The sequence below is a fragment of the Vreelandella zhaodongensis genome, assembly GCF_013415115.1.
GTDB lineage: Bacteria > Pseudomonadota > Gammaproteobacteria > Pseudomonadales > Halomonadaceae > Vreelandella > Vreelandella zhaodongensis.
In genome coordinates, this window is the sequence record NZ_JACCDD010000001.1 from 461,372 (window position 1) to 519,042 (window position 57,671).

General features: G+C 51.1%; 53 protein-coding genes, 2 tRNA genes and 1 other RNA gene (2 of these 56 running past the window's edge). 26 read left to right on the forward strand and 30 right to left on the reverse strand.

What is annotated here, in order from left to right:
- The 3 genes from HZS79_RS02005 to glpK form a co-directional block, all read left to right on the forward strand.
- On the forward strand, positions 1-389 hold the 3' end of the coding sequence (locus HZS79_RS02005) for an SLC13 family permease (protein WP_179926930.1). It extends 1,462 nt beyond the left edge of the window; 389 of the gene's 1,851 nt are visible here — the last part of the coding sequence; its start codon lies off the left edge, out of view; it ends in the stop codon at positions 387-389.
- A gap of 127 nt (positions 390-516) precedes the next feature.
- Positions 517-1,275, forward strand: coding sequence for a DeoR/GlpR family transcriptional regulator (locus HZS79_RS02010; protein ID WP_162218479.1), 759 nt, complete (start codon positions 517-519; stop codon positions 1,273-1,275).
- Between the two features lie 175 nt (positions 1,276-1,450).
- Positions 1,451-2,935 (forward strand): glycerol kinase GlpK, encoded by a 1,485-nt coding sequence (gene glpK / locus HZS79_RS02015; RefSeq protein WP_179926931.1) that lies wholly within the window; start codon positions 1,451-1,453, stop codon positions 2,933-2,935.
- Positions 2,936-3,118: 183 nt separating this feature from the next.
- Here the strand turns inward: glpK and HZS79_RS02020 are convergent, their stop codons facing one another.
- The 11 genes from HZS79_RS02020 to betI form a co-directional block, all read right to left on the reverse strand.
- A complete protein-coding gene (locus HZS79_RS02020; RefSeq protein ID WP_162218477.1) occupies positions 3,119-4,765 on the reverse strand; it encodes a glycerol-3-phosphate dehydrogenase/oxidase in 1,647 nt (548 codons plus the stop codon).
- Between the two features lie 170 nt (positions 4,766-4,935).
- A complete protein-coding gene (locus HZS79_RS02025; protein WP_162218476.1) occupies positions 4,936-6,675 on the reverse strand; it encodes an ABC transporter substrate-binding protein in 1,740 nt (579 codons plus the stop codon).
- Between the two features lie 108 nt (positions 6,676-6,783).
- Entirely contained in the window at positions 6,784-7,056 is a 273-nt protein-coding gene (locus HZS79_RS02030; RefSeq protein ID WP_162218475.1) for a DUF2160 domain-containing protein, read from the reverse strand.
- A 12-nt stretch (positions 7,057-7,068) separates the two neighbouring features.
- Entirely contained in the window at positions 7,069-7,962 is an 894-nt protein-coding gene (locus HZS79_RS02035) for a carbohydrate ABC transporter permease (RefSeq protein WP_162218474.1), read from the reverse strand.
- A gap of 1 nt (position 7,963) precedes the next feature.
- A complete protein-coding gene (locus HZS79_RS02040) occupies positions 7,964-8,854 on the reverse strand; it encodes a carbohydrate ABC transporter permease (protein ID WP_162218473.1) in 891 nt (296 codons plus the stop codon).
- Positions 8,847-9,947 carry an ABC transporter ATP-binding protein gene (locus HZS79_RS02045; protein WP_162218472.1) on the reverse strand — a complete coding sequence of 367 codons (1,101 nt, stop codon included), beginning with the start codon at positions 9,945-9,947 and terminating at the stop codon, positions 8,847-8,849. Before HZS79_RS02045 ends, HZS79_RS02040 begins: the two co-directional genes overlap by 8 nt.
- Positions 9,940-11,037 (reverse strand): ABC transporter ATP-binding protein, encoded by a 1,098-nt coding sequence (locus tag HZS79_RS02050; RefSeq protein ID WP_162218471.1) that lies wholly within the window; start codon positions 11,035-11,037, stop codon positions 9,940-9,942. Before HZS79_RS02050 ends, HZS79_RS02045 begins: the two co-directional genes overlap by 8 nt.
- Before the next feature lie 426 nt (positions 11,038-11,463).
- Positions 11,464-13,950 carry an acyl-CoA dehydrogenase gene (locus HZS79_RS02055; protein ID WP_162218470.1) on the reverse strand — a complete coding sequence of 829 codons (2,487 nt, stop codon included), beginning with the start codon at positions 13,948-13,950 and terminating at the stop codon, positions 11,464-11,466.
- A gap of 202 nt (positions 13,951-14,152) precedes the next feature.
- Positions 14,153-15,829 (reverse strand): choline dehydrogenase, encoded by a 1,677-nt coding sequence (betA, locus tag HZS79_RS02060; protein ID WP_179926932.1) that lies wholly within the window; start codon positions 15,827-15,829, stop codon positions 14,153-14,155.
- A 99-nt stretch (positions 15,830-15,928) separates the two neighbouring features.
- Positions 15,929-17,398: a betaine-aldehyde dehydrogenase gene (gene betB / locus HZS79_RS02065; protein WP_179926933.1), complete on the reverse strand. Its 1,470-nt coding sequence runs from the start codon at positions 17,396-17,398 to the stop codon at positions 15,929-15,931.
- A 10-nt stretch (positions 17,399-17,408) separates the two neighbouring features.
- A complete protein-coding gene (betI, locus tag HZS79_RS02070; protein WP_162218501.1) occupies positions 17,409-18,017 on the reverse strand; it encodes a transcriptional regulator BetI in 609 nt (202 codons plus the stop codon).
- Positions 18,018-18,325: 308 nt separating this feature from the next.
- On the opposite strand from betI, the gene HZS79_RS02075 reads away from it, so the two are divergent.
- A tRNA-Met gene (locus HZS79_RS02075) sits at positions 18,326-18,399 on the forward strand.
- Positions 18,400-18,448: 49 nt separating this feature from the next.
- An RNA gene (gene ffs / locus HZS79_RS02080) (signal recognition particle sRNA small type) lies at positions 18,449-18,545 on the forward strand.
- Positions 18,546-18,816: 271 nt separating this feature from the next.
- Here ffs and HZS79_RS02085 read toward each other — a convergent pair.
- From HZS79_RS02085 to HZS79_RS02095, 3 genes are read right to left on the reverse strand one after another with little or no spacing between them, the layout of a single operon-like run.
- A complete protein-coding gene (locus HZS79_RS02085; protein ID WP_238401432.1) occupies positions 18,817-19,881 on the reverse strand; it encodes a TRAP transporter substrate-binding protein in 1,065 nt (354 codons plus the stop codon).
- 32 nt (positions 19,882-19,913) lie between these two features.
- The gene (locus tag HZS79_RS02090) at positions 19,914-21,203 is read right to left on the reverse strand and encodes a TRAP transporter large permease (protein WP_162218466.1); all 1,290 of its coding nucleotides are present in this window, start codon (positions 21,201-21,203) and stop codon (positions 19,914-19,916) included.
- A 3-nt stretch (positions 21,204-21,206) separates the two neighbouring features.
- Positions 21,207-21,758, reverse strand: a complete 552-nt coding sequence (locus HZS79_RS02095) for a TRAP transporter small permease (RefSeq protein WP_162218465.1) — start codon at positions 21,756-21,758, stop codon at positions 21,207-21,209.
- Positions 21,759-22,098: 340 nt separating this feature from the next.
- Between HZS79_RS02095 and araD the strand changes: the two genes are divergently transcribed.
- From araD to HZS79_RS02135, 8 genes are read left to right on the forward strand one after another with little or no spacing between them, the layout of a single operon-like run.
- Positions 22,099-23,829 (forward strand): L-arabinonate dehydratase, encoded by a 1,731-nt coding sequence (gene araD / locus HZS79_RS02100; protein ID WP_179926935.1) that lies wholly within the window; start codon positions 22,099-22,101, stop codon positions 23,827-23,829.
- A gap of 13 nt (positions 23,830-23,842) precedes the next feature.
- Entirely contained in the window at positions 23,843-24,646 is an 804-nt protein-coding gene (locus HZS79_RS02105) for an HpcH/HpaI aldolase family protein (RefSeq protein WP_162218463.1), read from the forward strand.
- 1 nt (position 24,647) lies between these two features.
- Positions 24,648-25,529, forward strand: coding sequence for an aldose 1-epimerase (locus tag HZS79_RS02110; protein ID WP_162218462.1), 882 nt, complete (start codon positions 24,648-24,650; stop codon positions 25,527-25,529).
- Positions 25,522-26,403, forward strand: coding sequence for an SMP-30/gluconolactonase/LRE family protein (locus HZS79_RS02115; protein ID WP_179926936.1), 882 nt, complete (start codon positions 25,522-25,524; stop codon positions 26,401-26,403). The genes HZS79_RS02110 and HZS79_RS02115 overlap by 8 nt, the downstream gene beginning before the upstream one ends.
- A gap of 43 nt (positions 26,404-26,446) precedes the next feature.
- Complete coding sequence (locus HZS79_RS02120; RefSeq protein ID WP_179926937.1) at positions 26,447-27,895, forward strand: NAD-dependent succinate-semialdehyde dehydrogenase; 1,449 nt, start codon at positions 26,447-26,449, stop codon at positions 27,893-27,895.
- A gap of 8 nt (positions 27,896-27,903) precedes the next feature.
- A complete protein-coding gene (locus HZS79_RS02125; protein ID WP_162218459.1) occupies positions 27,904-28,671 on the forward strand; it encodes an SDR family NAD(P)-dependent oxidoreductase in 768 nt (255 codons plus the stop codon).
- Positions 28,672-28,714: 43 nt separating this feature from the next.
- Entirely contained in the window at positions 28,715-30,736 is a 2,022-nt protein-coding gene (locus HZS79_RS02130; protein WP_179926938.1) for an alpha-glucosidase, read from the forward strand.
- Positions 30,737-30,756: 20 nt separating this feature from the next.
- On the forward strand, positions 30,757-31,485 hold the full coding sequence (locus tag HZS79_RS02135) for a sulfite exporter TauE/SafE family protein (RefSeq protein WP_238401431.1): 729 nt from the start codon (positions 30,757-30,759) through the stop codon (positions 31,483-31,485).
- Positions 31,486-31,534: 49 nt separating this feature from the next.
- Here HZS79_RS02135 and HZS79_RS02140 read toward each other — a convergent pair whose 3' ends face one another.
- Both HZS79_RS02140 and HZS79_RS02145 read right to left on the reverse strand, forming a co-directional pair.
- Complete coding sequence (locus HZS79_RS02140) at positions 31,535-32,593, reverse strand: LacI family DNA-binding transcriptional regulator (RefSeq protein ID WP_179926939.1); 1,059 nt, start codon at positions 32,591-32,593, stop codon at positions 31,535-31,537.
- A 211-nt stretch (positions 32,594-32,804) separates the two neighbouring features.
- Positions 32,805-34,271: a carbohydrate porin gene (locus tag HZS79_RS02145; protein WP_179926940.1), complete on the reverse strand. Its 1,467-nt coding sequence runs from the start codon at positions 34,269-34,271 to the stop codon at positions 32,805-32,807.
- A gap of 252 nt (positions 34,272-34,523) precedes the next feature.
- On the opposite strand from HZS79_RS02145, the gene HZS79_RS02150 reads away from it, so the two are divergent.
- The 3 genes from HZS79_RS02150 (at position 34,524) to HZS79_RS02160 (ending at position 36,505) form a co-directional block, all read left to right on the forward strand.
- Complete coding sequence (locus HZS79_RS02150) at positions 34,524-35,288, forward strand: DUF3750 domain-containing protein (RefSeq protein WP_162218454.1); 765 nt, start codon at positions 34,524-34,526, stop codon at positions 35,286-35,288.
- Positions 35,289-35,396: 108 nt separating this feature from the next.
- Complete coding sequence (locus HZS79_RS02155; protein WP_162218453.1) at positions 35,397-35,795, forward strand: antitoxin Xre-like helix-turn-helix domain-containing protein; 399 nt, start codon at positions 35,397-35,399, stop codon at positions 35,793-35,795.
- Positions 35,796-35,800: 5 nt separating this feature from the next.
- Complete coding sequence (locus HZS79_RS02160) at positions 35,801-36,505, forward strand: RES family NAD+ phosphorylase (RefSeq protein WP_340159008.1); 705 nt, start codon at positions 35,801-35,803, stop codon at positions 36,503-36,505.
- Positions 36,506-36,519: 14 nt separating this feature from the next.
- On the opposite strand, the gene mntR is transcribed toward HZS79_RS02160, so the two are convergent.
- Positions 36,520-36,996: a manganese-binding transcriptional regulator MntR gene (gene mntR / locus HZS79_RS02165; protein ID WP_162218451.1), complete on the reverse strand. Its 477-nt coding sequence runs from the start codon at positions 36,994-36,996 to the stop codon at positions 36,520-36,522.
- Positions 36,997-37,224: 228 nt separating this feature from the next.
- Between mntR and HZS79_RS02170 the strand changes: the two genes are divergently transcribed.
- From HZS79_RS02170 to HZS79_RS02180, 3 genes are read left to right on the forward strand one after another with little or no spacing between them, the layout of a single operon-like run.
- Positions 37,225-38,088 (forward strand): metal ABC transporter substrate-binding protein, encoded by an 864-nt coding sequence (locus HZS79_RS02170; RefSeq protein WP_371829560.1) that lies wholly within the window; start codon positions 37,225-37,227, stop codon positions 38,086-38,088.
- 6 nt (positions 38,089-38,094) lie between these two features.
- Positions 38,095-38,919, forward strand: coding sequence for a metal ABC transporter ATP-binding protein (locus HZS79_RS02175; protein ID WP_162218449.1), 825 nt, complete (start codon positions 38,095-38,097; stop codon positions 38,917-38,919).
- Positions 38,920-38,933: 14 nt separating this feature from the next.
- Positions 38,934-39,872: a metal ABC transporter permease gene (locus HZS79_RS02180; RefSeq protein ID WP_238401430.1), complete on the forward strand. Its 939-nt coding sequence runs from the start codon at positions 38,934-38,936 to the stop codon at positions 39,870-39,872.
- Here the strand turns inward: HZS79_RS02180 and HZS79_RS02185 are convergent.
- From HZS79_RS02185 to HZS79_RS02210, 7 genes are all read right to left on the reverse strand, one after another.
- Positions 39,862-40,278 (reverse strand): CBS domain-containing protein, encoded by a 417-nt coding sequence (locus HZS79_RS02185; protein ID WP_162218447.1) that lies wholly within the window; start codon positions 40,276-40,278, stop codon positions 39,862-39,864. The genes HZS79_RS02180 and HZS79_RS02185 overlap by 11 nt on opposite strands.
- Positions 40,279-40,288: 10 nt before the next feature.
- Positions 40,289-40,642 (reverse strand): P-II family nitrogen regulator, encoded by a 354-nt coding sequence (locus HZS79_RS02190; RefSeq protein WP_162218446.1) that lies wholly within the window; start codon positions 40,640-40,642, stop codon positions 40,289-40,291.
- On the reverse strand, positions 40,632-41,447 hold the full coding sequence (gene umpB / locus HZS79_RS02195; protein ID WP_162218445.1) for a Na,Li,K/H(+) antiporter subunit UmpB: 816 nt from the start codon (positions 41,445-41,447) through the stop codon (positions 40,632-40,634). The genes HZS79_RS02190 and umpB overlap by 11 nt, the downstream gene beginning before the upstream one ends.
- Entirely contained in the window at positions 41,447-42,211 is a 765-nt protein-coding gene (locus tag HZS79_RS02200; protein WP_162218444.1) for a DUF1538 domain-containing protein, read from the reverse strand. The genes umpB and HZS79_RS02200 overlap by 1 nt, the downstream gene beginning before the upstream one ends.
- Positions 42,212-42,337: 126 nt before the next feature.
- Positions 42,338-42,469, reverse strand: a complete 132-nt coding sequence (locus tag HZS79_RS16865) for a hypothetical protein (protein WP_281373425.1) — start codon at positions 42,467-42,469, stop codon at positions 42,338-42,340.
- Positions 42,466-43,674, reverse strand: coding sequence for an MFS transporter (locus tag HZS79_RS02205; protein WP_179926942.1), 1,209 nt, complete (start codon positions 43,672-43,674; stop codon positions 42,466-42,468). The genes HZS79_RS16865 and HZS79_RS02205 overlap by 4 nt, the downstream gene beginning before the upstream one ends.
- Before the next feature lie 72 nt (positions 43,675-43,746).
- On the reverse strand, positions 43,747-45,141 hold the full coding sequence (locus HZS79_RS02210) for a GntP family permease (protein ID WP_162218442.1): 1,395 nt from the start codon (positions 45,139-45,141) through the stop codon (positions 43,747-43,749).
- Positions 45,142-45,448: 307 nt separating this feature from the next.
- Here HZS79_RS02210 and fabI point away from each other — a divergent pair, with 307 nt between their 5' ends.
- From fabI to HZS79_RS02230, 4 genes are all read left to right on the forward strand, one after another.
- The gene (gene fabI / locus HZS79_RS02215; RefSeq protein WP_162218441.1) at positions 45,449-46,222 is read left to right on the forward strand and encodes an enoyl-ACP reductase FabI; all 774 of its coding nucleotides are present in this window, start codon (positions 45,449-45,451) and stop codon (positions 46,220-46,222) included.
- A gap of 32 nt (positions 46,223-46,254) precedes the next feature.
- Complete coding sequence (locus tag HZS79_RS02220) at positions 46,255-47,682, forward strand: bifunctional enoyl-CoA hydratase/phosphate acetyltransferase (RefSeq protein ID WP_162218440.1); 1,428 nt, start codon at positions 46,255-46,257, stop codon at positions 47,680-47,682.
- A 2-nt stretch (positions 47,683-47,684) separates the two neighbouring features.
- Positions 47,685-48,914 carry an acetate/propionate family kinase gene (locus HZS79_RS02225; RefSeq protein WP_162218439.1) on the forward strand — a complete coding sequence of 410 codons (1,230 nt, stop codon included), beginning with the start codon at positions 47,685-47,687 and terminating at the stop codon, positions 48,912-48,914.
- A 162-nt stretch (positions 48,915-49,076) separates the two neighbouring features.
- Complete coding sequence (locus HZS79_RS02230; protein WP_162218438.1) at positions 49,077-50,423, forward strand: Na+/H+ antiporter family protein; 1,347 nt, start codon at positions 49,077-49,079, stop codon at positions 50,421-50,423.
- A 109-nt stretch (positions 50,424-50,532) separates the two neighbouring features.
- On the opposite strand, the gene HZS79_RS02235 is transcribed toward HZS79_RS02230, so the two are convergent.
- From HZS79_RS02235 to HZS79_RS02250, 4 genes are all read right to left on the reverse strand, one after another.
- Positions 50,533-51,276: a TrmJ/YjtD family RNA methyltransferase gene (locus HZS79_RS02235; RefSeq protein WP_162218437.1), complete on the reverse strand. Its 744-nt coding sequence runs from the start codon at positions 51,274-51,276 to the stop codon at positions 50,533-50,535.
- A gap of 148 nt (positions 51,277-51,424) precedes the next feature.
- Positions 51,425-53,068 (reverse strand): chaperonin GroEL, encoded by a 1,644-nt coding sequence (gene groL / locus HZS79_RS02240; protein ID WP_083004896.1) that lies wholly within the window; start codon positions 53,066-53,068, stop codon positions 51,425-51,427.
- A 56-nt stretch (positions 53,069-53,124) separates the two neighbouring features.
- Positions 53,125-53,418, reverse strand: coding sequence for a co-chaperone GroES (locus HZS79_RS02245; protein ID WP_162218434.1), 294 nt, complete (start codon positions 53,416-53,418; stop codon positions 53,125-53,127).
- A gap of 229 nt (positions 53,419-53,647) precedes the next feature.
- The gene (locus HZS79_RS02250; protein WP_162218433.1) at positions 53,648-54,115 is read right to left on the reverse strand and encodes an FxsA family protein; all 468 of its coding nucleotides are present in this window, start codon (positions 54,113-54,115) and stop codon (positions 53,648-53,650) included.
- A 214-nt stretch (positions 54,116-54,329) separates the two neighbouring features.
- Here HZS79_RS02250 and HZS79_RS02255 point away from each other — a divergent pair, with 214 nt between their 5' ends.
- Positions 54,330-55,091, forward strand: coding sequence for an SDR family oxidoreductase (locus tag HZS79_RS02255; RefSeq protein WP_162218432.1), 762 nt, complete (start codon positions 54,330-54,332; stop codon positions 55,089-55,091).
- Between the two features lie 77 nt (positions 55,092-55,168).
- On the opposite strand, the gene HZS79_RS02260 is transcribed toward HZS79_RS02255, so the two are convergent.
- Entirely contained in the window at positions 55,169-56,161 is a 993-nt protein-coding gene (locus HZS79_RS02260) for a hypothetical protein (protein ID WP_179926943.1), read from the reverse strand.
- 332 nt (positions 56,162-56,493) lie between these two features.
- Positions 56,494-56,578: transfer RNA gene (locus tag HZS79_RS02265), tRNA-Leu, on the reverse strand.
- Between the two features lie 654 nt (positions 56,579-57,232).
- Here HZS79_RS02265 and HZS79_RS16760 point away from each other — a divergent pair.
- The gene (locus tag HZS79_RS16760) at positions 57,233-57,385 is read left to right on the forward strand and encodes a ComF family protein (protein ID WP_246311383.1); all 153 of its coding nucleotides are present in this window, start codon (positions 57,233-57,235) and stop codon (positions 57,383-57,385) included.
- A 33-nt stretch (positions 57,386-57,418) separates the two neighbouring features.
- Positions 57,419-57,671: the start of a serine/threonine protein kinase gene (locus HZS79_RS02275; RefSeq protein ID WP_162218381.1), read on the forward strand. Its footprint extends 722 nt past the window's final position; 253 of the gene's 975 nt are visible here — the first part of the coding sequence; the start codon lies at positions 57,419-57,421; the stop codon falls past the right edge of the window.

Here is a 57,671-nt window from a genome sequence, read left to right on the forward strand (position 1 = left end):
CGCTTGAAACCAGCGGCGGAGCCGATATTATTGCCGATGCGCTGCTTCGGTTTGGTGTTGAGTGGCCCATTATTGTTTCATTAGTGGGACTGTTTGCGCTTTCCATGCTGCTCTCCAATGTGGTCAATAACGCCGCCGCCGCCCTATTGATGGCCCCTATTGCGGCCAGTCTTGCCAGTGGTTTTGAGGTATCGTTAGACCCCTTTTTGATGGTCGTGGCTGTTAGTGCATCTTGTGCGTTTTTAACGCCGATTGGTCATCAGTCGAACACACTAGTACTTGGCCCTGGGGGCTATCGGTTTGGCGACTATTGGAAGCTTGGCCTTCCGCTTTCATTAGTGGTGATGATCGTGGCTATACCGGCCATCCTATGGGCTTGGCCGTTGTAATCGCGGCCATCAATAATTGGTTTATGGTGAGAGGGCATGACTGCTTTCATGTTCGCATTATTGGAATTCGAAAATTTTGCTACTCTATAGCACTTAGAGATCAATAAATAACGAACAGGCTAGGCTTATGAACCAACAGTTTCGCCAGGATGCCATTGTCGAGCTGGTCCGCCAGCACGGCTATATGAGCATTGAGCAACTGACCGATCACTTTGCGGTAACACCACAAACCATTCGGCGTGATTTAAACACTTTAGCCAATGAGGGACGAGTGCGTCGGGTACACGGTGGTGTTGGCGTAGAGTCGAGCACCGTTAATACTGCTTACAGTACGCGTAAAACACTGCATTTAGACGAAAAAGAGCGTATTGCACGCTGCTTGGCGCAGCATATTCCCCACCACTCATCGTTATTTATTAATATAGGCACTAGCAATGAAATGATCGCCCAGGCGTTACTTGAGCATCAAGGCCTGGAAATTATCACCAACAACCTGAACGTTGCGGCTATTCTTCAACATAAAGAAGATTTCACTGTGATTATTGCTGGTGGGCAGGTGCGCTCGCGTGATGGCGGTATTATCGGTGAAGCGACCATTGATTTTATCAATCAATTTAAAGTGGATTACGGGATCATTGGCATTAGTGGTATTGATGAAGATGGCTCGTTACTCGAATTTGATTACCAAGAAGTACGTGTTGCCCAGGCCATCATTGCTAACTCGCGGCGCATCTACCTAGCAGCCGACTACTCTAAGTTTCACCGCAATCCAGTCGTCCGTCAGGGTAATATCTCGCAGCTCGACGCTCTGTTTACCGATCGCAAGCCGCCTGAGCCTATTCAACAGCTGTTGAATCAGCATGGAGTAGCGCTGCATATTGCCTAACTCACACGCCTCATTTATACCCCTAACAAACGTTGACATGCCGCAGGGAGTGATGCTCGGTAAAGTTAAGTGGTTTCATACTTGAGCATTTAAGAAGGCTGGAGTAGCCTTGGATGATAATAAAGCGAATCAAAACATACAAAATCGAAAGACCCTACAACAAAGTGAACATGATATGTCCTCCTTTATTCTCGCCATCGATCAAGGTACGACCAGCTCACGCGCCATTTTATTTGACCGTCAGGGCCAAATAGCCGCGGTTGCTCAACAGGAATTTCCACAGCATTTTCCTCAAGATGGGTGGATTGAGCATGACCCTGAAGATATTTGGGACTCGGTCATTGCTACCTGTCGCGAGGTGTTGGTAAAAGCCAACATCTCGCCAACACAGATTGATGGTATTGGCATTACTAACCAACGTGAAACCACGGTGGTATGGGATCGAGAAAGCGGCAAGCCGCTTTATAACGCTATCGTTTGGCAAGACCGTCGTACATCAGACCTCTGTGAGACCCTGCGAGACAAAGGCCATACAGACGCCGTGCAGTCCAAAACAGGATTACTCATTGATCCCTATTTTTCTGCCACTAAGCTTGCTTGGATCTTAGATAACGTCGAGGGTGCTCGCGGTCGAGCCCAGCAAGGTGAGTTATTATTTGGCACTATCGATAGCTTCTTGATTTGGCGGCTAACCGGCGGCAAGCAGCATGTTACCGATGCCACCAATGCCTCGCGTACAGCAATTTTTAACATTCATAATCAAACGTGGGACGACGATCTTCTCGCGTTGTTTAATGTTCCCGCCAACATGCTGCCTGAAGTAAAAGATTCCAGTGATGATTTTGGGGTTACCGACGATCATTGGCTAGGTGTGCCGATACCCATTGCTGGTGTAGCGGGGGATCAACAGGCTGCATTGGTAGGGCAGGCTTGCTTCCAGCCAGGTATGGGGAAAAGCACTTACGGCACCGGTTGCTTTATGATTGTGAACACAGGGGATACTGCCTCGGTATCACAGAATCGATTGCTGACGACCATTGGCTACCGAATTAATGGCAAGCCGACCTACGCAATGGAGGGCAGTATTTTCGTGGCAGGCGCCACTGTGCAGTGGCTGCGAGACGGTTTAAATTTATTTGCTGATGCCTCTGAGACAGAAGCATTAGCCAAAGAGACTCGTAGTGGCCACAGCGTCTACTTGGTGCCAGCGTTTACAGGTTTGGGGGCACCGCATTGGGATCCTAAGGCGAGAGGGGCAATCTTTGGCCTAACACGCGACACGGGGATTGCTGAAATTGTGGCGGCGGGACTCCAGGCGGTGTGTTACCAAACCCGCGACCTGCAGCACTGCATGAATGATGACATGGAAGCCTCGCCGGGCAACTTACGGGTAGATGGTGGCATGGTAAAGAACAGCTGGGTAATGCAGTTCTTAGCCGATATGCTTAATGTTCAGGTAGATAGGCCCACGATTCTTGAAACCACTGCTCTGGGCGCTGCGTATTTGGCTGGCCTGCGTTTAGGATGGTATGACACGCTTGAAGAGATTGAGCAGCTATGGCGCTGCGAAAAAAGCTTTACGCCTAAAATGGAAGAAGCGACGCGTGAGCAGTTATATCAGGGGTGGTTAGATGCGGTAGCCCGAGTGCGCTCTAGCTAAGTGCCTTAACACAACTAATCGGGCACTGAGCATAGGTAACCACTGATTCGATAGGATCTCAGTGCTCGTCAACGTATACATAAGCACTTAATAGCAATCAGCTTCTATGTAAAAAGCCGCTATCTTTAATAGCGGCTTTTGTGTGTTTCTGTCATGTATCGTTAGCGATGGGCTAGACGTCAGTTAATCGACTTCGGCTGGCGCTACGTAGGGTCGAGAGGTATCTCGGTTTTCGGCAAAGTACGTCGCAAAACGCTCTTCTGCTTGGTCTCCAAACAGCACACGGCAAGCTTCTTTAAGCCCCTTAGAGTGGCGCAACTGCTCATGGTGAACAACGAGCGAGACTTTGGCTCTTCGGCGCAAGAAATCTTCCAGCTGGGTAATCATTTCATGATCCCGAGCATGCTCTAGTTCGCAGCGAATATATTCGGTGCCTTCAATGAGAATATCGGCCTCTGTAGGGTCTTGGCGGATTTTTTCTAGCATTTGTATGGCCTGCTCTGCATAGCGACGCCATAATCGCGAGGATAAAGGCTCGGTGGATGTTGGTGCGGTCATCGCATCTAGGTTCATCCGTTTGGCCTGATCCATAAACTGCTGTTTGACTGGCTCGGGCGGTTCGCCGTACCAGCGATAGTTAATATCACTGAGGTTAACGCCTAGTCGAACCACTTCTTCTGCAATCTCATCTCCAACATTCAAACAGTCAGTTAATTTTCCGCCAAAAATACTGATATGAGCACTGTCAGTATTGGTATCAATGACATGTTTACGGGACAGCTGAAGAAAATCACGATCGCTGCCTTGATCCGCTTTAATGGCAAGAGGGCGAACGCCACAGCGTGTTGAAATAATATCGTCTTGGGTCAGCGGCTTATCTAACGTTAGGCGCTTATTGATATTTTCCAAGACAAAATCAATATCCTCAGCAGTGACATCGACTTCAGGATGCTCCATGTGAGTATCGGTGGTGCCAATACAAGTGCGATTACCCATCGGGATAACAAAAAACAGCCGTCCATCGTCAGCAAAGAACGCAAGCACTCGTTTCGTTTTTGTTAGTTGTGGGACTATTAGGTGAATGCCTTTTGAATAAAGATGCTGATGGGTGGTTTTCTCACCAGTGAGGGCGTTGTGTTGATCTACCCAGGGGCCAGCAGCATTGATTAGTACTTTTGAACGAATGCTGAAGGTGTTGCCATCCATCACGTTACGAACTTGCGTTACCCATCTGTCGCCTTCGCGCTCTGCGCCAAGTGACTCGACGTAATTGGTAGCCACCGCTCCATAATTGAGTGCATGACGTACGAAATTGAAGACAAAACGAGCATCGTTATCGTGCAAGTAGGCATCGGAGTATTCGAAACCTCCTACCGAACCGTCAACATCAATAATGGGTTCTTCTTGCTTGATTTTTTTTGGGGAAAGTAGCCGAGGAAGCTTGGTGAAGCCGTTGCCCATCAGCCAGTAAAGCCAAGTGCCCGCCCATAAATAGCGCGGCGAGTGACGGAAACCTTTAGTAATCGTTGTCAGGAAACGAATTTCCTGAACGGTGGAAGGGTAACTTTTAATCAAGTGATTACGGCTTTTGCACAGCTTTCTAACGAGTGCAAAATCCTTGCTCTCCATATATTTAATGCCTCCCCAAACTAAGTTGGAAGAGTGCATGCTGGTACTGCCAGCAAAGTCGCCACGGTCTATAAGGGCAACTTTCGCCCCTTTACCGGCCAGTGCGGCTGCGGTTGCTGCACCATTGATGCCGCCACCGATTATCAGTGCGTCAAATTCATCAGTGTGCAATTTCTCGATATTACGGTTACGCAGTTTCATAGCGGTTCCAATTAACAAAGAAAAAGCCCCGTTTTAGATAGCGGTCTCAACACCACAACAAAGCATACAAGCCTGTATAGACCGGCAAGCTTTGCGGTTATCTGCTTGCCGCTGATGAAACCCGATTTTTCAAGCCTGGAAAGGGCGGGTTATGACCCGCCCTGCAAGGATTAGCGGGTACCCGCTGCCATCCAGGCTTCCATCATTTCATCGTAAGGAACGGTTGTTCCTTGTGGCATCTCATCATCAAGCTTGGCTTTTGGTGAGCCTTCTTGATCAAGCCAGTATTGCGGGTCGCGCTCTTCGTTCAGCACTGGGGCATAGCTGTCGAAGACATTAGCGCGAGCAAGCCGGCTCATGGTGCTGTCCATGGCGGCTGCTAGGTTGTCGAGACCTTCTTGTGGTGAAACTTCACCGCTCATGACAGGGGCCAAATTCTGCCACCACAGCGGTGCCATGCGCGGGTAGTCAGGTACGTTGGTACCGGTAGGTGTCCAATTGGACTCGTTAGGGCTACGGTAGAACTCCACAAGGCCACCGAGTTTGGGGGCCATCTCGGTCATCTGATCGGAGAAAATGTCAGATTCACGGATCGGCGTTAGGCCGTGCATTAGTTTCTCAAGCGATACCGACTTGGAGACAGTAAACTGACCGAACAGCCAAGCCGCCGTACGGCGATCTTCAGGGGTTGAGTCAAAGAAGGTCCAGGAGCCTACATCTTGATAGCCTACTTTCATGCCTTCTTCCCAATAAGGGCCGGTGGGAGAAGGTGCCATGCGCCAAAGTGGGTTGCCTTCATCGTCGGTGACCGCTACATCAGGATCGGTCATATCCGCAGTGAAGGCGGTATACCAGAAAATTTGCTGTGCAATATGACCTTGTGCAGGTACTGGACCTGCTTCACCAAAGGTCATTCCCTGCGCTTCTTCAGGGGCGTAGTTATTGAGCCAATCAACGGCTTTTTGCATGGCAAAGACAGAGGCCGGCGCGTTAGTGCCTCCGCCACGAGTTACGCTGGCACCTACCGGCTGGCTATCTTCGTTGACACGAATACCCCAGTCATCTACTGGATTGCCAAAGGGTACGCCAGGGCTACCCATGCCAGCCATGGAGAGCCAGGAGTCATGGAAACGCCAGCCTAGGGATGGGTCACGGCGGCCGTAATCCATGTGGCCATACACCCTGGTGCCATCAATTTCCCCGACATGTTCAGTAAAGAACTCGGCAATATCTTCATAGGCTGTCCAGTTGGTGGGAACACCCAAGTCATAGCCGTAAATATCGTGGAACTGCTCTTGTAAGTCTTCACGCTGGAACCAGTCATAGCGGAACCAATACAGGTTCGCGAATTGCTGTGCTGGTAATTGATAGATGCTGCCATCGGGCCCTGTGGTGTATTGGATGCCGATAAAGTCATCCAGATCCAGGGTAGGTGAGGTGAAATCTGCCCACTCGTTCTCCATCGCTTCAGAAAGGTTGATGGTGGTGCCGTAGCGAATATGTGTACCAATCGCATCAGAGTCGTTGATAAAGCCGTCGTAGATACTGTTACCAGACTGCATCTGGTTCTGCATCGTATCGACCAAGTCGCCTTCGTTAATGATGTTGTGGGTGACTTCGATGCCGGTAAGTTCTGTAAAGGCTTTGGCTAATACGTCACGCTCGTACTCGTGGGTCGCAAGTCCCTCAGCTACTGTCTGGATGCTCATTCCGCGTAGAGGCTCCGCGGCCTGTGCAAACCACAAAAGTTCTTCGATTTGTTCTTCACGGCTAAGCGTTGAGTTTTGGAAATGCTCATCGACTAAGCGCTCGGCGACCGCTCGCGCATCGTGATCGTCTGCAAGCAGTGAGCCTGATGCAAGCATAAGACTCGCCGCGAGGGTAGTGAGTTTAAATTTGTTATTACGCATGTTGACCTCGTTTTATTGTGCTCTTCCCTGAAGTATGGGCGTCCTTGATACTGCCGTACTTAACGCTAAGGCTAGTTCTGCCAGGGGGAGCCCTGGCGTTGCTGAAGGCTAACCCCAGCGCATTAACACCAGCAGCCATACTGCTGATAGTGCTAGTGCAATCCAGATCGAGAAGGTGGTGAAACCTATGAACCCCAAGTGAATAAACGCAGCCGATAGCAGACCGATGAATAGCCGGTCACCACGGGTAGTGCTAATGGGCAAAAAGCCTTTGCGTTCTACTGTGGGGGATAGAATTTCCCAAAGCGTCATGCCAGCCAGCATGGCGGCTATCGATGAAAAGAAAATGGCTGTTGGGGTTGTCCATACCATCCAAGACATGGTGGCGGCTCCTTAGGTACGGCCTAGGGCAAAGCCCTTGGCGATATGGTTGCGAACGAAATAGACCACCAAAATGCCAGGGACTATGGTCAGTACGCCTGCGGCGGCCAGCGTTCCCCAGTCAATACCTGATGCCGTTGATGTGCGCGTCATAATCATGCCGATCGGCTGGGCGTTTGTAGATGTCAGTGTGCGTGCCAGTAGTAACTCAACCCACGAGAACATGAATAAGAAGAACAGTACGACGCCGATGCCAGAGCTAATCATGGGAATGAAGATCTTGACGAAGAACTTCGGGAAGCTATAGCCATCGATATAGGCGGTTTCGTCGATCTCCTTGGGCACGCTACTCATAAAGCCTTCTAAGATCCAAATGGCCAGCGGAATATTAAAGAGGCAGTGCGCTAAGGCGACGGCAATATGCTTATCAAACAGTCCCACCGAGTAGTAGAGCTGGAAGTAGGGCAGCAGGAAGACCGCAGGCGGTGCCATCAAGTTGGTCAGTAGCCAAAAGAAAAGGTGCTTGTCACCAATGAACTTGTAGCGACTGAAGGCATAGGCGGCAGGTAGCGCCACGAGCATGGTGATTACCATATTCATTGATACGTACAGCAGTGAATTAACGTATCCCATGTACCAGCTGGAGTTCGTTAAAATTCTGGTGTAGTTATCAAACGTTATGTTCTGCGGCCATAGCGTCATGGAGCCGAGAATTTCACTATTGGTTTGCAGCGACATATTGATTAGCCAATAAATTGGCAGAATCATTAAGAACAAATATAAGCCGAGCAGCAGTCTAGAACGCAGCCGACTACGAGCGTCACGCTTACGGCGCTTGGCCGACACTTCCTTGCTGAAAATAGTGTTGTATTTTTCACCCTGCTGGGTGTTTTCTAAATGGTACATATCATGCTCCCCCTTGCGGGTTCTTATCTTTTTGCATGTGCATGATGGTGGTGTAGAAGATCCAGCTCACCAGCAAAATGACCAGGAAGTAGATAAGTGAAAACGCGGCTGAAGGCCCTAGATCCTGTTGGCCAATGGCCATCGTTGCCAGGGATTGGCTCAGGAAGGTAGTGGAACTGCCAGGGCCGCCACCGGTTAACACAAAGGGTTCCGCATAGATCATGAACGAGTGCATAAAGCGTAACAGCACAGCGATGACCAGTACGTTGGTGAGTTTTGGTAACTGGATATAGCGAAAAACGGCCCATTTGGAAGCACGGTCAATCCGTGCTGCTTGATAATAGGCTTCGGGAATAGAGCGAAGGCCGCTGTAGCAAAGCATTGCCACCAAAGGTGTCCAGTGCCAAACGTCCATCAAGATAATCGTCGCCCAAGCATCGCCAGCGTTGCGGGTGATGTTGTAATTAATGCCCAGCTCGCGCAGTCCCCAGCCCATGAGTCCGATGTCGCCACGGGTGAAAATTTGCCAGATGCTACCCACGACGTTCCAGGGAATCAAAAGCGGTAGCGTGATTAAAATCAGCACGGCAGATGCTTGCCAGCCCCGTTTGGGCATAATAAGCGCGATACCGATGCCCAATGGTATCTGAATCGCCAAAATGGTCAGTGAGAATATCATTTGGCGCAGAAACGCTGCTTGCAAAGCAGAGTCATTGAGCATGGTTTGGAACCACTCTGTGCCCGTAAAAAAACGAGCATGGGGGCCTAGTACGTCTTGAACGGAGTAGTTAACCACCGTCATTAATGGAATGATGGCGGAAAATGCCACCAGAATTAGCATAGGGAGTACCAGCCACCATGCTCGATTATTTTGCACCTTGTTGTTATTCATGGCCGATCTCCACCAGATATTCGTCGATATAGAGGCCAATATGCCGATCGGAAAACTCGGCGAATGCGGGTTCGTTAATCGCTGAATGCCCTTCTGGGAGCCGTGCCTTGAACAGCTGGCCGTTTAGCTTGAAGCTGAGCAGCGAATAGGTGCCAAGATCTTGTAGGTTCTCGACATGAATGGGCACCGTGTTTGGCGTTGGCGAATTGGCAACGCTGATAAATTCAGGACGGATACCCAGCTTGATATTGCTAGAAGACGCTGTTGCAACGAGCTGTGTTAGTTGGCTATTCACAGGCAGCGGCTGGTCACCAAACATGACCTTGCCATTTTGATGTGTGACGTCCATAAAATTCATGCCTGGACTGCCAATAAAATAGCCAACGAACGTATGAGCAGGCTTTTCAAACAGCTCCCGTGGCGTGCCGAACTGAACCACTTGACCGCCATACATCACTGCAATTTTGTCCGCAAAGGTCGATGCTTCTAACTGATCATGAGTCACGTAGATCATGGTGATATTAAATCGCTCATGGATCTCTTTGAGCTTGCGGCGCAGTTTCCACTTTAATTGTGGGTCGATGACGGTCAGGGGTTCATCGAACAAAATGGCTGAGACGTCGTCGCGAACCAGCCCTCGGCCCATGGACACTTTTTGTTTCTCATCGGCGGTCAGGTTTTTTGCCTTGCGCGATAGCAGTGGCGTTAGTTCAAGAATGTCTGCTACTTCTCGAACTTTCGGGTCGACCCGGTACTCTGGGGTGTTCATATTGCGCAGCGGAAAAGCCAGGTTGTCGTACACCGTCATGGTGTCGTAGATCACCGGGAACTGGAAAACCTGGGCAATGTTGCGCTCTTCCGGTGGCAGTTCGTTAACCCGCTGCCCGTCAAATAGAACGTCACCTTCGGAGGGTTCTAGAAGGCCGGAAATAATATTGAGCAGCGTGGACTTTCCGCAGCCTGATGGGCCGAGAAGGGCATAAGCGCCGCCCTGGTGCCATACATGATCCATTTGGCGAATCGCATAATCATCGCTGCCAGCCGGTGTTTTGCTGTAGCTGTGGGCCAGTCCCTTTAGCGTAATTTCAGCCATGGGCGGCGCTCCCTTGTGCTACGGGCACATGAACGGTGCTGCCGTGTTTATCAAACGCGTAGAGCTGATGCGTCGGAAAATAGACATTAATGGTGTCGTTCATGTTGAACTCGTGAATACCCGTTAGGTGGAGTACCAGCGGGAAGTGCTCGTGCCGTACATGTAGAAACGTCTCGGAGCCGCTAATTTCGGCTACATCGACTTGTACGGATAGCGCTAGATCGTCTGTTGAGCGTGGCGTTAGGCTGATATGTGAGGCACGCACACCGAAGTCATAGTCGCCAGGGGGCAGGCGCTGTAACTCGGCATCACACGGAAAATGTAGGGTTTGATCAAAGGTGATTTCCGATGCCGTCAGCTTTCCAGGAACAATGTTAATAGGCGGTTCTGAGAACATTTCAGCGCTGTGGCGACCGTTGGGGACACGATAAACCTCTTCGGTAGGGCCGTATTGGAGCAGTTTTCCTTGGTGTAGTACCGCGGTATTGCCGCCGAGTGCCAGCGCTTCGTTGGGCTCAGTCGTGGCATAGACGGCAATGCAGTTGCGTGCTTTGAAGAGTTCACGGAGTTCGTCACGAAGCTCTTCACGCAGTTTGTAATCTAAGTTGACTAATGGCTCATCGAACAGGATTAGGTCCGCATCTTTGACCAGCGCTCGCCCCATCGCGGTGCGTTGTTGCTGGCCACCGGATAATTCTTGTGGGTAGCGATCAAGCAAATGCTCTATGTGCAGCATTTCCGCAATACTGCCAACCCGTTGATCAATTTCTTTTGGCGACGTTTTGGCAAGCTTCAATGGTGACGCAATGTTGTCACGCACGGTGAGGCTTGGGTAGTTGATGAACTGCTGATATACCATGGAGACATTGCGTTTTCGAACAGAAACGCCGGTGACATCTCTGCCATCCATGAAGATTCGTCCCTGGGTGGGTTGTTCTAATCCTGCCATTAAACGCATCAGCGTTGTTTTACCCGCCAACGTCCTTCCTAGTAGTACATTGAAAGAACCTGGTTCTAGCTCGAGGTTTAACCCATTAATATGAGTTTCACCACCGACGATGTGGTCGATGTTTTGCAGATGTAGGGACATACCGATCTCGCTAGCGTCATTGTTATTGATAGATGTTATTAGTAGAGGTCATGCGTTGATCGTTATCGATAGAGTGCAGCGCCATAAGTGATGTTAGCCTTGGCTGTTCGTAAGTTACGGTCAGCCAACCATCAGGCGTACTGCCTCCACCCACTTTCTCTTACCTTGCACTTACTTTATTTTCAGTAACGAAAGGCTAGTTGATCATTTGCGAACTTGCAACGACTTTTGTAGCTGCTTGTATTCGCTTTAGGCGTAGAGAGCTGAAAGTTAGTGGGGAAATGGGGCTAGAAAAGTAAAAAAGCTAGCGTTTGAAATGTTCGTTTGTTTCGTTTTAGAAAATAGGCGTAAAAAAACCGGCCTCAAGGGCCGGTTTTTCGTCGCTGTGTCTTTAGAGGCACATTTCGTGATGCGGTATATCTGATGCTATTTCACGCTAGCCTCTGCCTGCTGCGGAGCAGTTGCAGGCGTTGCGTTGTGATCAATCAGTGTCGATTTGTCGTTGGCGAAGGCATCGTAAGCGAAGTCGTCTACGGTCAGCATCTCAAGCACTTCTGCTTCAAATGTACGCATAAACTGAGCGTCTTCTTCGCTAATTAGGCCTTTTTCAAGCGCCGCCTCTACGCGTGCCTCGGGGTGTAATGCTGTTTGTGGCAGCTCGCCTTTGGCATAGGCTTTGTTCACTGTGCGGTAAAGGGCTTCGGCGCGATCATAATCAACCAGTAACGCGTTGTAGCGAGCGAGCGGGTTAGACTCTACGCCATCATCTTTATCCCAGGTGTTGGAAAGTAGCTTGCTGCGCAGGGCACTATGCGTAGAGACACGCTGGGCAATATCGCGAGCCAAGTCGTCATGTGGTTTATTCCAACGGCGGCCTGTCGGCATTACCACGACTTTCAATACCTTGCCTAATGCGCGGTTCGGCAGGTTGTCAAAAATTTCAACGAAAGCTTGTTCCGCACGGTTAAGCAAGAACCGCAGGCTATAGTGTAGCAGCGCTTCTTCGCCCTCTACTTGATCACCGGTATGCCACTGTTTTAGTACCATGGAAGCTAGGTACAGGTTAGACAGTACATCACCCAAACGTGCTGACAGCATTTCGCGCTTCTTGAGTTCAGAGCCAAGGCTGGCCATGGCGGCGTCGGCACATAGGCCAAAGCCTGCTGAAATGCGTGCAATATCCTGAGCGTAGATAGCGGCGGGGCCACTAAAAGGTACACTTGCTTTGCCTAGGCCAAACCCAAGCGTAAAGGCACGAGCAGCGTTGCCGAAAATCAGCCCTGCGTGACCAAAGAAGGCTTTGTCGAAAGCTTTAACGTCGTTGGCGTCTTTCGCTGCCAGCTCTTCTAGCACATACGGATGACAACGAATCGCACCTTGACCAAAGATCATCAGGTTGCGCGTCATAATGTTGGCGCCTTCCACGGTGATCGCCACCGGGTTCGCACTGTAGCCAATGCCTAGGTAGTTGCGTGGGCCAAGGGTAACTGCTTTACCACCGTGAACATCCATGGCGTCGCTAAGTAGCACGCGTTGGAACTCGGTCAGTTGGCTCTTCAAAATTGCTGAAGGAACGGCGGGTTTTTCACCGTGGTCGATCAGGTTAGCAGTTTGGTAAACCGTCGCAGCAGAGATATAAGCCAGTGAGGCCATGCGTGCCAGCGGCTCTTGTACGCCTTCCATTTCCGCCACAGGGACGTTGAACTGACGACGAACACGGGTGAAACCTCCGCTCCAGCCCAGTGCATAGCGGGCAGTGCCGGTCGCACCAGAAGGCAGGGTAATGCAGCGACCGATCGAGAGACACTCGACCAGCATGCGCCAGCCTTGGCCGATCATGTCTGGGCCACCAATGATGGTATCCAGCGGTACAAAGACGTCGTTACCTTTAATCGGACCGTTCATAAACGGACTGCCGATAGGGTGGTGGCGACGGCCAATATCCATTCCCTGAGTATCACGGGGGACTAGCGCAAGGGTAATGCCGCGATCTTCTTCGTCACCTAACAGTTTTTCTGGATCGAACAGGCGGAAAGCAAGGCCAACTACTGTGGCGATAGGAGCCAAGGTAATCCAGCGTTTCTCAAAGTTAAGTCGTAAGCCAAGTACTTCTTCGCCGTTGATGATTTGCTTGCAGACGACGCCGGTGTCTGGCAGCGACGTTGCATCAGAGCCTGCGCGTGGGCCGGTAAGGCCGAAGCAGGGAATCTCGCGGCCATCAGAAAGACGGGGTAAGTAGTGGTCTTTCTGTTCTTGGGTACCGTATTTGAGCAACAATTCGCCAGGGCCGAGTGAGTTTGGCACGCCAACAGTAACCATCAGCGTCTCATTGGCTGATAGCTTCTGTAGCACCATGGATTGCGCTTTAGCAGAGAATCCTAGACCACCGTACTCCTTCGGAATAATCATGCCGAAGAAGCCTTCTTTTTTTAGATAATCCCACAGTTGTTGAGGTAGATCAGCGCGCTCCTGAGCGATGTCCCAAGCGTTACACATGCCAGCGGCTTTAGCACACTGATTATCCAAGAAGGCTTGTTCTGCCTCACTTAGGCCGTCGTCTTTATAGTTAAGCAACGATTCCCACTGAGGCTTGCCAGAGAATAGCTCGCCATCCCAGGAGACACTGCCGGCTTCCAACGCTGTGCGCTCCGTATCGGATACTTTCGGCGCTACCTTTTTAAAGGTGGCGAAAATACGTGGTGTTAGCCACTTACTACGTAGTGCCGGAAGTCCAGCAACCGCAACGGCGACAGCCGCAATCAATAGAAGCGCGCCAATCACAGTTGCGCCAAGCACTAAGCCTACCAAGCCTAGTACGCCAAGCAGAGCAAGTGCGGGCGTAGCACCTGCTTCGCGCCGCATCACCACGAGCAAGCCAGCGATGGCAAGCACAATGAGCAGTAGGGTGAGCATGGTTGTATCTCCGTGGGGGTTAATAATGAACGTATTTAAACGTATGTTTGAATATTGGCAGAGTCACTAACCAAAGTGCAAGCGTTTCACCGTTATACGTTTGCTTTATATCCATCACTGTAGCGTAGATAAGACATAAAAAAACGCTATGGCATGTAACCATAGCGTTTAGCTTTCTTAGCAGAATCTCGATGCTGTGCTTTTATGACGCCTGTTTGGCGGGCGCGCCGTGAGCGACATAATAATCAACATTGGCACGAGGCAGCGGCTCGCGGCCTCGAATCCGATCAGCAATTTTCTCCGCCAGCATAATCGTTGGCGCGTTGAGGTTACCGGTGGGAATGATGGGAAATAGTGACGCATCGACAACGCGCAGCCCTTCGGTACCGTGCACACGGCCTTGGCTGTCGGTAACTGCCATCTCGTCTTCGCCCATCCGGCAGCTGCCACAAGGGTGGTAAGCTGTCTCGGCGTGCTGCTTAACGAAGTTATCGATCTCTTCGTCGCTTTGTACGTTGGGACCAGGTGCAATTTCACGGCCACGGTATTTATCAAACGCTGGTTGCGCGATGATATCGCGAGTTAAGCGAATTGCGTCGCGGAACTCTTGCCAATCTTTCTCTTTGGCCATGTAGTTAAACAAAATGCTCGGTGCCGCATGCGGGTCTTTCGAGGTCAGGCGAATCCGCCCTCGGCTTTCCGAACGCATCGAACCAACGTGGGCTTGGAAGCCATGTGCCTGCACGGCGCTTTTGCCGTTGTAGCTAATGGCAATAGGCAGGAAGTGATACTGCAGGTTTGGCCACTCTTCCTCATCATGGCTACGAATAAAGCCACAGGATTCAAACTGGTTACTGGCGCCAACGCCGGTACCTTTAAATAACCACTCGGCACCAATCTTCGGCTGGTTGTACCATTTCAGCGCCGGATACAGAGAAATCGGCTCTTTGCATTCGTACTGAATATACATCTCAAGGTGATCCTGGAGATTTTCACCCACGCCGGGCAGCTCATGAACCATTGAAATGCCTAATTCTTTAAGCCACTCTGGGTTGCCTACGCCAGAACGCTGGAGAATCTGTGGTGAGGCAATCGCACCGCCACAAAGTAGTACTTCTCGGCGAGCACGGGCCTGGTGGGGTTGACCTTTTTGCTCGTAACGCACGCCAACGGCACGTTTGCCGTCAAATTCAATTACATCGGTGACTGCGTGGGTTTCGATGGTCAGGTTGTTGCGCTGCTTGGCGGTATCCAGGTAGCCGCGTGCGGTAGACGCACGGCGCCCCTTGGGCGTGACGAAACGGTCCATGGGGCCAAAGCCCTCTTGCTGGTAGCCATTAACATCCTCAGTTTCAGGGTAGCCAGCCTGTTTACCAGCTTCGATAAACGTGCGGTAAAGCGGGTTATTGCCAGCTTTAGGCGTGGTCACGCTGACCGGGCCGTCGCCGCCGTGGTAATCGTTGGGGCCAATATCGCGGGTTTCGCACTTTTTAAAATAGGGCAAGCAGCTGAGGTAATCCCACTCTTCCAAACCCGGTTGCTTGGCCCAGTTGTCGTAATCCAGGGCGTTGCCGCGGATATAGCACATGCCGTTGATGAGTGAGGAGCCGCCCAGGCCTTTGCCTCGGCCACACTCCATACGGCGGCCATCCATATACGGCTCGGGGTCGGTTTCAAATGCCCAGTTGTAGCGTTTGCCTTGTAATGGGTAAGCCAGTGCAGCGGGCATTTGAGTGCGAAAGTCGAAACGGTAATCGGGGCCGCCTGCTTCTAGCAGTAAAACGCTGACGTCGCTGTCTTCGGTCAGGCGGGTGGCCAGCACGTTACCCGCTGAGCCTGCGCCGATAATGATGTAATCAAATTCGCGTGGTTGAGACATGCTTTTACCTTGGAGGAGTCGAAGAGTTAGTAATGAACCGGTAGGTATAAAAGAGAAGCGTCTTCCTGATACGCCTACCGGTGGCGCCCATTACTTCGCTTAAAACACTGACTCAAACGGCCCCATCTCGATCTGTACGGACTTGGTCTGGGTATAGTGATTAAGCGTCTCAACGCCGTTCTCGCGGCCAATGCCCGACTCTTTGTAACCACCTACCGGCATTTCAGAAGGTGACTCACCCCAGGTGTTGATCCAGCAAATGCCAGCTTCCAGCTGGTGGATAACCCGATGAGCACGGTTTAAGCTTTCGCTGAATACGCCCGCTGCTAGGCCGTACTTGGTGTCATTGGCGCGACGAATAACGTCATCTTCGTCGTTAAAGGAGAGTACGGACATCACCGGCCCAAAAATCTCTTCTTTTACGATGCGCATATCGTCAGTGCAATCGGTGAAGATGGTGGGGGCTGCCCAGGCACCCTTCGCCCAATCACCGGTATTCCACGCATCACCACCAGCCAATACTCGTGCGCCTTGCTCTTTACCCAAGGCAATATAGGAAAGCACTTTTTGCTGATGCTCAAAGCTTACTAGCGGGCCGAAGTTAACGCTGGGATCCATTGGGTCGCCTGCTTTGATACGCTTAACGCGCTCAACCAGCTTTGCCTCAAAGGTGTCTTTAACGCTGTGCTCAACGAACACGCGAGTGCCGTTGGTGCAGATCTGGCCGCTGGAGTAGAAGTTGGCCATCATGGCGGCGTCAGCCGCACGATCTAAGTCAGCGTCGGCAAATACGATCAGTGGGGATTTACCGCCCAGTTCCATAGTGACGTCTTTCAGGGTGGAGCCACCGGCAGCGGCCATGACCTTTTTGCCAGTACCGGCTTCGCCAGTAAACGACACTTTGGCGATACCTTCATGCTCGGTCAGCATGGCGCCAACGCGGCCATCGCCTTGAACCACGTTGAAGACACCATTAGGCAGGCCTGCTTCGGTGAAGATTTCGGCTAGTTTGATAGCGGTTAGCGGTGTTACTTCGCTAGGCTTAAAGACAATGGCGTTGCCGGCTGCCAGCGCAGGGGCGGCTTTCCAACAGGCGATTTGGATGGGGTAGTTCCAGGCACCAATGGCGCCAATTACCCCGAGTGGCTCGCGGCGGGTGTAAACAAAGGAGCTATCACGCAGTGGAATCTGGTTGCCTTCTATAGCGGGTGCAAGGCCTGCGTAGTACTCCAAGGCATCGGCACCGGTGACAATATCGACGCTGGCGGTTTCGCTGATCGGCTTGCCTGTATTTTGAGTTTCCAACTCGGCAAGCTCATCGTTTCGTTCTCTTAACAGTGCAACAGCGCGTAGCAGGATGCGTGAGCGCTCCATGCCCGTCATCGAAGCCCATTGACGCTGCCCGCGTTGAGCGGCTTCTACAGCGCTATCAACATCGGCTTGGCTTGCCTGGCCGATTGTAGCGAGCAGGCTGCCATCGTAGGGGTTGGAAACGGTAAATGTCTCGCCTGAAGTGGCGTCTACCGGACGACCATCAATATAAAGTGGCAGTATATCTTGAGCGGCCATGTTGGTCTCCTTACGGTGTTTCTGAAGTGGATGCGCGTTGCTGGCATCCATGATGAATAAGCAGTTGATCGAGATAGGTGTGGGCAAGATGTCGCGCTTGGGTCGCATCAAGTCCATTAGGCGTGAGCGCTCCACGTAGCCATAAACCATCGATCATAGCGGCAAGGCTACGAGCGGCGTTGCGAGCGTCAGCGCGGGGCATAACGCGCTGGAATTGATGACATAAATTGGCGTACAAGCGACGGTCATTAACATTTTGAAGCCGCTGAAGTGTAGGCTTGTGCATGCTGCTAGCCCAAAAAGCGAGCCATGTTTTTGCCGCAGGGCCGGTTACCTGGGTGCGGTCAAAGTTGCCTTCAATTATGGCGCCAATGTGGGCGCGGGGAGACGTATCTTCCAACGCACGGCGGCGCGCCGCGACGGCATCACTTAGATCGGTTAAAATTTGCCGCATAGTGGCTTCAAGTAAGCCATCTTTGCCGCCGAAATAGTGGCTAATAATGCCCGCTGAAACGCCTGCATGGCGAGCAATTCGCATGACAGTGGCTTCTGCTAAGCCAACTTCGTCAATGGCCGCCATCGTGGCTTTAATTAACTGCTGGCGGCGTATTGGTTCCATTCCCACCTTAGGCACAGCTATCTCCTAATGACATTGGATGCCAGTTAACCACTGGCGATAAAGACCAGGGTTGGGCATGCTTGCCCAAGCATAATGGCATTTTTTTATTGAACGTTCAATTAATAAAAAACATCGATCGCTTCCATCAGTGCGACCGTATTGTGAGCAGCATGTTCATCCTACTCAGATAATGGAATCGCCTAAGGTAATGGAGTCACTGGGGTAAGTGGCTTCAGAAAAAGGCAAGCCGATTCGACTTGCCTTTTGGATCTAATATATGCATAATCTGCACCCGCTGATGTCGGAAAGGCTACGTAGCTCAGCTGGTTAGAGCACATCACTCATAATGATGGGGTCCCCTGTTCAAATCAGGGCGTAGCCACCGATCAGCTCAAATACACAATTTAAAATGTGTATTACTATGGTGGCCCCTTAGGTCCTCCCGCAACGCTAAACTGCGAACCCCGCCAGGCCCGGAAGGGAGCAACGGTAGTGGTGGCTGCGTGTGCCGGGATGTGGCTTTTGGGGCCGCCTCCATTTCTAGTGTTCTTCCCGCCTTGTGTCTCATATGTTTTTTTAGTAATACACTTTTATTAATGCAGTGTTACCAGTGTTCATGCGGCAAGATTTTGTAGCTTTAGTTTGTTCGCGAACGGTCGCTAATCGTGATCTTATCTGTACGAAAAACATAGATATGCCAACTGTTAAGATAGGGTGGGCTGGCACGGCGTAATTAAAAAAAAGGCGCATTTTCATGCGCCTTTTTACTCTTCTGTTATGGTTTTTAGCTTTATACAGACTAGCGCATGACGGATTCGCGGTCAGCGTCAACTCGCTCTTGTGCCCTTTCTCGTGCATTGTCAAACGCTTCCATGAAGCGTTCGCCTTTTTCCTCGAAGTTATCCAGGTACCATTCGCGAATCGGCTCAGCTAATGCATGGAATTTTTCCATTTCTTCCTCGGTGGGCGTGTATAACTGCCCACCAGCTTCTTCCCAGATGCGGTAGGCTTCAAGCTCTTTGCGAGGCTGAATACCGAACTGAACTGCCGACATCATGGCGGCGCCATCGGCGACAACGCGTTGCTGCTCGGGTGTCAGCGATTGGAATTTTTCATTTCCCATCAACCACATTGATGACATGTACGCATGATTATCCAGTGTCATGTATTTAATAACTTCCTGGAAATTCATATTGGTAATGTCTGAGATCGAATTGAGGGTGCCGTCGACAACGCCTGTTTGCAGCCCTGTATAGACCTCAAGCCAGGGTAAAGGCGTGGGGGAGGCGCCCATCTCGCGTACCATTATTTGCTGGATTTGCGACTCTATTGTGCGAAAGCGTAAACCCTTGGCATCTTCTGGTGTGCGGATTTCGCGTTCGCCATTGACGATGTTGCGCCAGCCACCGGTCTGTGTCATTGCCATTAAACGGATGGAGTCGTTACTGGCTTCAAGTAACTCATCGCGTAAAAAAGCAGTGAACTCCGGATCGGTAAGCATTGTCATTGCGGTGCGATCGTCTGGAAAGGCGTAGGGAATATCCAGGCCTTGTATTGGCGGATAAATCGCTGCGGCGCCACCGGCCGTTGCGGTAAATAGGTCAACAATACCGGCTTGCATCGCTTCAAAGCATTCGTTGGCTGATCCGCATAGCTGAGCACCAACGAAAATATTGACACTCACTTCACCGCCCGTGCGACTTTCTACATAGTTTTTGAAAACCTGGGCGGCGTCATATTCCTGGTCTTCCTCGTTAGCAAGAAAAACTAGATTAAGCTCAGCGGCCTGGGCAAGGCTAGCACCGCCTATTGCAGCGCCAAGCAGTAGGGTGGTTAATGCTGTCTTAGCTTGCTTCATCATCATTTTCATTGTTCTCCGTAGGATGGACATTAAGGTTATGCGACATACCCGAGTAGCCGTGGTAGAGCCAAAATAAGGTCGGGGATGTAGACAAGGGCGAAGAGTATGGCTATCTCCACCAGGAATAGTGGCATCATTTCCCAAGCAACCTTTTCAATGCGTTCCTTGCTAATGCTGCTCACTACGAAAAGCACCAAGCCCATTGGTGGTGTGATTAACCCCATGATGAGGGTAATGCTCATTACGACGGCGAAGTGAATCGGATCCACTCCGACACCGATCATGACTGGGGCAAGAATTGGGCCCAGGATGAGGATCGCGGGGCCTGCATCCATAATGGTTCCAACCGCCAATAGAAAAGCGACAACTAAGAAGAACAGTAGACGCGGATCATCCGTGATGGAAAGAATGAAGGTGCTAACCAACTGAGGCGTGCCTTTAAGGCTGATCAAAGAGGCAAATGCTACGGCAGCGCCTACCAGGAGCAGGATGACGGCTGAATTGATGGCCGCTTTGCCGAACAGCCTAGGCAGGTCTCGGAAGCTGATCTCACGGGTAATAAAAAGACCTAGGATTAATGCATAGAAAGCGGCGATGGCTGCCCCTTCCGTTGGCGTGAAAATACCACCAACAATGCCGCCGATGAGAATGACAGGGGTTAGTAGTGGCATGAATGCCGTGACAAAGGCTTGCCATTTTTGTGCCCAGCTCGCTTTCGGTAGTGGTTCTGGGAACTCTTTGAACCGTGCCATGATGGCAATCGTAATCATTAAGCCTACGCCAATCAGAATGCCGGGAACGATGCCGCCAGCGAACATGCCGGCCACTGACACATTCATTATGAAGGCATAAAGGATGAAGATGCCGCTAGGCGGAATGATACTTGCGATAACTGCGGAGGCAGCAGTGATGGCGGCAGAGAAGCGATTGGTGTAGCCGGATTGCTTCATGGCAGGAATCATCACTGACCCCATAGCGGATGCATCGGCGACAGCGGAGCCTGAACCACCTGCAAGCATTAAAGATGAAGCAACTGATACTTGGCCAAGCCCTGCTTTGCGATGACCGATAAGCGTTTCTGCAAAGCGCACGATACGGGAGGTAACACCTCCTGCTGTCATTAATTCACCGGCCAAAATAAAGAAAGGCAATGCCATTAGTGGAAAGCTGTCTATGCCAGCAAAAAGTCGCTGGAATAGCAGGTTAAAGAACATGGGTCGCCCTTCCAGGAGCAAGCTCACCCCTGGTGCGAATAGCATTAGGAAGACAATTGGCATGCCTGCAATTAGCAAGAAAAGGAAAATCCAAAGATAGGCGAATGTCATAAGTTATACCTCTTTATTGCTACCAGCCGATGGCTGGGTTTGCGTATTAAGCAAGGCGTGAGGATAGAAGAGGCCATAACCTAGACGCAGCACGCGCTCTAAGGAACTCAGGCTGGTGAGAGTGAAGCTTAGGGGGAGCACTAGGTATATGTAGGACATAGTGATGCTCAGCGAGAGGCTGACCGTTGTGGAACCACGCTCTACTCGCTCAAAGCCTAGTTTTATGCACCATATAAGCACTGCCAAAATGCACAGTTCTAATAGTAATTGAAGTAGCCGCCATGGGATTGAGTCTTTAAACCAATTAGTGGCAATTTCCAAACTTGCATTAAGCCCCTGTCGATGAGCAGCGGGGAAAAAAAGAAACGCCATCCATACCATCATGTAGCGCGCTAACTCTTCGGTCCAACCAAAGCTGTCATTTAGCACGTAGCGAAAAAACACGTGGGTAACCATGATGCTTAACATCATGGCCAGTAGCAGGGTGGCTGCATAGCCTGCCCAGCGGGTTGAGATCTCGTTAAATCGATCTAGTAGGGCGATAAGCTTCTGCATAAGCGGCTCCAAAAGGCTATGGCTCCGTATACGAGCGATATGCCTTCCATTATTATTGGATTGTTTATCGTAGCGCTGCGAAAATATTAAAATGCGGACTTATAAACTGTCAAGCAACCTAAAATATATTGCCTTAGACAAAAGTATTGTCTTGAGAAAGCTAGCCTCAGTAGTTTTCGAGCCATATAAGAAAATAACTCACTTCTTAGACTTCATGGGTTGGCTGTTCAGATTGGTTGACAATATGAAAAAGGTTTAGCTATATTTCGTAGCGCTACGAAATAAAGTTGAGGGCCGTATTCAACCTTGCCCACCCCCTTATGAACTGAAGGCAATGAAGATGAATAAACAGCGACGCACAATTGAAGAGCTGCGTAGTCAGCGTTGGTACAACTCGCAAGATATGCGTGGCTTTGCGCATCGTCAGCGCACCCAGCAAATGGGATTGCGGCGCGAAGAGTTCATGGGCAAGCCGGTGGTGGGCATCATTAATACCTGGAGCGATCTCAGCCCGTGTCATGCTCACTTGAGGGATCGTGCTGATGCAGTAAAAAGGGCGGTTTGGGCAGCAGGGGGATATCCAGTTGAGCTGCCTGCATTGTCTCTGGGTGAAGTGCTGGTGAAGCCGACAACGATGCTATATCGCAACTTTTTAGCCATGGAGGCAGAGGAGTTGCTACGCAGCCATCCCATTGATGGTGTGGTTCTTCTTGGCGGGTGTGACAAGACGACCCCAGCACTGTTGATGGGGGCTATCAGCATGAATATCCCCGCTATTTTCTGTCCAGCAGGGCCTATGCTTAACGGCAAATGGAAAGGGCAGACCTTGGGGGCTGGGACGCATACTCGTAAATACTGGGATGAATTGCGCAGCGGTAATATTTCACAAGATGATTGGGTCGATCTTGAATCCAGGATGACCCGCTCAAACGGTACCTGCAATACCATGGGTACGGCTTCTACCATGACATCGATTGTCGATACCATGGGCCTTACTCTGCCTGGAGCTTCGAGTATTCCAGCCTCTGATGCTGCGCATATACGTATGGCATCCTCCTGTGGCAGTCGCGTTATTGAGATGATCTGGGAAGACCTTAAGCCCTCTGACATCCTTACCCGAGCCAACTTCCTCAACGGTGCCAAGTGTTATATGGCACTTGGTGGCTCCACCAATGCGGCTATTCACTTGATTGCACTTGCCCGACGGGCCAATGTAAAGCTCACCCTGGATGACTTAGACGCTGTCGCACGAGAAATTCCAGTGCTGACGAATATCTTTCCCTCAGGGCAGTATCTGATGGAAGATTTCTACTATGCAGGTGGCCTTCCCGCGTTACTAACTCAGCTGGTTGATCATCTTGATCTAACGACCAAAAGCGTCAGTGGTCGAACGCTCAAGGAAGATTTAGAAGGTGCCGAGTGCTACAACAACGACGTCATTCGCTCGCTAGATAACCCCGTTTGTGAAGGGGCGGCGCTTGCCGTATTGCGTGGCAACCTAGCTCCCCGTGGTGCGGTCATTAAACCAAGCTCTGCCGACCCGAAATTGGTTAAGCACCGCGGTCGCGCCATTGTTTTCGAGAATCACGCCGATATGGTGGCGCGCATTGACAATCCTGAACTGGATGTCAATGCAGACAGTGTACTGGTGCTAAGGCAAGCCGGCCCAAGGGGGGCGCCAGGGATGCCCGAGTGGGGTGCGCTCCCCATCCCCAAAAAGCTTCTTGCGCAAGGTGTCCGAGATATGGTGCGCCTTTCCGATGCTCGTATGAGCGGTACCCACTATGGCACTTGCGTGCTTCATATTGCACCGGAGTCTGCAGTGGGTGGCCCCCTTGCCTTAGTGCGTGATGGTGATGAAATTGAGCTTGATGTCGCTGCTCGCCGTCTAGAGTTGCTGGTGGATGCGAAAGAGCTAGACGCTAGACGCCAGAACTGGCGAGCACCAAGCCCGCGTATTGATCGTGGGTATACCGCACTTTTCCAGGAGCATGTAACCCAGGCCGATATGGGCTGTGATTTCGATATCCTACAAGGCGGTCAGCGCCAGGGCGAGCCGGAAATTTTCTAAGGAGAACAATAACATGACAACGCTGCCTAAGAACCGTTTTAAACAGTGGCTTCGTGATCCTGCCAAGGTGCCGGTAGGCACTTGGTTAATGACTGCAAGTCCCAATGTGGCTGAGGCCATTGGTTGGGCGGGTTTTGATTTTCTTGTGCTTGATATGGAGCATGTCCCTGTGGATGTGCCTCAAGCGATCGCTATTATGCAGGCGGTTGCGGGCACGCCAGCTGAGTTGGTCGTTCGGCTTCCTTGGAACGATCCGGTGATTGTTAAGCGAGTGCTGGATAGCGGTGCTCAAAGCCTGATGTTTCCTTATATACAAAACGCTGAAGAAGCGTCGCGAGCCGTTGCATCGACTCGCTACCCAGGCAAAGGGAGTCGTGGTGTTGCCGCTGTGCACAGAGCTAGCCGCTATGGCACCGTGACGGATTATCTGCAGCGTGCTGATGAAGAAATAGCCGTCATTATGCAGCTGGAGACGCCCGAAGCACTGGCTGCTATGAATGACATTGCAGCCGTTGAGAATATTGATGGCTTGTTTGTTGGGCCAGGTGATCTTTCAGCCGCCATGGGGCGTATCGGCGATATTCGACACCCTGAGGTTCAGTCCGCGATTGCAGCGGCGGTAGCGGATAGTCAGCGGCTGGGGCTACCTTGCGGCATTGTTGGCGCGGAACCGGGATTGGTAAGCCAGTATCGTGACCAAGGTTTTGCTTTTGTTGCAGTGGGGTCGGATATGAGTTTGATGATGTCGCGTGCCAAAGAGTATGTAGCAGCACTCAAAGGTCAGGTTGCCGATACAGCCGATAGCGGCGTCTACTGATATGCATACATTATGCCATGGCGACTTGGAAGCAGGCTTGTTACCCAGCTGTGGCGGCGCCTTCTCATTCCTACGTTGGAAAGGGGTCGACTTGCTCCGGCCACTCAAATCAGGAGATGGCGCTTTGCCTGAAGGAGTACGGCATAGTGGCGGTTATGTCCTGGCGCCTTATTCAAATCGAATCGCTGATGCTTCTTTTTCATGGCAAGGTGCGCAAATCAATTTACGACGTAATTTTGGTGACCACCCTCATAGCCTGCATGGGTTTGCCTGGCAGAGGGCTTGGGAGTGCCATCGCCAAGATGAAAACAGCGCATACATGGTACTCAGTCACTCACGAGATACCGATTGGCCGTGGGACTGTGTTGTCACGCAAAAGGTATCCCTCGCCCAACATAGGCTCGATTTATCCCTAAGTATTGAAAATCTTGATAAGCAATCGATGCCCGCAGGGCTGGGGTGGCACCCCTATTTTTGCCGCACCCCAAACGTTCAACTTGGCTTCGCAGCAGAAGCTGTATGGATGAACAACGAACGTCAGCTCCCTTCGCATAGGGTTGCATCCTCTGGTAAGTGGGATTTTCGCCACTTGAGAGAGCTGGGGTGGCCAGGTATTGATCACTGTTATGAAGGCTGGTCAAACCAAGCGCAGATTCACTGGCCAGAGTATCGGTTGCGCTTGCATCTTACCGCCTCTGAGCAGCTGAGTCATTTGGTGCTTTTTACGCCTGAAGCACGGGACTTTTTTGCGCTTGAACCGGTAAGCCATGCCAATGCCGCCCTTAATAGGGCTGTACCTAATGCGCACGGCATGCAAACCCTAGCGCCAGGAGAGAGCTTCTCCTGTCATTTGCAACTGACACTCGAGGAAGATCATGGTTGACGCTACCTTGCAAACCGTTTTGCACGCCCAGGCCGCCTTGGGTGAGTGCCCGCTGTGGGCTGAGGATGAGCAAGCACTTTATTGGGTTGATATCGAAGCTCCTAGTCTAAACCGCTTTGACCCTCTTTCTGGTGAGAACCTCAGTTGGGCATTGCCTGAGCATATTGGTTGTGTTGGCCGCCGCGAAGGCGGGGGGTTTATTGCAGGGCTGCGTTCAGGGTTGTGGCTGCTGAGTGAACAAGTGGAGCTGACCCATTGTATCGCTCGTCCAGTTGCTGATACGACGATTAGTCGCTTTAACGATGGGCGCGTTGACCCTTGGGGGCGTTTCTGGGCGGGCACAATTCATGAGCCCCGCGATATTCCAGCAGCCTCGCTATTTCGGGTGGGTACTGACCTGAGCTGTCAGCATTTGGCAGGTGACATCAAAGTTTCCAATGGTGTGGCATTCAGCCCGGATCGACGCTGGGCCTATCACTCGGACACGCCGAATCATGTGGTCTACCGCTACCCCCTGGATTCTGACAGTGGCGAACTCGTCGGGCCAAGAGAGATCTTTCATCAATTCCCCTTTGGCAATGGTCGTCCTGACGGTGCTGCGGTTGACGTGGAAGGTTACTACTGGACCGCGCTTTATGAAGGTGGGCGTGTCGCGCGGCTATCGCCGACAGGCGAGATCGTTGCTGAATATGCGGTACCAGCAAGATGTCCGACGATGTGTGCTTTTGGCGGACCCGATCTTAAAACACTTTATGTCACATCAGCGCGCCACGGCCGACCCGCAGATGAGCTCGCAGCTTATCCCGAGTCTGGGAACCTGTTTGCCTTAAGGGTCGATGTTGCCGGTCAAAGCGAACCTCTCTTTTTAGGCTAGAGAAAATCGCCTAGCTACTGATACCAATTTCGAGGAACTGACAATGATCACATTAAAAGACGCCACTCTTCAGCGCGACGCTTGCCTAGTGGGCGGGGCCTGGATAGGCGCTGATGATAACCAGTTTGATGACGTCACTAACCCCGCTGATGGGAGCGTGCTGGGCCGAGTGCCACGTCTTGGTCAAGCAGAGACATTGCGAGCGATTGATGCGGCTGAAGAGGCGTTGCCTGCATGGCAAGCGAGATCAGCTAAAGAGCGGGGGGCAATGCTGCGTCGCTGGCACGATTTATTGCTTGAGCACCAAGAAGACTTGGCGGTGCTGATGACGGCAGAGCAGGGTAAACCTCTGGCTGAAGCGCGTGGTGAAATCGGTTTTGCCGCCAGCTTTTTTGAATGGTTCGCTGAAGAAGGACGGCGTGCTTACGGTGATGTCATTCCCAGTCCTCAGAGTGACCGCCGATTGCTTGTCATTAAACAGCCCGTTGGCGTGTGTGCAGCGATTACGCCCTGGAACTTTCCAGCGGCGATGATTGCACGTAAGGCTGGGCCTGCACTTGCAGCAGGCTGCACCATTGTTATTAAGCCTGCTGGGCAAACTCCCTACTCTGCATTAGCGATGGCTTTGCTGGCCCAGCGTGCTGGTATACCCGATGGGGTTGTCAATGTAGTGACTGGTGATGCCCGTGCTATTGGTCGCGCGATGACCGAGAGCCCAAAAGTACGTAAGTTGACATTTACAGGCTCCACCGGTGTCGGCAAGTTGTTGCTTCGTCAGTGTGCCGATTCTGTTAAGAAAGTGTCTATGGAGCTGGGGGGCAACGCACCCTTTATCGTGTTTGACGACGCGGATCTGGAGAAGGCCATCGAAGGCGTGATGCAGGCAAAGTTCCGCAATGCAGGACAGACCTGTGTTTGTGCAAACCGTATTTTCGTTCAAGCAGGCATTCACGATGCTTTTGCAGCGAGGCTTTCTCAAGAAGTTGCCAAGCTACAGGTTGGTGATGGTGCTGAAGAAGGCGTTCAAGTTGGTCCGCTCATTGATGCCGCTGCCGCTGAAAAAGTGGTGGAGCAGCTTAATGATGCGGTGGCAAAAGGCGCTACCCTTTTACAAGGTGGTGAGCGTCGTGGGGCTAACTTCCTTACGCCTGCTGTTATTACCGGTGCGACGCCTGACATGGACTGTTTCAGCGAAGAAACCTTTGGCCCATTAGCTCCCGTGTTTAGCTTCCAGGATGAAGCAGAAGTCATTCGCCTTGCGAACGCGACGGAGTATGGTCTGGCCGCTTATTGCTACACCCGTGATTTAGGTCGTGCGTGGCGGCTATCTGAAGCGCTTGATTATGGGATGGTGGGTATTAATAACGGCCATGTTTCGACTTGTGAAGCACCTTTTGGCGGTGTTAAACAGTCAGGTCTTGGCAGGGAAGGTGCTCGTCAGGGAATCGAGGATTACCTTGAAACCAAGTATATCAATATGGCGATTGAGTGAGACAAATCATGAACGATTACTGTGATGTTACTTATCAGTCGCTTAATGGAAAGCGCGTTATTATCTCCGGTGGCGCGTCAGGGATAGGGGCTGAATTAGTCAAAGCCTATATCGCTCAGGGGGCCAGTGTTGCCTTCCTTGATATTGATCGTACTGCGGGTGAGAGCTTAGCCTCTGAGCTGGGTGACAAAGCGCGTTTTTATGTCTGTGATGTGAGGGATATATCGCGATTACAAGCGGTTATTGCCGACATTGAAGTTGCCCAGGGCCCAACTCAGGTATTGATTAACAATGCTGGTCTAGATGATCGGCATACCCTGGAAGAGTTAACCCCAGACTATTGGGATAACTGTCAGGCCATTAATCTGCGCCATCATGTCTTTGCAACTCAGGCGGTATTGCCAGCGATGAAGGCTGAAGGCCAAGGCGCTGTGATTAACCTAGGCTCTATCTCTTGGATGAGAGGGCGACCTGGGATGGTGGGTTATACGGCGGCTAAAGCGGCCATTAATGGTCTCACACGTACCTTGGCACAAGAGCTTGGTGAGCATAGCATCAGGGTTAACTCATTGGTGCCAGGTGCCATTTTAACTGAGCGTCAGGAGCGCTTGTGGCTGACTCCAGAAGTCAACCAGCGCTTCCTTGATCAGCAGGCACTGAAATTTCGCCTAAGAGCGGACGATGTGGCACGGCTTGCGCTTTTCCTCGGCTCTGATGAGAGTCGCGGCTGTACGGGTCAAAACTTTATCGTTGATGCTGGGCTTACCCTTAATTAGACGGTGAGCGTTAAGACGCCACCTAGATACCTTGGAAACACTTATGCAAGTGACATATCAACGCGATCAACTTCACCTGCGCCTGGCAGGTGAAGATCTTCTCGTACATACGCCAGATTCGCCTGCTTTTTTTATAGGTTACGGGCGAGAAAAAATGGACATGTATTGCGGGAATTTCGAGATTCAGGACTATCTTGAAAGCCGCGAAGCGCTGCGTCATTTGACAGTGACTGAAAACCAGGAGGGAATACAGCTCGAGTTACGCCGTTATAAGGATGACGACCTTCAACTGCGGTTGAATGTTGCAGTGCTTGACGATGGTATCAAGCTGCAGAGCCAGTGGGTAAATAGTGATATCAATCGCTTCTGGGTGCGCTTAGCGGCGAAGGACAGTGAGCATGTGTGGGGCTGTGGTGAGCAGATGTCCTATTTCAATCTAAGGGGACGTAACTTTCCTCTTTGGACCTCTGAGCCAGGGGTAGGGCGAGACAAAACCACCTACGTCACCTGGCAGTCTGATGCGGTTAATCGTGCCGGTGGTGATTATTACAATACTAACTACCCGCAGCCTACTTTCGTTTCTTCGCGGCGCTATTTCTGTCACGTTGAAACGTATGATTATGCGGACTTTGATTTCCGTCATGGCGAGTTTCATGAATTGCAGGTTTGGGGAGTACCTGCATCGATTCTGTTACGCAGTGCGCCAACTTTCCTGGCGCTGGTTGAAAAGATCAGTGCTACGTTTGGTCGCCAGCCCTTATTACCAGACTGGGTGTATAACGGCGTTATTTTAGGTCTCAAACGAGGCCAGACCCATGCGGAAACGATGCTAGCCAAAGCGCTAGACAGTGACATGGCTGTCTCTGCTGTCTGGTGCGAGGATTGGTCGGGCGTACGGGAAACAAGTTTTGGTACGCGACTTTTTTGGGATTGGCGCTGGCAGCCGGAACGTTACCCCCTGCTTGATCAACTAATTAGTGATCTGCATGCGCGTAATGTGCGTTTTCTAGGTTATGTGAACCCTTATTTGTGTGTTGATGGTAGCTTGTTTCCAGAAGCAGAAGCAGCGGGCTACCTAGCGACTAATGAGCAGGGTGATGCGGCTCTCGTGGATTTCGGTGAATTTGACTGTGGTGTGGTTGATTTCACTAATGAAGCTGCATGCACTTGGTTTAAAGATGTGATTATCAAGCGTGAAATGCTCGATTTGGGAATCAGCGGCTGGATGGCCGATTTTGGTGAGTATCTCCCGATCGATGTAAAGCTGAGTAATGGTGTTTCTGCTAAACAGGAGCACAATCGCTGGCCAGTGCGTTGGGCTCAGATTAATGCCGAGGCCATTGCTGAAGCAGGGCTAACCGACGAAACCACTTTCTTTATGCGGGCGGGCTACACCGGTGTACAAGCATATTGCCCCTTGCTATGGGCGGGTGATCAGTCAGTGGATTTTTCCCGCCATGACGGGCTGGGCACCGTTATTTGTGCAGCGCTCTCGTCAGGGTTAATGGGTAATGCTTTCCATCATAGTGACATTGGTGGCTATACCAGCTTATTTGGCAATAAGAGGGATGCTGAGCTGCATATGCGCTGGGCCGAAATGGCTGCGTTTACTCCTGTGATGCGTACTCATGAGTCAAATCGGCCTACTGAGAATGCTCAGTGGTTCGACGATCCCGAGGTCGCTGAGCACTTGGCTCGAATGAGTCGGCTTTATGTCTCTCTTTCACCCTATTTAAAGCAGCTGGTGGCTGAAGGAAGCTCTCGCGGAATACCGGTGCAGCGTGCGCTGTTCCTGCATTTTGAGGCGGATCCTGAGTGTTACGACATACAAGACCAGTATTTATTAGGCCCTGATATGTTGGTAGCACCGGTACACAAGGCTGGGTGCGATGAATGGTCTGCCTATTTGCCGAGTGGCGTAGAGTGGGTTCACCTTTGGAGTGGAAAGCATTATTCAGGAGGGCAGCGTGTGACAGTGGCGGCACCTGTTGGAGAGCCAGCAGTTTTTTATCGCCACACTAGCGAGTGGAGCCATCTGTTCGCCGCTCTGGCAGGCCAAATGTAATGGGCCCTGTTGAGATGATAATGTTGTTAGGCTGGGTGGCGCTTGCCACCTATGCCCAAACGGTCACAGGGTTCGCTTTTGGTCTTATCCTTATGGGAGGGGTTGTACTATCGGGTCTTGCGCCAGTCGCGTTGGTCGCTATTCTTATTAGTATTCTCAGTCTGTTTAACTGCTCGTTAGCACTGTATCGAAACATGGCGAATTTGGATCGTGAGATTGTGCTGCTATGTTCGTTAAGTGGCTTTGTCACACTCATCTTCGGGGTGTGGGCACTTGATGCACTAAGTAGCAATCACGTGCATTGGCTGCAGTTGATTCTCGGTATCGCGATACTGATCAGCAGCCTGATGCTGATTGTCCACCCTTTACCAAGAAAAAACAGAGCGAGCAGAGCGTCCTTTCTCTTCTTTGGCGGCTTATCTGGCTTCATGGGCGGAATGTTCTCAACATCGGGACCTCCGTTGGTATTTCACTTCTACCGCCAGCCCCTCAGCTTGGCTGTGATTCGTGACTGTCTTTTGCTTATTTTTGCTATCAATTCTTTGCAGCGTCTCGTCATTGTCGGTATTCAGGGACGCTTAAACGCCAGCATTCTATTATTAGCTACTGTCGCTATTCCGATCGTTGTGCTTTTTACTTGGCTAGGGCGACGCTATCCACCCCCTTTGACGGAAGCCAATTTGCGTCGAGTTGCTTTTTTACTGCTGTTTGCTTCTGGACTAAGCCTAAGTATTTCAGCGTTACTTTAAAGCCTGAGTAACGCTGAAACACTGATAATTATGGATAGGAAGCAGTGCTTCATGGCGCATGGCTAAGAATGGATGCGCGTAAGCTGCTTTGTCGTGGTAATAATTCAAAACCGATATCGATTCGCTTCTCTTGGGGAAGCCCCTTGATTCTGCGTAAGACACTTTGCGCTACTGCTTCGCCAATTTCTTCTCGAGGCGGGCGGATCGTTGAAAGCGAGGGAAGCGTACAATCGCTGAAATCCATATCGCCAAAGCCGATCATCGCAATGTCATCAGGAACTCGAATACCTCGCCTTTGAGCCTCGCTTAAAGCACCTAGGGACAGCATGTCGTTGGAAAATACAATGCCATCGATGTTTGGGTGACTGGTGATAAGGTCTGTAAATGCTCGGCTGGCAGCCTCTGCCATTCGTCCGAAACCGCAGTCGATGACGCGTGCATGCTGACTACCTAGTAGATCTCTAACGGCTTTTTCGCTTCCTCTGCAGCGCTGTTTTGCACGTTCATCGACACTCAAGCGTGTACCAATGAAGGCGATACGTTGACAGCCAGCCTCAATTAGATGACGGGCTTGGGTGTATCCCACATCGTGGTGAGAAAACCCTACCAGCGTATCTAATGGGTTGGAGCCTAGCTCCCACATTTCCACGACAGGCACGTTGGAGTTGTTCAGCATGCGTCGCGTTTCTCGACTATGAGTCAACCCCGTTAACACCATGGCACTAGGTGACCAGGATAAAAACGTTCTGACTGCGGCTTCCTCTTCCGATTCCTCGTAGTCACTGTGGCCTAACAGCAGCTGATAGCCCTGAGCGCCGAGTGTTTTTTGCATGGTATTAACGGTCGAGGCGAAAATCGCATTGACCATAGAGGGGACAACCACACCAATGACGCGCGTGCGTGCGGCAGCTAAAGCGCCAGCCATAAGGTTAGGGACATAGCCAAGCGTGTCGATAGCACTCTGGATTCTTTTACCGAGCTGAGTAGAAACCTCATCCGGTTTACGTAAATAAAGAGAGACTGTGCTTGCCGAAACGTCGGCTAGCTTAGCCACGTCATTCATTGTGACACGCTGAGTAGAGCGCCTCGCGCGCAACTTATTAGACATGGAGGAAGGTTCCCTTTGCTTAATGCTATTACTAGACAGAAATCTATGTTTGCTGGCTTTTTAAGAGCGTAATTGTAACATGATTTTATGTTTTCCTAGCGCTCCGAGTATTTAGGTAAGCGAAAAAAGCCCCATGGAAAGGCTGTTTCCATGGGGAAGCGGGTCTAACAATGCTCAGTAAGCTAGATGTCAAACATCTAATCGCGCTAGTCTAAAACCATGTTTCTGCTTGCACTCCGAAGCTCCATTGGCCACCAGTGAATCCTTCGCTACCAAATGCATCACTGCTGTCGTAGCTATTTAGCTCATCGCTCCAGTCAGTGTAGGAGGCAAACAAGCGGATTTCTGGACGTTTCCAAAAGCCACCGACATCAGGTTTAAAAGTTGGTGCTATGGTGGCTTTGCCAAAACTACCGCTTACTTGACTACGACCTTTATAACCAGCAGGGTCTAGATCCATGTATTGGTAGCTAAGCTCGTACTGCATTTCAAAGTTATTAGTGATCTCGTTGGCGAGCCGAGCGTTGATCGTAGCCCAGCGGTAATCATCACCTTCTGCGAAGCGGTCTTCACTGACTTCAGCTAGTATTGATGGGGCAATGCGCCAGTTGGGTGATAAGTAGGTTGTGCCATATAACGCTAGTCGTGTTGCTTGTGCATCGTTTAGCAAATCGCCATTGGCACCAATGCGTTTCACTTCTGCACCCAGGCCCTGGCCGTGAAGCAAGGCAACTTTAAAGTTACCTTCCGACATTCCGAAGAAAGTGTCTCCGTGATAGGCGACCATACCATGTACACCGGTGTCAGCAGCGGTATTGTCATTGTCGAGCAAGCGCTCATCATTATCATTGGCTGAGATAGCATTGACCATAAACTGCCAATTACCGACATAGTTGTTACTACTTAGCGTCAGGCTATCGGTATCGCCAGTACCCGGATCGTCACGCTCTCCAACTTGGAAGTCGCTAAAACTGCGGCCATACAGAGCAAAGTTAGAACGCCAGTTATCACTGAACTTCATATCGTAAATACCGGCACCCGTGCCCGCTAAAAATACTACGTCCGTATCTAGCCAATGTATATCAAAAGTGTCACGGTCAATCCGCTTACCTGCCCATATAGCGGCATCTTCAAAGGCGCCTGTAAAGCTGGGTAGGTTATCAAGCTCAACATAAACTTGGCGCACATTGAGTTGAGACTCAGACGATGTCCAATCATTACTAGTGGTAACAGAGTCTGCAATAGCAACTCTAAACAGTGTGTTCGCACCGTTATCAAGTTGGCGCCGAAGATTGAACATCGCGTTAACGTAGGTGTCTGGCTCATTACCAAGTCTACCCACAGCCCCGCCTAATGGGCCGGCAGGCGTTACATATGGCCCACCACGGGTGCTCTTAGCTTGTTCATTTAAAAGCAACCCAGAGCGTGCATAGCCGCTCATCGATAACCCCTCATTGCCGGATGCACGACGCTCTAACGCAGAAATTCTGGTTTCAGTTTCATTATTCGTAGTGGCAGGCGGGCTAGTTTTTTGTGCTGCCAGTTCAGCGCGAGTGCTTTCTAGCTGTCGCTCTAGTTCAGCGAGCCTAGCTTCAATCGACGTTTCGTTTGCATGAACTGAGACTGAGGCCAGTGCGATAGCAGTAGCAAGAGGTATGGTTCTTAAGTAGTGGGGCATAACTTCGATCCTGTGGTGAATAGCAACGTTGTTGTTATGTTTTCGCAGCGCTACGATTGCACTATCGTAGCGCTACGAAAATGTATTGATAGTAGACTTTAGTCGTTGGCGGACAATTGAATATTGCGGTACTGAGATTATTTAAAAATAATTAGGAGTTTATTAATAATTTGTCACTATTAGCGTGATGGGAGATGCTGTTTCATTCTGTTTTATGTTGGCATTTATGTCTGATGAACTCTGGACTACATCATGAGACCAATACTGCGTTGGCTATTGGGGTGTGTCGCGTTGTTGTTGATGTTGCTGGCTGGGCCGATGTGGATGCTGGCGAGCAATCAAGTTGTTACTGATGGTCACTGGTCAACCCTTGACCGGTCATCAGCTGGCTTGGCTCCCGACCCTGCTAAGGTGCAAGAGGCCGTTGTTCAAGTGTATGCGGCTCGCGCTTATAGCTGGCGGGGGGCGTTTGGTGTGCATATTTGGATTGCTACAAAAACTGAAGGTGCCGCCGAGTATTATCTCCACCAAGTATTAAGCTGGCGGCGTCCTACCGTTGTTTCATCGGTAGATAGCCCCGATCGGGCTTGGTTTGGTCACCCACCTGAGCTGCTGGCTGATTATCGAGGTGATGATGCGGCACGATTAATACCTATCATTACCGATGCGGTGGCACGCTACCCTTACACGGACCTCTACCGAGTCTGGCCTGGCCCTAACAGCAATAGTTTTATTGCTTGGGTGATAAGGGAAGTCGAAGGCTTAGATGTTGCATTGCCGACAACCGCAGTAGGTAAAGATTATTTATTCAATGAAGTCGTAACCAGCGTTCCAAGCGGTACTGGTTATCAGCTTTCATTAGGCGGCGTGATGGGCATTATGGTCGCACGTGAAGAAGGAATAGAGATTAACGTACTGGGGCTGAGTGTTGGGCTAGATATTCAGCGCCCGGCATTGAAGCTGCCGGGAGTAGGGCGTCTTGGAATGCCTCCGAAGGTGATGGGGAGTAACGACTAATGGTCAGGCGTCTGATTAGCGAAGTATTTGTGGAGACATATTTTTTGATTTAGTATCTGTGGGCATATAAGTATGGATAGACGAGTGTAGTTAAAGTATGAGGTGCGTATGCAAACAGTCGGCAATATTATGCAGAACAAGGCCGCCGCTGCGGCTGGATTAAAAGCCGCTGTACGTATTTTGGATAAATGGCGAGCGACAGGCGAGCAGGGTGAGTCTATTTTACGAGTCTCCCACAGCAGCTATGCCCGAGCGCGACGGGGAGATCTGGCTGAGATCAAGCTAGACAGTGACCAGTTGGCACGAATTAGTTATTTGCTCAATATTCATGCGACCCTACGGATGTTGTTTGAGAACCCTGATAATGTTTACGGGTTCGTCTCCATGGCAAATTATAATCCTTACTTTAATGGGCGCACGCCGCTAGAGGTGATTGGCACTGGGGATTTCGCTGCACTCTATGAAACATTTAAACGTATTGATAGCTTGCGAGGCGCTCAGTGGTAGACCCGGTGGTTATAAACGTAGGTTCCTTACCTCTGTGCAAGCCAAGAGAGGTTGAGGGGTATCGTTTAGTCAATAGTAAGTTTCCTCCCATTGGGCTGTTTGACGATGTTGCTAACCTTGAAGAGTTCGAAGCGCTTTATGCCCTGCAGGCACTGACGAATCCAAGGTTGCGCAACGAGGCTGGCGATTTAGGGCTCATTCCTCACCACGAGATTCCCTTTGGTATTCGAGGTTGCTCTTATGCGACAGCCCCTTTTACCCACGTTAATCCGGATGGCTCTCGCTTTAGTGACGGTAGTTTTGGTGTGCTTTACATTGCCGATGAACTGCCAACGGCAATAAATGAGGTGCGGCACCACCAGGGAGCTTATTGGAAAAACGTACCATCGCTGCATTTTGAACGGTTTATCTTCCGTGGGCTTAAGTGCATTTTTGATGAAAAAGCGTGTTGTGATGGTTTAGTTCTTCAGGCGACCCATGCCATTTATGATGCTGACGATTACCGAGCAGCGCGCACGTTGGGCGGGGAGCTTCGTAAAGAGAAACGTGCTGGTCTGCGTTATCATTCGGTTCGGCAGCCAGGTGCCACTTGCTGGGCGTTAATGACGCCACAGTTCGTTAAGGACATTGTCCAGACCACTCATATTGAGATGATCTGGAACGGGCGAATAACCCAAGTGAATCGCCTCTCAGCGTTGCCAACTAAGTAAGTTCTGTAAGGCAATTATGATTGCCGCTGTTCAGTGAAGCGCTGCATGATGGCTAGGGTTTCATCACTTACATGATGCTCCATGCCTTCTGCATCAATACGCGCGGTGCTGTCATCGACCCCAAGGGCGCGCAAAAAATGCAGCACGACATTGTGGCGTGCCCGCGATGTTTCAGCCATCGCTTGTCCCTCTTCTGTTAAGAAGAGCGAGCGGTAAGGTTTGCTTGTCACTAAACCTAATTCGTTTAAGCGGCGAATCATTTTAGACACGGTCGCTTGACTGACGGCCATGCGGTTGGCGATATCAGCGGCACGCGCTTCACCACGATGACGAATTAAGTCCCCAATTAGCTCAACATAGTCTTCGATAAGCTCGGTTTCATGGGCATACCGCACCGTCTCATACTGTTTTGCATGCTGTTCCACGGGAGGGAGTGCATCGCCACTTTGACCGTGAGAAGTGGCTGTTCGCAGTTGTTCGTGATCACTCATTGGCAAAAAATATCAAGGTTAGTGGAAACGTTAATTGGTGATGGTAGCTCATTTTTTTGGATAATAGTTAGCCAAGGCTAAATTGTTTGCATAAAGCTTTTTTGTTGAGCTACAGTTACAATTATTGAAATCCTAGCACAACGGAGAGAAAGAATGACCAAGCGCTATATCAAACACAGCGTTAAGTACTTTGTTGGCATAGCCGTAGGGGCTGCGCTCACGTGGGGGATGTCGAGCGCTCAGGCCAATATGCTACATGAGCCGCCAATCAACATCGCCGTTACGTTCTCTGTGCTAGGTGATTTGGTTGAGAAGGTAGCGGGAGAGGACGCTGAAGTAACGGTCTTAACGCCAGTTAATGCTGAGGTTCACGAATGGGAGTTAACGCCAGATAATTTCGCGGCACTCGAAGATGCCGATATTGTGTTCTACAACGGTTATCAGCTCGAGCAGTGGATGGGACAAGTCAAAGCAACTATTACAGACGGTGTACCGATGGTGGCTGTAGCCGAAGCCTCTGGTTACCCAACACAATCAATTGTGACAGGTGAAATGGAGGGAGACGTTGATCCGCATCTGTGGATGGACCCTCGGGCTGCAAAAGCATATGTGCGCGTCATTGCAAACGCGCTTGAGGATTTATTGCCGAAACAAGCTGACAATATTCACCACCGGGCTGCGAAACTGAAAGAAGAGCTACATGCGTTGCATGTTGAGCTGCAAGAGGCGCTTGAAGTGATTCCGAATGATCGCCGGGTGTTGATCTCAAGCGAAGCCGCTTTTCTCTACTTTGCTGATGCTTATCATTTTGAGCACGATGGCATCTGGGGTACCAACGCTGAAACGGAAGGATCACCGCGCCAACTTATGCGTATTATTGATAAAATTAACGAGCGTCAGCCAGCTGCCTTGTTCTGGGAAAGTACTATTTCTGACCGATACGTGAGCAGCATTGCGCGGGATACAGGGCTTGCTGTCGCGGGCCCACTCTATGTCGATTCACTGAGTGAGCCAGGTGGGGAAGCGGCTGATTATTTTGCCATGTTACGGCATAACGTGGAGTTACTACGTCGCTATTTGGCAACAGAGTGATATGCAATGATTGAGTCTTGTTTAGGGAATGCAGCAGCGATTGAAGTGAAGGGGCTTTATGCCGCATATCAGCGGCAGCCAGTCTTAGAAGATATTCACTTGGCATTCCCTGTTGGTCAATGGACAGCGATTGTAGGGCCGAATGGCGCAGGCAAATCGACTCTATTTCACATCCTGACCGGCAGTATGAGGCCTCTACGCGGCCGTATTGAAGCGTTTGGTGATGAGATTGAACGGCACCGTAAAGAGGGCAGCATTGCCTACATGGCTCAGCGCGAGGCGATTGAGTGGGACTTTCCCATTTCGGTATGGGATACCGTGATGAGTGCTCGGTATGGCCATATGCGTCATGATCCTTTGTGGCGACAACTACTACCTGCGCGGTGGCAAGCGGCTCACCACCTCCAGGCCGTCAGGAAGGCATTAAGCGATGTGGATATGCTGGCCTTTGCAGATCGCCCTATTGGTGCACTCTCTGGCGGTCAGAAAAAGCGCGTGCTGCTTGCCAGAGCGCTTGCCCAAGAAGCCCGTATCCTGTTGCTTGATGAGCCCTTGGCGGGTGTTGATTCGCCCAGCGAGCAGCTTATTTTGGATGTTTTGAAGCGCGAACGTGAAGCGGGTAGAACCATTGTGATGGTCACGCATGATATGCCAGGTGCTCGTCGTTACGTGGATCATGTGGTGCTGATTAATCGCTTTATTCGCGGGGAAGGAACGCCTGAAGAGATGCTGAGTGATAGCAAGCTCGCTGAGTTAGCGGTTAGCTCTATTGAACAGTCAGCAAGTGATCATGCGTTGCGCGCCAACGCTGTTGCCATGATGCAAAAGTAATGGGCACACCCGAGATGTTACACACGTTAGATGCTTTCAGTAGTACGCTGGTTGGTGGATTAATCGCGGCACTTATGGTGCTGGTCAATCTTCTTCCGGACAGTATATCGGATGCTTTTCAATATGCGTTCATGCAGCGAGCGCTACTCACTTCGATGATGGTCGGCGCAATTTGTGGATTGCTGTCGTGCTATGTCGTGCTGAAACGGTGGTCGTTACTGGGGGATGCGATTTCCCATGCGGTGCTGCCTGGTGTTGCCATTGCCTATTTAGTGGGACTGCCTTTTTTTATTGGTGCCTTTGTGACCGGAGCATTAACGTCTCTGGGAATTGGAGCCATTGAACGCCATACGCGGATTAAGTCAGACGCAGCGATGGGCATTATGTTTACAGGCGCGTTTGCCCTTGGCATTGTTTTGATCAGCAAAATTGCCTCAAGTACACATCTCATGCATATCTTGTTTGGTAATGTGCTCGGCGTGCAGCACTCGGCGTTACTACTTACGTTAGCTGCCAGTATAGTGGCGTTGCTGGTGGTTTGGCTCGCGTTTAGGCCGCTGATGCTGTATGCCTTTGACCCTACCCAGGCTCAGGCATTGGGTTTTAATACCGGTGTTATCCATTACGGCCTGATCTTGTTGTTAACGCTTACCATCGTTGCCAGCCTCGAAACGGTCGGTATTATTCTGGTGGTCGCGATGCTGATTACGCCTGGTGCCACCGCCCATCTGCTAACGGATCGTTTTAAAACGATGCTATTAATTTCAGTGGCAGTGGGCGTCGGCTCAGCCGTGCTCGGGCTGTGGCTTTCGTATACTTTCGATGTAGCATCAGGCGGCACCATTGTTCTGGTCGCTACCAGCTGCTTCTTTCTTGCGCTGCTGCTCTCACCCAAGCATGGTGTTTTGATGCGCCAATGGCGTCATCGGCATATCGGAAGTGTTAATGATTAGCCAGCCATCCCAGTACCATTTGATGGTAATCAACGATGCCTAATACGCGTTGATTGGTATCGACTACTGGCGCGAGTGATAGCCCAAACTGGTCGAAAAGCCGGGCACAGTAGCGGACGTTCATTTCAGGACGTACGCTAACAACCGGTTTGCTCATGATTTCATATAGATTGATTCTTTCGGCAGGGCGATTAGGAGCCAGTACCTTCTTGGCTATATCTGAGGATAAGACAATTCCTAATTCGTCGTGCTCAGTACGCCGATTAATGATGATAACGCTGGCGCTGTGTTGGCGCATCAGTGTAATGCCATCTGCAACGGTCAGAAACCCATCCACAGACACATAATGAGAATGCATAACATCCCCTACCGTGTGTTCAGCAGCGTTTGGCTTGGCGATTGACATCTTAAGCTCCTTAGCTGAGAGGCTGATTTAGCGTGTCTGAAATCGATTTGATCTGATGCGCGACACCCACGGCATCTTCTACATCGAGCTGAAACGCAATACCCGTGCCGGGTGTTTCATCGAATTCGCCAACGCGGGCAATGGCTTCAAGAATAGCGCGGCTGATATGCTCTTCGACCAGGAATAGCAAAACATCACGTTGCGCGGTAATTTCCATGCCAAAAATGCCCCGTGCTTTTTTGAGACCTTCGCCCCGGGCATTGTTGATCACTGTTGCGCCTGTGGCGCCAGCGTCACGGGCGGCTTGTAGAATGTCGTCGCTTAATTCATCTTCGACTAATGCTACGATGAGTTTAAAGCGCATTATTATCTCCTTTACTAGGCGGCGGAGCTTTGCTGTATGAGAGGTGGGGCGTGGTTTGCTTGCGTTTATCTTTCCATTGAGCAATTTGGGCATAACCCATGACGGTAATAATGGGGAACAGGCAGGCTAATGCAATCATGCCAAAACCGTCCATTAGCGCACTGCGACCTGGTATCGATGCTGCTAACCCCAGCCCCAAGGCAGCAATGATGGGAACAGTAATGGTTGAGGTGGTAACACCACCTGAGTCAAACGCAAGCGGAATGATTGACTTCGGTGAGCGCAGGGTTTGAATGATGACTAAGCAGTACGCAGCAAAAACAAACCACTGAAGCGGCCAGCCCATGACAATGCGCCATGTTCCCAGCGTAATGCCAAATGCCATGCCTAAGGCTACCGCTATGCGTAGCATGAAAGGGTTAATGGTGCCGCCAGAAATTTCGCCTGCCTTAATTGAAACGGCAATCAGCGAAGGCTCTGCAATCGTCGTGCTTGCCCCAATGGCGAATGCGAATAGGTAGACCCAGTAGTAATCGGCCCAGTGCCGTTGTACACCCTGTTCAACAGCAGGTAAAAAGTCAGTATTGGTTAACTGAGAGGCCATTAGCTCCCCCATCGGGAAGAGCGCCTGCTCAAGGCCGACGAGAAAGAGTGATAGCCCAACCCAGACCATGAAAAAGCCTGCCAGCACTTGGGGCAAACGCTGTATGCGCTTGCGAATAACAATGTATTGAAAACCAAAAATAATAGCGGCAATGGGTAAAATATCGAGCAGCGTGTCCCAGAAAATCGTGAGTAATATCATTAGGTGCTTCCCGTCACTAAGCTAAGCCCAAAAATCCCAAACAGCAGCACGAAAATAATAGGCATCACCGATGCAAAGGCGATCAATCCAAAGCCATCAAGCATTGGATTGCGGCCTTTTATTGTGGAGGCTAAGCCTACGCCCAGAGCCGTTACTAGCGGTACGGTGATGGTCGAGGTGGTCACGCCGCCGGAATCGTAGGCAATGCCAATTAATTCGTTTGGCGCAAACAGCGTAAGCAGTAGCACGATGATATAACCAGCGATAATCATTAGATGCAGTGGCCAGCCTTTAAATATTCTCAGTACACCGACGACCACGGCGGTGCCAACTGATAAAGCAACAACCATCCTTAGCGTAAAGGCAAACGATGCCTGTGCAGCGCTCGTATCGGCAATTAATCCACTTTCTGATACGACTTCCCCAGCCCGAGCAGCCACCGCGATAAGTGCGGGTTCCGCAACCGTTGAGCCAAACCCCAGCGCGAAAGCAAAGATAAGCAGCCAAGCAACAGAGCCTTTTTTTACAAAAGCTCGCGCAAGGTTTTCGCCTAGAGGAAAGAGGCCTAGTTCAAGTCCCTTGATGAATAACGTTAATCCCACCACAACAAACACAAGACCTAGCACCAGATCCAATAGTGCGAGTGAGTCAGGCAGCGGCTGTCGAATGACGACCAACTGAAAGAACCCCATCACCAATACAACGGGGAGTAGGTCGCGTAGGCTATCTTTGAGCTGATTTGCAAGCGAATAAACTATATTCATCGAACGTTTACTTTCACCAGGGCGAGTTGTTGTAGGCTGATTGGTATGCGCTAGCCAGATCGTTTAACCATTAGTGTAAGGCAATAGAGTGAGCAACAGTGTGATTTGGCACAGGGTTTGAGCTTATCAGCAAAGCCGACTGCCCAAGAGCAACAACGTGCTATCCAGCGTGTGCCAACCCCACCAAGCAAGCATTAACCCACCTGCTATCAGCGTACTAATTAACAGCACAGCCGCCAACGGAATGTCGTATTTCATGAGGTCACCTGTTCGGTCGCTGAGCGCGTAAGAGGCTTTTCGCTAATAAACCAGTGCAGGGCAGCGGCAACAACAGAAAGGACAATGGCAATTTGCCATACAGTATTGTAGTGACCCGTTAGGTCATACAGGTAACCTCCTAGCCAGACACCCATAAAAGACCCCAGCTGATGAAATAGAAATACAATTCCACCTAGCATCGATAAATGGCGCACACCAAATACAGAGGCCACGATGCCGTTGGTCAACGGTACGGTTGAAAGCCACAATAGCCCGATAGCGATACCAAATAAATAGGCACTGGTCGTCGTAAGAGGGAGCGCAATAAACATCACAATCACTACGCCGCGAATGAGATATAGCCAGCTAAGCAAGCGCGGTTTCGACCAAAAGCCGCCCAGCCAGCCTGCGGTGTATGTGCCTACGATATTAAACAGCCCAACGAGCGCTAGCACTGTGGTACCTACCTGAACCGCAAGCCCGTTATCGAATAAATAGCCTGGCAGGTGAACCGCGATAAATACCACCTGAAAGCCGCATACAAAAAAGCCAATACACAATAGCCAAAAGCCTTTTTCGCCAGCCGCCTCATTTAGTGCATCACGCAAGCTTAAATCGCCCAGCGCCTTGGTCGTCGGGCGGTCTTTCAGCATTGCGCCAAGGGGAATCATTAAGGTGGCAATCGCCCCCATCGCGAGCAGCGCTGCTGCCCAGCCGAGCCACTCGATAAGTCCAAGCGTGCCAGGCAGCATGGCGAACTGACCAAAAGAACCCGCCGCACTGACAATGCCCATCGCCATGCTGCGTTTTTCAGGTGCTACCGCACGTCCTACTGCGCCCAGAATAACCGAAAACGTTGTGCCGGAAAGGCCCAGCCCTATCAGCAAGCCAGCGCTTACCGTCATGCCCAGCGCGGTACTGGAAAGGCTCATAAAGCACAAACCCAGTGTGTAGAGAATGCCGCCGATGACAATAATTCTGGCTGCCCCGAAACGGTCGGCTAATGCGCCAGTGAATGGCTGAGAAAGGCCCCAGATAAGGTTTTGCACGGCGAGAGCAAATGCAAACACGCCGCGCCCCCAGCCAAAGTCGCTGCTCATCGGCTCAAGAAAAAGTCCAAAGCCATGGCGAAGCCCCATGGCAGTGGAAATAACCAAGCTTGCTAACAGTATGAGCAGAAACGTGTTGTGTCGTGTGATAGCCATTTCAGGTCTCGTTATTTTTTAGGCTTAACGTTCGTTAACTCGTTAACGAACTATCGCACGCGTTGGGCGCTTTTAGAAGCTGCCAAACAGAGTGCCTAAGGTGATAACGCTAATGAGGGCGGCGATAGGCAATACAATAGTGACCATGGCTAGGTGGCCGTATGACTGACGGTGAGTTAAGCCGCAAATAGCCAGCAGGGTAATTACCGCACCTGAATGAGGCAGGGTGTCCATCCCCCCAGCGGCAAGCGTGGCGACTCGGTGCATAAGCTCAGGATTAATACCCGCCTGCTCGGCCATGGCCAGATATTCGCTGCCAAGGGTTTGCAGGGCAATCGAAAGCCCACCTGAAGACGAGCCGGTAATGCCCGCCAGAACGCTCATAGCGATGGCCTCTGAGATGAGAGGGTTGCCAGGAGAAGCATTTAATACCGCATCTCGAATGATGGCGAATCCTGCAAGACTTGCAATGACGGCACCGTAACCCACTTCAGAGGCGGTATTAAAAATAGGCAGCAGTGAGCCAATGCAGCCTTTATTGACCGTTTCTTTAAGATTTTGCCAATGCCGCCAGCGGGTAATAATCAGCCACGCTGACGCGCTGAGCAGGGCAATCAATACTGCCCATAGCCCTGTTTGTCTACTAGGCGTGACGTTTTCAAAGGCGTCGCTGATAAAACTAAGATCCATGGCAGGAAACACGCCGTAGGTAAAAAGTGCGTTTAGACCAATCACCATTATCAGCGGTATGAGCGCAATGCCCAGCGACATGGTGGGTGCCGCCTTTTGGGTATCGGTAGTTTCTGCTTCCCGCTCCGTATGCATACCGTAGCCTTCGCTGTTGGTTGCCGCTTTCTTAACACGTGATTGCAAGTAATAGGTGCCTAAGCCCAGCATAATCAGGCCGGCAATAATGCCTAAACCCGGTGCAGCAAAGCTGTTGGTGCCGAAATAGGGAATGGGGATTGCATTCTGAATAGCCGGGGTGCCGGGAAGGGCGGTCATGGTAAACGTGAATGAGCCTAGCGCAATAGAGGCAGGGATCAGGCGTTTTGGCACATCAGCCTGGCGAAATAGCTCTCGGCTAATAGGGTAAATAGCAAACGCGACGACAAATAAGGACACTCCGCCGTAGGTAAGAACTGCGCAAGCCATCACCACCGTTAGCACGACATGGTGGGTGCCCAGCCGTTTAACGATGCCATTAGAGATAGACTGCGCCGCGCCTGAGTCTGCCATCAACTGACCAAATAAGGCCCCTAATAAAAAGAGCGGAAAGAACTGAATAACGTAGTTCCCCAACGCTTTCATGAACGTATCGGTGTAAATGGGCAACAAAAAGGCGGCGTCTCCTGATAACAGCACTGCAAGAGAGGCCATAAGGGGGGCCAACAGCAGAACCGAGATGCCGCGATAGGCAAAAAACATCAGCAACAGTAAAGAAACGACGATGGCTAGCATGCCCATACAGGCTCCAAGGCAAAGAATACAGGGTTAAAGCGACATAATTTAAAAAGACGACGTAGTTAAAAATACATAGTTAAAAAGACATAGGTAAATTAGCAGTGTAAGTAGGAGGGGATGGACGGCATACTAGGTAGTATGTTGCAAAGCAGCAAGAGCGCTTTGACTAAAGTCGTAAGCTTGTATCACAAATGATCCACGCTTATTAGCCACTCTTTACCCTAAGCCAGACAAGAGTGTGTTATTCCAACGAGCTCTTAATCCGTTGGTGTTGGCTCATTTTTACTACTGAATTTTCAGGAGGTCAGTGGTGCTGAATCCTTTTTCCATGCAGGGCAAGGTTGGGATTGTTGCGGGCCTTGCCAATCAAGACAGTATTGCCTTTGGCTGTGCCCAGGCGCTGCACAATGCAGGTGCTGAATGCATTGTGACTTATGCTTCACCTAAGGCGGAAAAATTTGTCACGCCGTTGGCAGCTGACATGGGAAAGCCCGAACTGGTGTGCTGTGATGTTCAGCAAGATGCGCAGTTAGATGATCTGTTCGCGCGTGCCCATGAGCGTTGGGGACGGGTGGACTTTGTGGTTCACTCGATTGCTTTTGCCCCTCTTGAAGACCTGCATGGCCGGGTAGTTGATTGCTCGCGGGAAGGGTTTGCGCTGGCCATGGATATCTCTTGCCACTCTTTTATTCGCATGGCAAGGCGCGCCGAACCGTTGATGAAAGACGGCGGAACCCTGCTAAACATGACCTACTATGGAGCTGAAAAGGTAGTCGACAACTACAACCTAATGGGGCCGGTTAAGGCTGCGCTTGAATCCGCTACCCGTTATTTGGCGGCAGAACTGGGTCCTCAGGGAATTCGAGTACATGCAGTATCGCCTGGTGCCATTCGCACACGGGCCGCCGCTGGGCTTAAGGCGTTTGATGAACTGGCGCGCGATGGTGAAACGCGCTCTCCACTACGCCGCCTTGCTAGCGTGCAGGATGTAGGCAATACGGTGGTCTATCTTGCTTCGGATGCCGGAGCTGCACTGAGCGGATTGACCCACTACGTGGATGCAGGGCGCCACCTTCGTTTCTGAAAGTTACGAAATCACTTGATGGAGACCGCGTAATGTCAGCCAGTAGCACAAATGAAGTCATTGAAAACCGTACTTTTGATGAAATAACAATTGGGGAAGAGGCCTACCTTGAGAAACGCTTGACGATGGAAGACATCAAGCTGTTTGCGGTGATGTCGGGGGACGTTAACCCATCACACGTTGACAGCGACTTCGCCAAAAGCAGCCGTTTTCAGGAAGTCATTGCCCACGGCATGTGGGGTGGTGCGTTGATCTCTACCGTGTTAGGCACTCAGTTACCTGGTCCAGGGACGATCTACCTGGGACAGACGCTGCAATTCAAAGCGCCGGTACGGTTGGGTGATGTACTGAGGGTGTCGGTGCGTGCGATCGATAAAGACGACCAGCGCCACCATATTACCTTTGCTTGCCGTTGTGAAAATCAGCGCGGTGACACGGTTATTGAAGGCGAAGCCAACGTGCTGGCGCCGATCAAAAAAATCAGTAGGCCTCGGACGCTGTTGCCGAAAGTACGTTTGGCCGAGCGTGGCAGGCTGCATGAAATATTGACGGCGGCAGATCGCCCAGAGCCTATGCCCACTGCTGTGGTTCATCCTGTTGATCAAAGTGCCATTTGTGGCGCGGTTGAGTCCGCGGCACAAGGGTTGATCATTCCAGTCCTCGTCGGGCCGAAGAGCAAGATTTATGCGGCGGCTGATAAGGCCAACGTGGATATCAGTGCTTTTGAGCTAGTGGATGTTGCGCATAGCCATGCGGCGGCTGAGCAAGCGGTAGCGCTTGCGCGCCAAGGCCGTGTCGAAGCCTTGATGAAGGGCGCGTTACATACGGATGAGCTGTTACATGAAGTACTCAAACGTGAGACTGGCCTGCGTACCGAACGCTGCTTGAGCCATGTGATGGCGTTTGATGTACCGACCTATCCGCGTCCACTGCTGATTACTGATGCTGCCATTAATATTTATCCGCAATTGGCGGTAAAGCGCGATATTGTGCAAAATGCCATTGAGTTAGCCCATGCGCTGGGTAACCAGAATCCCCGTGTGGCGATTCTCTCTGCGGTAGAGACCATCAATCCCAAAATCACCTCAACGCTGGACGCGGCGGCGCTGTGTAAGATGGCCGAACGTGGGCAGATTACTGGCGGCACTCTAGATGGCCCATTGGCATTCGACAATGCAGTCTCTGAAGCCGCTGCCAGAACGAAAGGTATTGTCTCGCCGGTGGCCGGGCGCGCGGATATTCTGCTGGCGCCAGACCTTGAAGCGGCGAACATGCTGATGAAGCAGCTGACCCATTTAGCAGATGCCACCGGCGCAGGCATCGTTGTCGGCGCTAGGGTGCCAATCATACTAACGAGCCGTGCTGATGATGCCTTGACGCGCATGGCCTCCAGCGCACTGGCGTTACTGTTGGCCGATTATCAGCGCCAAAGCATGCTCAGCAGCCCTGAGGGAGCGTAACAATGCAAGAAATCCTGGTGCTGAACAGCGGCTCTTCTAGCGTTAAATTTGCGCTCTATCGTGTCGATGATGACGCATTGCCCTTGGCGTATAGCGGCCATTTTTCAGGACTGGCCACCTCACAGTGTGCGGTATCGCTGACACGCTGGACGCAGGATACTAACAACGATGCGCTTCCTACGGCTTATCATTATGACGCACAAGCCTTAGCATCGCAGGGTCTCAGGCCAGCAATGACGCATGAAGACGCTGTCCTAATGCTGATGAGCTGGTTTGACCAGCGGGAAGAAAAAGGCACGTTGGCGGCAATTGGTCATCGCGTCGTTCACGGCGGTCAAACGTATCATGAAGCCGTCAGGTTAACTGCTGACGATGTGGCTGTGCTGGAAAGATTTTCGAGCTTGGCCCCCCTTCATCAGCCTCATGGGCTGGCACCTATCAAATTGTTGATGAAGCAAATGCCTGATGTGCCACAGATTGCCTGCTTCGATACCGCATTTCATGCCCATCAACCCCAACAGGCGCGGCAGTTTGCGCTGCCGCGTGAGCTTACTGCCAAGGGGCTAATCCGCTACGGTTTCCATGGCCTTTCCTATGATTATATTCAGCGCACCCTGTCGAGTGTTTTACCTGATGGGGCGTCGCGTGCGCGAGTGATTGTTGCGCACCTGGGTAACGGCGCTAGTATGTGCGCCATCCGCGATGGCATCAGCGTGGCTTCAACCATGGGGTTTACCGCGCTAGAGGGGTTGCCAATGGGAACGCGCTCTGGTGCTCTGGACCCAGGGTTAGTGCTGCATTTGATTAGCCATGAGGAGATGAGTGTCGAGGACGTTTCGACGCTTTTGTACAAGCGTTCAGGGCTACTGGGTGTTTCCGGGATTAGCAGCGATATGCGTGAGTTGCTTGCCAGTGATGCCCCCGAAGCACAGGAAGCGATAGAGCTTTACTGCTATCGCGCGGCGCGGGAAATCGCCAGCTTGGCTGGGGCGCTGGGTGGACTTGATCAATTGGTATTTACCGCCGGTATTGGTGAGCACGCAGCCCCTGTGCGTGCGCGCATCGTGGCGCAGTGTGAGTGGTTGGGTATGCAGCTTGATCCCCAGGCCAATGGCCACCATGCTGAATGTATCTCTTTGCCTGATAGTCGTGTAGGTGTTTGGGTTATTCCGACCGATGAAGAGCGAGTGATTGCCAGTGATTGCCTAGCGCTTCTCAAAGAAGCGGATTAATTTCGTCATCTGATGCTCAGGAGCTGCGTACTTGGGAGACGCTAGCCACTGTGATAGTTGGGAGCGGCTATCTCAAAAGCCATTACTGCTACCGATAAATCATTGATCTGATAGAATTCCCAGCTTTTGTAAGCTCACTCACTTATCTTGCTGGGAATTTTAATGAACGCGGTCATTCTTGCTGTGCTAGTTATGGTAGCGCTTTCGCTTGCTCGGGTATCTGTTGTGTTTGCGCTAGTGGTCGGCGCGTTGGTGGGGGGCTTAGTGGGAGGCCTATCGCTTGATGAAACCCTCAGTGCGTTTAATGATGGTGTGGGCGGTGGTGCCCAAGTGGCTCTTGCTTATGCCACGCTAGGTGCCTTTGCAGTGGCTATATCTCGTTCGGGGCTTCCCGATATGTTGGCCAATCGCTTAATTACGCTACTGGGCAAAGAGTCTACAGCGGCACACCAAGCGCGAGTGAAGGTGTTATTGCTCGTTGCAGTGCTCTTGGTTGCTATTTCATCACAAAATGCCATACCGGTGCATATTGCCTTTATACCGGTACTGATCCCACCTCTGCTAGTGGTAATGAATCGTCTCCGGCTTGATCGTCGTGCGATGGCTTGCGCGCTCACCTTTGGGTTGACTGCTCCGTATATGCTTCTACCTGTCGGATTTGGCGCGATCTTCTTAAACGACATTTTGCTGGCTAATTTAAATAGCGCGGGCGAGCCATTCGGCTTGGAAATCACGCGTGGCATGGTGCCGATGGCGATGGCTATTCCGGTAGGTGGGATGGCCATTGGGTTGCTAGTGGCGCTGTTTTTTAGCTACCGTGGACAGCGCGAATACGCCAATAAAGACCTTGTGACGACTAACGCACACCAAGGGCACACCCCCGCAAAGCCCCATATGCTCGGGCTTGTAATGTCGGGTGTCGCCATTGTGGCGGCGTTGGGTTTGCAGCTGTACACCGGCTCCATGATTGTTGGTGGGCTAGTGGGGATTGGCTTGCTTTCGCTGGGGGGCATTTTTAAGTGGCGCGAAGCAGATGATCTGTTTACCAGCGGTATGCGCATGATGGCGTTGATTGGTTTCATTATGATCTCTGCGGCTGGCTTTGCGGAGGTGATGAGGACAACCGGTGATATCGACTCATTAGTGGCAGGCGCGTTTGATCTGTTTGGCGATCACCGCGGTTTGGCGGCGCTTGTTATGCTACTGGTGGGGCTGTTTATTACCCTGGGGATTGGCTCATCGTTTTCGACAATCCCTATTATTGCGGCGATTTTTGTACCGCTGGCGGTACAGTTCGGCTTTTCGCCAATGGCGACGGTAGTACTCGTTGGTACGGCGGCTGCACTGGGCGATGCTGGCTCGCCTGCGTCTGATTCCACGCTGGGCCCAACCTCTGGGTTAAATGTTGATGGCCAGCATGATCATATGTGGGACAGCGTGGTGCCTACCTTCCTGCATTACAATGTACCGCTGATTGCTTTTGGCTGGTTAGCAGCAATGTCGCTTTAAGACCATGCTCGCCGCAATGTGTAGGTAAGTGATAGCAACAAAAGGGGCAGCCAGTGGCTGCCCCTTTTGGTAGGTATGCTTTGCTAGATTGGTATCTTATATGAGGTGTTTAGACTTCCCGACTATTAGGCAGGTGAGACTCAAAGGCGCTGAGCAGGCCACGCAGTAAGGAGAGCTCTTTACGGCTGGGCTGGGCGCGGGAAAACAATGCCTGAAGTTGCTCTTCAGTACGGGCATGGGGCTGGGTAAGAAAGCCACTTTGCTGCATCAGTCGTCCAAGATGGTCTTGGAAGTGCACAAATTGCTCACGGCTAGGCGGTGTTGCTTCAATCGGCCGTTGGTACATGAAGTGGTTATCATCGCGTCTGCGCCAAGCGCGGTGTATTTCATAGGCTAAAATCTGCACGGCCTGAGAGAGATTTAAAATACCGTATTCAGGGTTGGCAGGTATGCTGACTTGGTGCGTGCAGCAGCGTATTTCATCGTTAGTGAGGCCTGAACGCTCACGTCCAAAGACCAACGCAACCGGGGCCTGCGCGGCGTTCTCGATCACTTGCTGTGCCATGTCATCAGGTTCATCGAAATGGGGAAGCGGTAGGCTGCGAAGTCTTGCGCTGGCGCCCACCACTTGAACGCAATCGCTAACTGCCTCCTCAAGGCTGCTTACACAGCGGGCATTTTCAAGCACATCCGTTGCGCCTGCGGCCATACGAGTTGCTTCGTCATCGGGAAACGCGCGCGGATTAACCAATAAGAGCTCGGATAAGCCCATGGTTTTCATCGCGCGAGCCGTAGCGCCAATGTTGCCTGGATGAAAGGTTTGCACCAGTACGATGCGAATATTGGAGAGCACGGTAATGAAGACCTACAAGCTGCCGGATAAAGGTGCTGATGGTAGCATGCTTTTAAATCTCATCAGAGGCAGGAAGAAATAAAAGAACCCCGCACATGGCGGGGTTCTTAACGACGTTAAACGTCAGAGCGATAGGCTCAGGGGGGCATTACATCATGCCGCCCATACCACCCATTCCGCCCATGCCACCCATGTCTGGAGCAGCGTCTTTCTCTTCTGGGTCGTCAGCGATCATGCATTCAGTAGTGATCATCAGACCAGCAACAGAACCAGCGGACTGCAGTGCAGTACGGGTTACTTTAGCGGGGTCCAGAACACCCATTTCGAACAGGTCGCCGTACTCACCAGTTTGCGCATTGTAGCCGAAGTTACCTTCACCATCTTTCACGCGGTTGATAACAACAGCGGCTTCTTCGCCGGCGTTGGTAACAATCTGACGTAGCGGAGACTGCATAGCGCGTAGCGCCATGTTGATACCGTGGTTCTGATCTTCGTTGTCGCCAGTCAGACCCTGTACTTTAGCCATGACGCGAACCAGTGCGGTGCCGCCACCAGGTACAACACCTTCTTCTACGGCAGCACGGGTTGAGTGCAGAGCATCTTCAACACGGGCTTTCTTCTCTTTCATTTCTACTTCGGTCGCCGCACCGACACGAATAACAGCAACACCGCCTGCTAATTTGGCAACGCGCTCTTGCAGCTTCTCTTTGTCGTAATCAGAAGAGGTCTCTTCGATTTGCGCACGGATTTGATTAACGCGTGCTTCGATGTCGTTTTCTACACCAGCGCCATCGATGATGGTGGTGTTTTCTTTAGACATCGTCATGCGCTTAGCGGTACCCAGGTGATCCAGGTTCGCTTGCTCAAGCGTCAGACCAACTTCTTCAGAAATCACGGTGCCGTTGGTCAGGATGGCGATATCCTGCAGCATCGCTTTACGACGGTCGCCGAAGCCAGGTGCCTTTGCAGCAGCAACTTTAACGATGCCGCGCATGTTGTTCACAACCAGCGTTGCAAGCGCTTCGCCTTCGATATCTTCAGCGATAATCGCGAGCGGTTTGCCTTGCTTAGCAACGGCTTCCAGCACCGGCAGTAGTTCGCGGATGTTGGAGATTTTCTTGTCGACGAGCAGGATGTACGGATCTTCTAGCTCGACGGCCATGGTGTCTTGGTTGGTAACGAAGTAGGGCGAGAGGTAGCCGCGATCAAACTGCATACCTTCTACGACTTCCAGCTCGTCTTCGAAGCCACGACCTTCATCAACGGTGATGACGCCTTCTTTACCAACTTTTTCCATCGCTTCAGCGATGATTTCACCGATGCGCTTGTCACCGTTGGCAGAAATAGTACCTACCTGAGCAATGGACTTGGTGTCGGTGCAAGGAACAGACATTGCCTGGATCTCTTTGACTGCCGCATTGACCGCTTGGTCGATGCCGCGCTTAAGATCCATTGGGTTCATACCCGCTGTCACGCCTTTCAAGCCTTCTGCAACAATTGCCTGGGCCAGAACGGTTGCCGTCGTGGTGCCATCGCCTGCGGCATCAGAGGTCTTGGAAGCAACTTCCTTAACCATCTGAGCGCCCATGTTCTCGAACTTATCTTTCAGTTCGATCTCTTTGGCAACCGATACACCGTCTTTAGTCACTGTCGGTGCGCCAAAGGACTTGTCCAGTACCACGTTGCGGCCTTTTGGGCCGAGGGTAACTTTTACTGCGTTAGCCAGTACGTCTACGCCACGCGCCATACGTTTGCGGGCATCATCGGAGAACTTAACTTGCTTAGCTGCCATGTTCGTTATTTCCTAAACATTGAAATTTAAAAGGAAAAGTAAGTTATCGGTGGTATTTAGCCTTCGACAACTGCCAAGATATCGGCTTCGCTCATGATCAGAACTTCTTCGCCGTCGATTTTCTGCTTCTCAACGCCGAAACCGTCTTTGAAAATCACCGAGTCGCCAACTTTAACGTCCAACGGGCGAACGTCGCCGTTGTCGAGAATGCGACCATTACCAACCGCCAAAACTTCACCACGGGTGGGTTTTTCCTGGGCGTTGCCCGGTAGCACGATGCCGCCAGCGGTTTTCTGCTCTTCTTCCACGCGACGAACAACGACGCGATCGTGCAAAGGACGGATATTCATGCTCACGTTCTCCTGAGTATCGTCAAAGCCCATGTGGGCAGTTAGCTAAATGATATTTTCGAGGGCATCAACCCGCGAAAAGTGAAGGTTAGAAACCTTCATGTTAATGGCGAGCGCCTTAGCTTTCGCCGAGTTTGTATGCTGAGTCAAAAGTGGGGGCTGGTGAGAGCCTTTCAAGGGGCAGATGATAAAAAAATGTGATTTTGCGATATTCTTATTCATTGAGCCTTCAACGTCGCCTTGCTGTCTCCTCCCGACTAATGAATTCACCCTCGATAGGTTCTTCTTGGCCACTTGAACGTGGTGTATCGCTCTGTTCGTAGTTTGTTTGTTGCTGGCTAGCGGCGCTTGTCAAGCCTATCCAGGTAAGTGCCTTTAGCATCAACTGACGGGCGTTAGGCATAAGGCAGGCCAAGCCCAGCGCATCAGAAAGAAAGCCAGGTGCTAGTAGGAGAGCACCACCAAAAATCAGTGCTGCTCCAGTAAACAGTTCTTGGGAAGGGAGTTCGCCCGACTGCATGCGTTGGCGCGCACGAGCCAGCGTTGAAACGCCTTCTTTACGAATAAGGTGCAGGCCAATAAAGCCAGTGCCCAGCACCAGTGCTAGCGTGCTCAACAGCCCAATGTGGCTACCAACAGTAAATAGCAGAACAAAATCAACTAACGTAAACAACGATATAAATAGAAGAATGGGCATGACAAACTCCATAACAGGCGTAATCGGTCAATATGGTGACAGAAATCGATAAAACAAGCAGCCTGCGCTGGCTGATCGTTATTAGATGTGTCTGAAAGCTCGATATTTCACTCAGCAACCTTTATGCTGCAGTGCACAATACTGTGTTTAATACTAAGCCGATACCGGATGTGCGTAGCCGCATCTCAGCGAGTGTCGACCAAAGGAGACGGTAATGCAGTTAACTAATAAAGTCATCGCTATCACCGGTGGTGCGCGTGGGTTGGGGCTTGCGGTAGCAGAACGCTTAGGTAAGCAAGGGGCTCGCCTGGCGCTTTTAGATATGAGCGCTGCAGCACTTGACGAAGCAGTGTCATCACTAGCTGCCCTAGATATTCAGGCGAAGGCATTTGTGACCAATGTAGCGGATGAGCAGTCAGTGCAGCAGGCATTTGCTGACATTGCATCGCGAATGGGGCCTGTTGGTGGATGCGTCAATAATGCAGGCATTACCGATGATAGTCTGCTGATTAAGGCAAAAGAGGGCGTGGTTGAAAAGCGAATGTCATTATCGTCATGGCAGAAAGTGTTGGATGTTAATTTGACAGGCGTTTTTCTTTGCGGTCGTGAAGCGGCAACGCAGATGGTAGAGGCGGGGCATCAAGGGGTTATTGTCAATATTTCTAGCATTTCCCGTGCGGGTAATATGGGCCAAAGCAATTATGCGGCGGCCAAGGCGGGTGTGCACGCGTTAACGGTTACCTGGGGGAAAGAGCTGGCCCGCTACGGTATCCGCACAGGAACAGTGGCGCCAGGGTTTATTGCAACTGATATGACGGCTTCTATGCGGCCCGATATGTTGGAGCGAATCTCTGCCAGCGTTCCGCTTCAGCATCTGGGTGAGGCAGACAATATTGCGCAGAGTGTTGCCTTTATTTTTGAAAATGATTATTTCACCGCGCGTATTATCGAGTGTGACGGCGGGTTACGGCTCTAGCCATTTTCCCTCAGAGTGCTGTCGGCAACTATGAGTGCTCTGAGGGAGTATTGGTACATGGCGTGTAAGGTGGAGCGCTAGAAATGAAAGTAATCGCGTTTGATATCTCGTTGGAAATACATTTCTAAACGAAGTGTCATCGCCCAGCGTGGGTCGTGGCTGACTTCGCGCTGAAAATGTAGCTCTGGAATAACGTCGGCAAACAAAATGCCTTTATGAATGTCACGGCGATAGCGTGTTTGTAAATAATAGTTGGTCATGCGTGGGTTAGAGACGCTTTCACCAATAGCAATTGCGGAGTAACGAAGCGCGCTGCGGCTATTAAGACGCTGATTGAGCTGGGCCACTTCACTGTATTCAAGGGTGTCCTCTTCCTCTCGCCACTGTACTGTCGTGATAAAGCGCAGGTGACGATTTTCCGATAACGGGCGGCCAATATCCCACTGAGTGCGTGCTGAATAACCTGAGTTATTAAACCAGGATAATCGGTTATATGACTCTAACTGCCAAGGTCCTTCCCCAATATCCCATAGTCTTTCACTGGTAAAACGTACGTAGGGGTCTAATGGCAGGCGCAATCGAACGCCGGCACCAATTCGGTTGCTCCAATTGTCGCGTTTGTCTCTTCTTTCAAGCCAGCTAAGGCCAAGCGTAGAGGTTCGACGGTCACGTTGATCGTTATAGAGTCGACCTGAACCTTGGTCGGCTAACGTGCCTTGCGACTCTTCTGGATCGCTTTCGATAATCAGGCGAAGCCGTTCTTCTGTGGTGGGTAGGTCGATGCGATAGCGTACGCTAATATCACTGCTGGTGCCGTCGCCTTCCATCCAATCTATTTCTTGGCCAAGTCGAAGGTAAGAACCATTATCGACGCTGGATGATTGATCGCCGCCAAAAAAAGAGTCGATATTGCGAGAGGTGTTATCTACCCAATTGCCCACTCGTGCGCGAAATGGTTCAACGTGATTCTCTGCCCACTCTGGTAAATCGCTGTCATTCTCTTCTTCATCCGCAGCTAGCGGAGGTGCGAAAAATGCACAAACACAAAAAAGTGCGATGGCAGGTCTCATTGCAGTACCCATGGGCAAGGTTTTTTTGGGGAGCGATAACCGATTGCGCCTTATGCCTTTCACGATTGTTGCCCACTATTTTTGTCCGTTGTCATGCGCGCTTGCGTTCCCTGTGGCTGTTAAAGCGCGTTGTCTAGTCGCTAAGGGTGTGTGCTAAAGCGAAGCTGCTAAAAATTAATTCAATGCGGTCTAAGATGCCAGCTAACTTAGCCCAAAAAAAAGGCGACGTCAGCTAACGAATGAAACTTGCGGGTAAAAAGGGAGGGGGCAAAAGCAAAAAAATCCGGCTAGCATAAATGCTACCGAATTAATTGGAATAACAAACTTAAAATTGGTGCGGATGGGGAGACTCGAACTCCCACACCTTACGGCACTAGAACCTAAATCTAGCGTGTCTACCAATTCCACCACATCCGCAGAAGACGAGACGTATATTAACAGTATTCGCGGAAATGTCAATGCCTTAGTGTGAAGGATGTTCAATAAGTTAGCTCAGGAGGAGAGATGTCCCTAACGCGATGGACGCATATGGCAAGCGGTTGGTTCAAGCAAGGCTTGCCGGGTTACTGCGCTTTTTGTCTCACACCTGGGCAGGCTAGCAGTGGATGGTGCCAGGAGTGCTTCGATCAGCTACCGTGGAACCACCATGCATGTTGCCAATGTAAAGAGCCATTAAGCCATGTAAGCATCACCACCTCTCACAGGCTGTGTGATCATTGTCAGGTCGGAAGGCCTGCGTTTAACTCGATGGCAGCAGAGCTGTTATTTGAAGGGCCTGTAAGAGAACTTATCCATGATTTTAAATTTCATGCTTCGCCGCGCGCAGGTATGTTGCTGCTCGAACTCATGCTGGCGAAAGCGCCCAGATGTCTGGGAGAAGGGCTCTTGCCTGTCCCTATGCATGTTGTGCGTGCCCGAGAGCGTGGTTTCAACCAGTCGCATTGGTTGTCAGAGCAGTTAGGGAAACGCGTTGCGTTGCCAGTTATCAACGCTGAGTGCATTAAACAACTGCCTTCACAGCACACCTTAAGTAGGCAGGAGCGTGCAAAAAATTTGCTCGGTGCATTTCGTATGACTGATTCCGTCCCTGCGCATCTCACCATCGTCGATGACGTTGTCACCACCGGTGCGACTGTTCAGGCACTGGCGGAGGTTGCGCTGCAAGCGGGTGCAAAACGTGTCGATATCTGGGCGATTGCCAGAACGCCACTGGCACATAGTTGATAGAATGGTGGATTATTTCTTTAGGAGCCGCACATGCCACACCCATTCAGCACACTTTCCCCGGATTCGGTAATGTCGGCAGCTGAGTCGATTGGCATTTGGCCAGCGGGTGAGCCATTTGCGCTTAACAGCTATGAAAATCGCGTGCTGATGTTTCGTGACGATGACGGAGCGCGTTGGGTGGTGAAATTTTATCGTCCTGGTCGTTGGTCAGATGAGGTGATTCAAGAAGAACACGACTTTCTTCAAGAGCTTGATGCAGCTGATGTGCCCGTTATTGCCCCGT

Bases quoted from the DNA above. Each gene is read 5' to 3' on its own strand.
- HZS79_RS02010 (WP_162218479.1), top strand. From the start codon at position 517: ATGAACCAACAGTTTCGCCAGGATGCCATTGTCGAGCTGGTCCGCCAG.
- glpK (WP_179926931.1), top strand. From the start codon at position 1,451: ATGTCCTCCTTTATTCTCGCCATCGATCAAGGTACGACCAGCTCACGC.
- HZS79_RS02020 (WP_162218477.1), bottom strand. From the start codon at position 4,765: ATGAAACTGCGTAACCGTAATATCGAGAAATTGCACACTGATGAATTT.
- HZS79_RS02025 (WP_162218476.1), bottom strand. From the start codon at position 6,675: ATGCGTAATAACAAATTTAAACTCACTACCCTCGCGGCGAGTCTTATG.
- HZS79_RS02030 (WP_162218475.1), bottom strand. From the start codon at position 7,056: ATGTCTTGGATGGTATGGACAACCCCAACAGCCATTTTCTTTTCATCG.
- HZS79_RS02035 (WP_162218474.1), bottom strand. From the start codon at position 7,962: ATGTACCATTTAGAAAACACCCAGCAGGGTGAAAAATACAACACTATT.
- HZS79_RS02040 (WP_162218473.1), bottom strand. From the start codon at position 8,854: ATGAATAACAACAAGGTGCAAAATAATCGAGCATGGTGGCTGGTACTC.
- HZS79_RS02045 (WP_162218472.1), bottom strand. From the start codon at position 9,947: ATGGCTGAAATTACGCTAAAGGGACTGGCCCACAGCTACAGCAAAACA.
- HZS79_RS02050 (WP_162218471.1), bottom strand. From the start codon at position 11,037: ATGTCCCTACATCTGCAAAACATCGACCACATCGTCGGTGGTGAAACT.
- HZS79_RS02055 (WP_162218470.1), bottom strand. From the start codon at position 13,950: ATGCTCACCCTACTGCTCATTGTGCTTGCCATCGCTGGCTTGCTCGTG.
- betA (WP_179926932.1), bottom strand. From the start codon at position 15,829: ATGTCTCAACCACGCGAATTTGATTACATCATTATCGGCGCAGGCTCA.
- betB (WP_179926933.1), bottom strand. From the start codon at position 17,398: ATGGCCGCTCAAGATATACTGCCACTTTATATTGATGGTCGTCCGGTA.
- betI (WP_162218501.1), bottom strand. From the start codon at position 18,017: ATGGAACCAATACGCCGCCAGCAGTTAATTAAAGCCACGATGGCGGCC.
- HZS79_RS02085 (WP_238401432.1), bottom strand. From the start codon at position 19,881: ATGATGATGAAGCAAGCTAAGACAGCATTAACCACCCTACTGCTTGGC.
- HZS79_RS02090 (WP_162218466.1), bottom strand. From the start codon at position 21,203: ATGACATTCGCCTATCTTTGGATTTTCCTTTTCTTGCTAATTGCAGGC.
- HZS79_RS02095 (WP_162218465.1), bottom strand. From the start codon at position 21,758: ATGCAGAAGCTTATCGCCCTACTAGATCGATTTAACGAGATCTCAACC.
- araD (WP_179926935.1), top strand. From the start codon at position 22,099: ATGAATAAACAGCGACGCACAATTGAAGAGCTGCGTAGTCAGCGTTGG.
- HZS79_RS02105 (WP_162218463.1), top strand. From the start codon at position 23,843: ATGACAACGCTGCCTAAGAACCGTTTTAAACAGTGGCTTCGTGATCCT.
- HZS79_RS02110 (WP_162218462.1), top strand. From the start codon at position 24,648: ATGCATACATTATGCCATGGCGACTTGGAAGCAGGCTTGTTACCCAGC.
- HZS79_RS02115 (WP_179926936.1), top strand. From the start codon at position 25,522: ATGGTTGACGCTACCTTGCAAACCGTTTTGCACGCCCAGGCCGCCTTG.
- HZS79_RS02120 (WP_179926937.1), top strand. From the start codon at position 26,447: ATGATCACATTAAAAGACGCCACTCTTCAGCGCGACGCTTGCCTAGTG.
- HZS79_RS02125 (WP_162218459.1), top strand. From the start codon at position 27,904: ATGAACGATTACTGTGATGTTACTTATCAGTCGCTTAATGGAAAGCGC.
- HZS79_RS02130 (WP_179926938.1), top strand. From the start codon at position 28,715: ATGCAAGTGACATATCAACGCGATCAACTTCACCTGCGCCTGGCAGGT.
- HZS79_RS02135 (WP_238401431.1), top strand. From the start codon at position 30,757: ATGTTGTTAGGCTGGGTGGCGCTTGCCACCTATGCCCAAACGGTCACA.
- HZS79_RS02140 (WP_179926939.1), bottom strand. From the start codon at position 32,593: ATGTCTAATAAGTTGCGCGCGAGGCGCTCTACTCAGCGTGTCACAATG.
- HZS79_RS02145 (WP_179926940.1), bottom strand. From the start codon at position 34,271: ATGCCCCACTACTTAAGAACCATACCTCTTGCTACTGCTATCGCACTG.
- HZS79_RS02150 (WP_162218454.1), top strand. From the start codon at position 34,524: ATGAGACCAATACTGCGTTGGCTATTGGGGTGTGTCGCGTTGTTGTTG.
- HZS79_RS02155 (WP_162218453.1), top strand. From the start codon at position 35,397: ATGCAAACAGTCGGCAATATTATGCAGAACAAGGCCGCCGCTGCGGCT.
- mntR (WP_162218451.1), bottom strand. From the start codon at position 36,996: ATGAGTGATCACGAACAACTGCGAACAGCCACTTCTCACGGTCAAAGT.
- HZS79_RS02170 (WP_371829560.1), top strand. From the start codon at position 37,225: ATGTCGAGCGCTCAGGCCAATATGCTACATGAGCCGCCAATCAACATC.
- HZS79_RS02175 (WP_162218449.1), top strand. From the start codon at position 38,095: ATGATTGAGTCTTGTTTAGGGAATGCAGCAGCGATTGAAGTGAAGGGG.
- HZS79_RS02180 (WP_238401430.1), top strand. From the start codon at position 38,934: ATGTTACACACGTTAGATGCTTTCAGTAGTACGCTGGTTGGTGGATTA.
- HZS79_RS02185 (WP_162218447.1), bottom strand. From the start codon at position 40,278: ATGTCAATCGCCAAGCCAAACGCTGCTGAACACACGGTAGGGGATGTT.
- HZS79_RS02190 (WP_162218446.1), bottom strand. From the start codon at position 40,642: ATGCGCTTTAAACTCATCGTAGCATTAGTCGAAGATGAATTAAGCGAC.
- umpB (WP_162218445.1), bottom strand. From the start codon at position 41,447: ATGATATTACTCACGATTTTCTGGGACACGCTGCTCGATATTTTACCC.
- HZS79_RS02200 (WP_162218444.1), bottom strand. From the start codon at position 42,211: ATGAATATAGTTTATTCGCTTGCAAATCAGCTCAAAGATAGCCTACGC.
- HZS79_RS16865 (WP_281373425.1), bottom strand. From the start codon at position 42,469: ATGAAATACGACATTCCGTTGGCGGCTGTGCTGTTAATTAGTACGCTG.
- HZS79_RS02205 (WP_179926942.1), bottom strand. From the start codon at position 43,674: ATGGCTATCACACGACACAACACGTTTCTGCTCATACTGTTAGCAAGC.
- HZS79_RS02210 (WP_162218442.1), bottom strand. From the start codon at position 45,141: ATGGGCATGCTAGCCATCGTCGTTTCTTTACTGTTGCTGATGTTTTTT.
- HZS79_RS02220 (WP_162218440.1), top strand. From the start codon at position 46,255: ATGTCAGCCAGTAGCACAAATGAAGTCATTGAAAACCGTACTTTTGAT.
- HZS79_RS02225 (WP_162218439.1), top strand. From the start codon at position 47,685: ATGCAAGAAATCCTGGTGCTGAACAGCGGCTCTTCTAGCGTTAAATTT.
- HZS79_RS02230 (WP_162218438.1), top strand. From the start codon at position 49,077: ATGAACGCGGTCATTCTTGCTGTGCTAGTTATGGTAGCGCTTTCGCTT.
- groL (WP_083004896.1), bottom strand. From the start codon at position 53,068: ATGGCAGCTAAGCAAGTTAAGTTCTCCGATGATGCCCGCAAACGTATG.
- HZS79_RS02245 (WP_162218434.1), bottom strand. From the start codon at position 53,418: ATGAATATCCGTCCTTTGCACGATCGCGTCGTTGTTCGTCGCGTGGAA.
- HZS79_RS02250 (WP_162218433.1), bottom strand. From the start codon at position 54,115: ATGCCCATTCTTCTATTTATATCGTTGTTTACGTTAGTTGATTTTGTT.
- HZS79_RS02255 (WP_162218432.1), top strand. From the start codon at position 54,330: ATGCAGTTAACTAATAAAGTCATCGCTATCACCGGTGGTGCGCGTGGG.
- HZS79_RS02260 (WP_179926943.1), bottom strand. From the start codon at position 56,161: ATGAGACCTGCCATCGCACTTTTTTGTGTTTGTGCATTTTTCGCACCT.
- HZS79_RS16760 (WP_246311383.1), top strand. From the start codon at position 57,233: ATGACTGATTCCGTCCCTGCGCATCTCACCATCGTCGATGACGTTGTC.